The organism is Rhodococcus sp. 2H158 (assembly GCF_053764755.1).
Genome location: NZ_JBSNCE010000011.1, coordinates 57,672 through 113,318 on the forward strand (window position 1 = coordinate 57,672; position 55,647 = coordinate 113,318).

At 69.6% G+C, this 55,647-nt stretch carries 57 protein-coding genes and 3 pseudogenes (2 of these 60 running past the window's edge); 18 read left to right on the forward strand and 42 right to left on the reverse strand.

The window, feature by feature from the left end; translation table 11 throughout:
- The 6 genes in view from ACWPOB_RS12630 to ACWPOB_RS12655 are tightly spaced (at most 28 nt apart) and all read right to left on the reverse strand, a layout consistent with a single transcriptional unit that may run on beyond the window.
- Positions 1-382, reverse strand: the 5' portion of a protein-coding gene (locus ACWPOB_RS12630) for an aldehyde dehydrogenase family protein (protein ID WP_455401014.1). Its footprint begins 1,103 nt before the window's first position; only the first 382 of its 1,485 coding nucleotides appear in the window; it begins with the start codon at positions 380-382; the stop codon falls past the left edge of the window.
- 10 nt (positions 383-392) lie between these two features.
- On the reverse strand, positions 393-1,208 hold the full coding sequence (locus ACWPOB_RS12635; RefSeq protein WP_377444620.1) for an enoyl-CoA hydratase/isomerase family protein: 816 nt from the start codon (positions 1,206-1,208) through the stop codon (positions 393-395).
- A 26-nt stretch (positions 1,209-1,234) separates the two neighbouring features.
- Complete coding sequence (locus ACWPOB_RS12640; protein WP_100055718.1) at positions 1,235-2,383, reverse strand: CaiB/BaiF CoA transferase family protein; 1,149 nt, start codon at positions 2,381-2,383, stop codon at positions 1,235-1,237.
- Positions 2,383-3,549 (reverse strand): acyl-CoA dehydrogenase family protein, encoded by a 1,167-nt coding sequence (locus tag ACWPOB_RS12645; protein WP_100055717.1) that lies wholly within the window; start codon positions 3,547-3,549, stop codon positions 2,383-2,385. The genes ACWPOB_RS12640 and ACWPOB_RS12645 overlap by 1 nt, the downstream gene beginning before the upstream one ends.
- Before the next feature lie 10 nt (positions 3,550-3,559).
- Positions 3,560-5,506, reverse strand: coding sequence for an AMP-binding protein (locus ACWPOB_RS12650; RefSeq protein ID WP_100055716.1), 1,947 nt, complete (start codon positions 5,504-5,506; stop codon positions 3,560-3,562).
- Between the two features lie 28 nt (positions 5,507-5,534).
- A complete protein-coding gene (locus tag ACWPOB_RS12655) occupies positions 5,535-6,023 on the reverse strand; it encodes a MaoC family dehydratase (protein ID WP_387432059.1) in 489 nt (162 codons plus the stop codon).
- Positions 6,024-6,100: 77 nt separating this feature from the next.
- Between ACWPOB_RS12655 and ACWPOB_RS12660 the strand changes: the two genes are divergently transcribed.
- From ACWPOB_RS12660 to ACWPOB_RS12680, 5 genes are all read left to right on the forward strand, one after another.
- Entirely contained in the window at positions 6,101-6,871 is a 771-nt protein-coding gene (locus ACWPOB_RS12660) for a TetR/AcrR family transcriptional regulator (protein WP_387432062.1), read from the forward strand.
- Between the two features lie 348 nt (positions 6,872-7,219).
- Positions 7,220-8,110, forward strand: coding sequence for an HpcH/HpaI aldolase/citrate lyase family protein (locus tag ACWPOB_RS12665; protein ID WP_100055724.1), 891 nt, complete (start codon positions 7,220-7,222; stop codon positions 8,108-8,110).
- A 73-nt stretch (positions 8,111-8,183) separates the two neighbouring features.
- Entirely contained in the window at positions 8,184-9,527 is a 1,344-nt protein-coding gene (locus tag ACWPOB_RS12670) for an MFS transporter (protein ID WP_377444606.1), read from the forward strand.
- Between the two features lie 90 nt (positions 9,528-9,617).
- Positions 9,618-11,630, forward strand: a complete 2,013-nt coding sequence (locus ACWPOB_RS12675; protein ID WP_455401015.1) for a 3-hydroxyacyl-CoA dehydrogenase NAD-binding domain-containing protein — start codon at positions 9,618-9,620, stop codon at positions 11,628-11,630.
- Positions 11,631-11,686: 56 nt separating this feature from the next.
- Complete coding sequence (locus ACWPOB_RS12680) at positions 11,687-12,313, forward strand: TetR/AcrR family transcriptional regulator (protein WP_455401107.1); 627 nt, start codon at positions 11,687-11,689, stop codon at positions 12,311-12,313.
- 7 nt (positions 12,314-12,320) lie between these two features.
- Here ACWPOB_RS12680 and ACWPOB_RS12685 read toward each other — a convergent pair.
- The 6 genes and pseudogenes from ACWPOB_RS12685 to ACWPOB_RS12710 form a co-directional block, all read right to left on the reverse strand.
- Positions 12,321-13,150, reverse strand: a pseudogene (locus ACWPOB_RS12685) (transposase family protein).
- 469 nt (positions 13,151-13,619) lie between these two features.
- Entirely contained in the window at positions 13,620-13,874 is a 255-nt protein-coding gene (locus ACWPOB_RS12690) for a DUF3024 domain-containing protein (protein WP_455401108.1), read from the reverse strand.
- Entirely contained in the window at positions 13,820-14,164 is a 345-nt protein-coding gene (locus ACWPOB_RS12695; protein WP_455401113.1) for a hypothetical protein, read from the reverse strand. The genes ACWPOB_RS12690 and ACWPOB_RS12695 overlap by 55 nt, the downstream gene beginning before the upstream one ends.
- Before the next feature lie 210 nt (positions 14,165-14,374).
- Positions 14,375-15,073: a UPF0158 family protein gene (locus ACWPOB_RS12700; protein WP_455401016.1), complete on the reverse strand. Its 699-nt coding sequence runs from the start codon at positions 15,071-15,073 to the stop codon at positions 14,375-14,377.
- Between the two features lie 587 nt (positions 15,074-15,660).
- Positions 15,661-16,461, reverse strand: coding sequence for a hypothetical protein (locus tag ACWPOB_RS12705; protein ID WP_455401017.1), 801 nt, complete (start codon positions 16,459-16,461; stop codon positions 15,661-15,663).
- Positions 16,462-16,670: 209 nt separating this feature from the next.
- The gene (locus tag ACWPOB_RS12710; RefSeq protein ID WP_455401018.1) at positions 16,671-17,393 is read right to left on the reverse strand and encodes a GNAT family N-acetyltransferase; all 723 of its coding nucleotides are present in this window, start codon (positions 17,391-17,393) and stop codon (positions 16,671-16,673) included.
- A 974-nt stretch (positions 17,394-18,367) separates the two neighbouring features.
- Here ACWPOB_RS12710 and ACWPOB_RS12715 point away from each other — a divergent pair.
- Positions 18,368-20,050 carry a PHA/PHB synthase family protein gene (locus tag ACWPOB_RS12715; protein ID WP_455401109.1) on the forward strand — a complete coding sequence of 561 codons (1,683 nt, stop codon included), beginning with the start codon at positions 18,368-18,370 and terminating at the stop codon, positions 20,048-20,050.
- Positions 20,051-20,080: 30 nt separating this feature from the next.
- On the opposite strand, the pseudogene ACWPOB_RS12720 reads toward ACWPOB_RS12715, so the two are convergent.
- Both ACWPOB_RS12720 and ACWPOB_RS12725 read right to left on the reverse strand, forming a co-directional pair.
- Positions 20,081-20,320 (reverse strand): annotated as a pseudogene (locus ACWPOB_RS12720) (IS5/IS1182 family transposase); the annotation flags it as partial.
- A 121-nt stretch (positions 20,321-20,441) separates the two neighbouring features.
- A pseudogene (locus ACWPOB_RS12725) lies at positions 20,442-20,600 on the reverse strand (HigA family addiction module antitoxin); the annotation flags it as partial.
- 98 nt (positions 20,601-20,698) lie between these two features.
- Between ACWPOB_RS12725 and ACWPOB_RS12730 the strand changes: the two are divergent.
- From ACWPOB_RS12730 to ACWPOB_RS12740, 3 genes are all read left to right on the forward strand, one after another.
- On the forward strand, positions 20,699-20,938 hold the full coding sequence (locus tag ACWPOB_RS12730) for an AMIN-like domain-containing (lipo)protein (RefSeq protein ID WP_455401019.1): 240 nt from the start codon (positions 20,699-20,701) through the stop codon (positions 20,936-20,938).
- A gap of 227 nt (positions 20,939-21,165) precedes the next feature.
- Complete coding sequence (locus tag ACWPOB_RS12735; RefSeq protein ID WP_100055706.1) at positions 21,166-21,795, forward strand: antibiotic biosynthesis monooxygenase; 630 nt, start codon at positions 21,166-21,168, stop codon at positions 21,793-21,795.
- 234 nt (positions 21,796-22,029) lie between these two features.
- Positions 22,030-23,016 carry a monooxygenase family protein gene (locus ACWPOB_RS12740; protein WP_455401020.1) on the forward strand — a complete coding sequence of 329 codons (987 nt, stop codon included), beginning with the start codon at positions 22,030-22,032 and terminating at the stop codon, positions 23,014-23,016.
- Positions 23,017-23,157: 141 nt separating this feature from the next.
- Here the strand turns inward: ACWPOB_RS12740 and ACWPOB_RS12745 are convergent, their stop codons facing one another.
- The 5 genes from ACWPOB_RS12745 to ACWPOB_RS12765 form a co-directional block, all read right to left on the reverse strand.
- On the reverse strand, positions 23,158-23,589 hold the full coding sequence (locus ACWPOB_RS12745; RefSeq protein ID WP_455401021.1) for an N-acetyltransferase family protein: 432 nt from the start codon (positions 23,587-23,589) through the stop codon (positions 23,158-23,160).
- 152 nt (positions 23,590-23,741) lie between these two features.
- On the reverse strand, positions 23,742-24,197 hold the full coding sequence (locus tag ACWPOB_RS12750; RefSeq protein ID WP_455401022.1) for a nitroreductase/quinone reductase family protein: 456 nt from the start codon (positions 24,195-24,197) through the stop codon (positions 23,742-23,744).
- 14 nt (positions 24,198-24,211) lie between these two features.
- Positions 24,212-25,090, reverse strand: coding sequence for an alpha/beta fold hydrolase (locus ACWPOB_RS12755; protein ID WP_455401023.1), 879 nt, complete (start codon positions 25,088-25,090; stop codon positions 24,212-24,214).
- Between the two features lie 20 nt (positions 25,091-25,110).
- The gene (locus tag ACWPOB_RS12760; RefSeq protein WP_455401024.1) at positions 25,111-25,743 is read right to left on the reverse strand and encodes a TetR/AcrR family transcriptional regulator; all 633 of its coding nucleotides are present in this window, start codon (positions 25,741-25,743) and stop codon (positions 25,111-25,113) included.
- The gene (locus tag ACWPOB_RS12765; RefSeq protein ID WP_455401025.1) at positions 25,740-27,545 is read right to left on the reverse strand and encodes an N-acyl-D-amino-acid deacylase family protein; all 1,806 of its coding nucleotides are present in this window, start codon (positions 27,543-27,545) and stop codon (positions 25,740-25,742) included. The genes ACWPOB_RS12760 and ACWPOB_RS12765 overlap by 4 nt, the downstream gene beginning before the upstream one ends.
- A gap of 117 nt (positions 27,546-27,662) precedes the next feature.
- Here ACWPOB_RS12765 and ACWPOB_RS12770 point away from each other — a divergent pair, with 117 nt between their 5' ends.
- Entirely contained in the window at positions 27,663-28,733 is a 1,071-nt protein-coding gene (locus ACWPOB_RS12770; protein WP_455401026.1) for an alanine racemase, read from the forward strand.
- 32 nt (positions 28,734-28,765) lie between these two features.
- On the opposite strand, the gene pdxR is transcribed toward ACWPOB_RS12770, so the two are convergent.
- Positions 28,766-30,208 carry a MocR-like pyridoxine biosynthesis transcription factor PdxR gene (pdxR, locus tag ACWPOB_RS12775; protein ID WP_455401027.1) on the reverse strand — a complete coding sequence of 481 codons (1,443 nt, stop codon included), beginning with the start codon at positions 30,206-30,208 and terminating at the stop codon, positions 28,766-28,768.
- A gap of 79 nt (positions 30,209-30,287) precedes the next feature.
- Between pdxR and ACWPOB_RS12780 the strand changes: the two genes are divergently transcribed.
- Complete coding sequence (locus ACWPOB_RS12780) at positions 30,288-30,983, forward strand: pyridoxamine 5'-phosphate oxidase family protein (protein ID WP_100057804.1); 696 nt, start codon at positions 30,288-30,290, stop codon at positions 30,981-30,983.
- Here ACWPOB_RS12780 and ACWPOB_RS12785 read toward each other — a convergent pair.
- From ACWPOB_RS12785 to ACWPOB_RS12795, 3 genes are read right to left on the reverse strand one after another with little or no spacing between them, the layout of a single operon-like run.
- The gene (locus ACWPOB_RS12785) at positions 30,911-31,363 is read right to left on the reverse strand and encodes a MaoC family dehydratase (RefSeq protein ID WP_072636306.1); all 453 of its coding nucleotides are present in this window, start codon (positions 31,361-31,363) and stop codon (positions 30,911-30,913) included. The two genes, ACWPOB_RS12780 and ACWPOB_RS12785, sit on opposite strands and share 73 nt — an antisense overlap.
- Positions 31,364-31,380: 17 nt before the next feature.
- Positions 31,381-32,145: a GntR family transcriptional regulator gene (locus tag ACWPOB_RS12790; protein ID WP_100057803.1), complete on the reverse strand. Its 765-nt coding sequence runs from the start codon at positions 32,143-32,145 to the stop codon at positions 31,381-31,383.
- Between the two features lie 19 nt (positions 32,146-32,164).
- Positions 32,165-33,316 (reverse strand): acyl-CoA dehydrogenase family protein, encoded by a 1,152-nt coding sequence (locus tag ACWPOB_RS12795; RefSeq protein ID WP_455401028.1) that lies wholly within the window; start codon positions 33,314-33,316, stop codon positions 32,165-32,167.
- A 261-nt stretch (positions 33,317-33,577) separates the two neighbouring features.
- Here ACWPOB_RS12795 and ACWPOB_RS12800 point away from each other — a divergent pair, with 261 nt between their 5' ends.
- Genes ACWPOB_RS12800 through ACWPOB_RS12810 form a run of 3 tightly spaced genes read left to right on the forward strand, consistent with a single transcriptional unit; the run spans position 33,578 to position 35,757 of the window.
- The gene (locus ACWPOB_RS12800; protein ID WP_100057801.1) at positions 33,578-34,405 is read left to right on the forward strand and encodes an HpcH/HpaI aldolase/citrate lyase family protein; all 828 of its coding nucleotides are present in this window, start codon (positions 33,578-33,580) and stop codon (positions 34,403-34,405) included.
- A 1-nt stretch (position 34,406) separates the two neighbouring features.
- Positions 34,407-35,414, forward strand: a complete 1,008-nt coding sequence (locus ACWPOB_RS12805; RefSeq protein ID WP_100057800.1) for a MaoC family dehydratase — start codon at positions 34,407-34,409, stop codon at positions 35,412-35,414.
- A gap of 13 nt (positions 35,415-35,427) precedes the next feature.
- The gene (locus tag ACWPOB_RS12810) at positions 35,428-35,757 is read left to right on the forward strand and encodes a WhiB family transcriptional regulator (protein ID WP_455401029.1); all 330 of its coding nucleotides are present in this window, start codon (positions 35,428-35,430) and stop codon (positions 35,755-35,757) included.
- Positions 35,758-35,887: 130 nt separating this feature from the next.
- Here the strand turns inward: ACWPOB_RS12810 and ACWPOB_RS12815 are convergent, their stop codons facing one another.
- Positions 35,888-36,958 carry an enoyl-CoA hydratase/isomerase family protein gene (locus ACWPOB_RS12815; RefSeq protein ID WP_455401030.1) on the reverse strand — a complete coding sequence of 357 codons (1,071 nt, stop codon included), beginning with the start codon at positions 36,956-36,958 and terminating at the stop codon, positions 35,888-35,890.
- A gap of 44 nt (positions 36,959-37,002) precedes the next feature.
- Here ACWPOB_RS12815 and ACWPOB_RS12820 point away from each other — a divergent pair, with 44 nt between their 5' ends.
- The gene (locus tag ACWPOB_RS12820; protein ID WP_455401031.1) at positions 37,003-38,229 is read left to right on the forward strand and encodes a CoA transferase; all 1,227 of its coding nucleotides are present in this window, start codon (positions 37,003-37,005) and stop codon (positions 38,227-38,229) included.
- Positions 38,226-39,623: an amidohydrolase family protein gene (locus tag ACWPOB_RS12825; protein ID WP_455401032.1), complete on the forward strand. Its 1,398-nt coding sequence runs from the start codon at positions 38,226-38,228 to the stop codon at positions 39,621-39,623. The genes ACWPOB_RS12820 and ACWPOB_RS12825 overlap by 4 nt, the downstream gene beginning before the upstream one ends.
- A 174-nt stretch (positions 39,624-39,797) precedes the next feature.
- Here the strand turns inward: ACWPOB_RS12825 and ACWPOB_RS12830 are convergent, their stop codons facing one another.
- The 16 genes from ACWPOB_RS12830 to ACWPOB_RS12905 all read right to left on the reverse strand — a co-directional run bounded on the left by ACWPOB_RS12830 (position 39,798) and on the right by ACWPOB_RS12905 (position 53,955).
- A complete protein-coding gene (locus ACWPOB_RS12830) occupies positions 39,798-40,610 on the reverse strand; it encodes an ABC transporter permease (protein ID WP_455401033.1) in 813 nt (270 codons plus the stop codon).
- Positions 40,607-41,533: an ATP-binding cassette domain-containing protein gene (locus ACWPOB_RS12835; protein ID WP_100058086.1), complete on the reverse strand. Its 927-nt coding sequence runs from the start codon at positions 41,531-41,533 to the stop codon at positions 40,607-40,609. The genes ACWPOB_RS12830 and ACWPOB_RS12835 overlap by 4 nt, the downstream gene beginning before the upstream one ends.
- 1 nt (position 41,534) lies before the next feature.
- Entirely contained in the window at positions 41,535-41,678 is a 144-nt protein-coding gene (locus ACWPOB_RS12840; protein WP_455401034.1) for a hypothetical protein, read from the reverse strand.
- Between the two features lie 264 nt (positions 41,679-41,942).
- Positions 41,943-42,587, reverse strand: a complete 645-nt coding sequence (locus tag ACWPOB_RS12845) for an FMN-dependent NADH-azoreductase (RefSeq protein WP_455401035.1) — start codon at positions 42,585-42,587, stop codon at positions 41,943-41,945.
- Between the two features lie 60 nt (positions 42,588-42,647).
- Positions 42,648-43,865 (reverse strand): CaiB/BaiF CoA transferase family protein, encoded by a 1,218-nt coding sequence (locus ACWPOB_RS12850; RefSeq protein WP_455401036.1) that lies wholly within the window; start codon positions 43,863-43,865, stop codon positions 42,648-42,650.
- The gene (locus ACWPOB_RS12855) at positions 43,862-44,641 is read right to left on the reverse strand and encodes a tyrosine-protein phosphatase (RefSeq protein WP_455401037.1); all 780 of its coding nucleotides are present in this window, start codon (positions 44,639-44,641) and stop codon (positions 43,862-43,864) included. The genes ACWPOB_RS12850 and ACWPOB_RS12855 overlap by 4 nt, the downstream gene beginning before the upstream one ends.
- A 95-nt stretch (positions 44,642-44,736) precedes the next feature.
- A complete protein-coding gene (locus ACWPOB_RS12860) occupies positions 44,737-45,813 on the reverse strand; it encodes an acyl-CoA dehydrogenase family protein (RefSeq protein ID WP_455401038.1) in 1,077 nt (358 codons plus the stop codon).
- The gene (locus ACWPOB_RS12865) at positions 45,813-46,961 is read right to left on the reverse strand and encodes an acyl-CoA dehydrogenase family protein (protein ID WP_455401039.1); all 1,149 of its coding nucleotides are present in this window, start codon (positions 46,959-46,961) and stop codon (positions 45,813-45,815) included. The genes ACWPOB_RS12860 and ACWPOB_RS12865 overlap by 1 nt, the downstream gene beginning before the upstream one ends.
- A 24-nt stretch (positions 46,962-46,985) precedes the next feature.
- On the reverse strand, positions 46,986-47,609 hold the full coding sequence (locus tag ACWPOB_RS12870; RefSeq protein WP_100056021.1) for a TetR/AcrR family transcriptional regulator: 624 nt from the start codon (positions 47,607-47,609) through the stop codon (positions 46,986-46,988).
- Positions 47,606-49,156, reverse strand: a complete 1,551-nt coding sequence (locus tag ACWPOB_RS12875) for an acyl-CoA synthetase (protein WP_100056020.1) — start codon at positions 49,154-49,156, stop codon at positions 47,606-47,608. Before ACWPOB_RS12875 ends, ACWPOB_RS12870 begins: the two co-directional genes overlap by 4 nt.
- Positions 49,157-49,188: 32 nt before the next feature.
- Positions 49,189-50,346 carry an acyl-CoA dehydrogenase family protein gene (locus ACWPOB_RS12880; RefSeq protein WP_455401040.1) on the reverse strand — a complete coding sequence of 386 codons (1,158 nt, stop codon included), beginning with the start codon at positions 50,344-50,346 and terminating at the stop codon, positions 49,189-49,191.
- A gap of 42 nt (positions 50,347-50,388) precedes the next feature.
- On the reverse strand, positions 50,389-51,198 hold the full coding sequence (locus tag ACWPOB_RS12885) for a crotonase/enoyl-CoA hydratase family protein (RefSeq protein ID WP_100056019.1): 810 nt from the start codon (positions 51,196-51,198) through the stop codon (positions 50,389-50,391).
- Between the two features lie 129 nt (positions 51,199-51,327).
- Positions 51,328-52,671, reverse strand: a complete 1,344-nt coding sequence (locus ACWPOB_RS12890; protein WP_455401041.1) for a permease prefix domain 1-containing protein — start codon at positions 52,669-52,671, stop codon at positions 51,328-51,330.
- The gene (locus ACWPOB_RS12895; RefSeq protein WP_100056018.1) at positions 52,671-53,033 is read right to left on the reverse strand and encodes a PadR family transcriptional regulator; all 363 of its coding nucleotides are present in this window, start codon (positions 53,031-53,033) and stop codon (positions 52,671-52,673) included. Before ACWPOB_RS12895 ends, ACWPOB_RS12890 begins: the two co-directional genes overlap by 1 nt.
- A 142-nt stretch (positions 53,034-53,175) precedes the next feature.
- Positions 53,176-53,427: a hypothetical protein gene (locus ACWPOB_RS12900; RefSeq protein WP_006947358.1), complete on the reverse strand. Its 252-nt coding sequence runs from the start codon at positions 53,425-53,427 to the stop codon at positions 53,176-53,178.
- Positions 53,428-53,523: 96 nt separating this feature from the next.
- On the reverse strand, positions 53,524-53,955 hold the full coding sequence (locus tag ACWPOB_RS12905) for a hypothetical protein (protein WP_455401042.1): 432 nt from the start codon (positions 53,953-53,955) through the stop codon (positions 53,524-53,526).
- Between the two features lie 210 nt (positions 53,956-54,165).
- Here ACWPOB_RS12905 and ACWPOB_RS12910 point away from each other — a divergent pair, with 210 nt between their 5' ends.
- The gene (locus ACWPOB_RS12910) at positions 54,166-54,504 is read left to right on the forward strand and encodes a hypothetical protein (protein ID WP_455401043.1); all 339 of its coding nucleotides are present in this window, start codon (positions 54,166-54,168) and stop codon (positions 54,502-54,504) included.
- A 27-nt stretch (positions 54,505-54,531) separates the two neighbouring features.
- Positions 54,532-55,035, forward strand: a complete 504-nt coding sequence (locus ACWPOB_RS12915; RefSeq protein WP_455401044.1) for an acyl transferase — start codon at positions 54,532-54,534, stop codon at positions 55,033-55,035.
- Here ACWPOB_RS12915 and ACWPOB_RS12920 read toward each other — a convergent pair.
- Together ACWPOB_RS12920 and ACWPOB_RS12925 are read right to left on the reverse strand one after the other, a co-directional pair.
- Positions 55,010-55,348, reverse strand: a complete 339-nt coding sequence (locus tag ACWPOB_RS12920; RefSeq protein ID WP_455401045.1) for an alpha/beta fold hydrolase — start codon at positions 55,346-55,348, stop codon at positions 55,010-55,012. The genes ACWPOB_RS12915 and ACWPOB_RS12920 overlap by 26 nt on opposite strands.
- Positions 55,349-55,432: 84 nt before the next feature.
- Positions 55,433-55,647: the 3' end of an SOS response-associated peptidase gene (locus ACWPOB_RS12925; protein WP_455401046.1), read on the reverse strand. 493 nt of this gene lie beyond the right edge of the window; only the last 215 of its 708 coding nucleotides appear in the window; its start codon lies off the right edge, out of view — the gene reads right to left on this strand; the stop codon is at positions 55,433-55,435.

Below are 55,647 nucleotides of genomic sequence, written 5' to 3' on the forward strand. Positions count from 1 at the left end.
CGAGGTAACGCGCGGTGACGGCGATATCTCCTCGGGCCTGGGAAATCGGTTTTCCCGTGTCGATGGACTCGAGCAGGGCGAGCGTCTCGGCGTGGGCGCGGACCGCCTCGGCAGCACGGGCGAGCACGCGACCCCGCTCGACCGGCGCGGTGCGTGCCCAGCCGCGCCGGGCGGCGTGCGCGTTCTCGACCGCGGCCCCCACCGCGTCCACCGGCGTCTGCGCGAAGTGTGCGACGACTTCTTCGGTGGCCGGGTCGTACACCGGAAACGTCGGCGAACCGGCGTCCACCGCCGTCCATTCGCCGGCGACGACGGCGGTCAGGGTCTCGGGTAGCGTGCCCGCGATCAGGTCGGTGACCATCGGGGAAGCGAGGGTGCTCATCTGCGTCACCTCAGGCGAGTTCGTGGGCTGCGTTCGGAGCGAACTGCGGAGCGCGCCGCTCGCGGTGTGAGCCGACGCCCTCCCGGACATCGGGGCCGTTGAATGCGAGGAACTCGAGGGCGAGCGACGAGTCGAAGATCGGCCCTGCTTGGCGGTACCAGCCGTTGATCGCCTGTTTCGTCCAGCGGATCGCGTCCTGCGCCCCCGACGCCAGATCGGTCGCCACGGTCGTGGCGGTGTCGAGCAGATCCTCCTTGTCGACCGAGACCGACACCAGACCCGCGCGTTCCGCGTCGGCGCCGGAAATCTCACGGCACGTCATGAGCAGGTACTTCGACTTCGCGATGCCGCACAGGAGCGGCCACACCGCCGCGGCGTGATCGCCGGCTGCGACGCCGAGCCGGGTGTGCCCGTCGATGATCCGCGCGTCCTTCGCGGCGACCGAGATGTCCGCCATGAGTGCGATCACCAGTCCCGCTCCCACGGCGGGACCGTGAATCGCGGACACGATGGGTTTCGAGCAGCCGATGATGTTGTAGTAGAGGTCGCGCGCTTCCTGCATCACCCGCATGTTGATTCGGTGGTCGGCGATCTGCGCCTCGACCATGTCGAAGCTGCCGCCGGCGGAGAAGGCTTTGCCCACGCCGCGCACAAGAACCACGCGGACCTCGGGGTCGCGGTCGATCACCTGCCAGATGAGCGCCAGTTCGCGATGCTGGTCTTCGGTCACGGCGTTGAGATTGGGCCCGTCGAAGACGAGTTCGAGCACGCCGGGATGGTTGTTCTCGAACTTCAGGCTGGAGAACTGCTTGTACGTGGACAGCATGGGCGTTTCCTTCGTGACGGGTGGGGTCAGGAGGTGAGGTCGGCGGGGGTGGACCAGGTGGTGAGGACGTCGTCGACGGTGGCTCCCTCGCGGGCGGACAGGCCCGGTCGGCGGGCCGGGGTCCGGTGCAGACGCGGTGAGGGCGCGGGATGGAGAATTCCGTCCACGTCGACGTACACGCCGCGTTCGACGTTGTGCGCGTCGCGCGCGGCCTCGGGGAAGTTCAGCACCGGTGTGACGCAGGCGTCGGTGCCGTCGAAGATCTCGGTCCACTCGGCCATCGATCGGGTGCCGATCCGGTCCTCGATCAAGGTCCTCAGCTGCGGCCAGTTCTCTTCGTCGTCCCGGTCGGGCCATGCGGCGGTATCGGAGCCCAGTCCGGCGAGGAACGCCCGGTAGAAGTCCGCTTCGAGGGCGCCCACTGCGACGAATCGCCCGTCGGCGCACCGGTAGGTGTCGTAGAACGGCGCGCCGTTGTCGATGTGGTTGGTTCCGGGTTCGTCGGAGAACAAGCCCGCAGCGCGCAATCCCTGCATCCGCGCGGTGAGCAGCGCCGCACCGTCGACCATGGACACGTCGACGACCTGCCCCTGCCCGGACCGGGTGGCCTCGAGGACGGCGCAGACGATGCCGAACGCGCCGAGGGCCCCGCCGCCGGCGTAGTCACCGAGGTAGTTCACCGCCGGGCGGGGGCGTGCATCGGGGTGCCCCAGCGTGTGGAGTACACCGGACTGCGCGACGTAGTTGATGTCGTGGCCGACGGACTTCGCCAATCGCCCCGACTGGCCGTAGCCGGTGATCCGCGCGAACACGATCGCCGGATTGCGGTCGAGGACCACGTCGGGACCGAGGCCGAGCCGTTCGACAACGCCCGGTCGGTAGCCTTCCATGAAGATGTCCGCCGAGTCGAGCAGGCGGAGCACGGACTCGATGCCGGCGGGGTCTTTCAGGTCGACCTCCACGGAACTCGTCCCGCGATTGACCACGTCCCGTTCCGGGGAAAGTCCTGTGGTTTGGCCGATCTCGCGCGCGGAACGGTGCCGCGGGCGGGCGACACGGACGACCTCGGCTCCCATGTCGGACAGCAGCATCGAGATGAACGGAGTCGGTCCGAGTCCTTCGAGGACGACGACCCGGACGCCGGCGAGTGCGCCGACACCGTCCCGCGCGGTCATCAGTACGACCTCGGGAGCTTGAGCACGTTGTGCGAGACGAAGTTGAGCACCATCTCCTGCGAGAACGGCGCGTTCTTCTGCAGGCGGCATTCACGCCACAGCCGCTCGATGTGGTACTCCTTCGAGTAGGCGTAGCCGCCCAGGGTCGACATCGCCCGGTCGCAGGCCTCGAATCCGGCTTCGGCGCCGAGGAATTTCGCCGCGGCAGCCTCCTTGCCGCACCTCTGGCCGGTGTCGAACAGGTACGCCGCGTGCATGGCCATGCGCTCGGCGGCCTCGAGGCGGATCCACGAGTCGGCCAGCGGATGTGCCACGGCCTGGTTCTTGCCGATGGGTCGGTCGAACACGACCCGGTCCTTGGCGTACTGGACAGCGATGTCCATCGCGGCGCGACCGATACCGATCTGCTCCATGGCGACGACGATGCGCTCCGGATTGAGTCCGTCGATCAGGTACTGGAATCCCTTGCCGACCTCACCGACGACCTCGTCGTCCCGCACCGGGAGATTGTCGATGAACAGCTCGTTCGAGTCGAGGGCCGAGCGGCCGCACTTCTCGATCTCGCGGACCGTGATGTGGTCGCGGTTCATGTCGGTGAAGAAGATCGTCATGCCGTCGAGCGGGTTGTTATCGTCGCGCGGCGAGGTGCGGGTGAGCAGCAGGATCTTGTCGGCGTTCTGTGCGTTGCTGATCCACACCTTCTGGCCGTTGACGACCCAGCCGTCGTCGACCTTCTTGGCCATGGTGCGGATGCGGGAGGTGTCGACGCCGGCGGTGGGTTCGGTGACGCCGAAACACATGAGGATCTCACCGCTGGCGATCTTCGGCAGCCATTGCTTCTTCATCGCCTCGGACCCGAAGTTGATGATCGGGGCGGGCGGGAAGATCGAGAAATGGATCGCCGAGGCGCCGCTGTTGGCGGCACCGGAGGCGGAGATCTCGTAGAGCATCACGGCCGCCTCGGTCATGCCGAGTCCGAGTCCGCCGTACTCCTCGGGAATGATCAAGCCCAGCCAGCCGCCGTCGGCGAACGCCTTGACGAACTCGCGCGGGTACTCGGCCTTCTTGTCCTTCTGCCGCCAGTACTCCAGGTCGAAGCTGCGGGCCAGCTCTCGTGTCGCCTTCCGGACGACGTCGACGGTGCTCTCGTCGGTGATGGTGCTCATGAGTACTCTCCTACTTCTGCAGACGGGGGATGGCGCCGAGGCTTTCCGGCGAGTCGAGTGCGGCGAGGTCACCCGTCGGTTCGTCGAGATGGCGTGCGCGGATGACGCGGCGCATGATCTTGCCGTTCTTGGTTTTCGGCAGTGCCGAGACGACGTGGACGGTGGGGGCGAACGACCGCCCGACGTTGTGTTCGGCCGTGGACACGAGGTCGTCCTGATCGACGTCCTCGTCCTTGACGACGACGAAGGCGACGACTTTCTGTCCGCGTTGCTCGTCGGGCACACCGATCACGGCGACCTCGACGAGGCGGGAATCCTTGAGGAGCGCGGCCTCGAGTTCGGCCGGCCCGATCCGCCGACCGGACACCTTCATCGTGTCGTCCGACCGACCGTGGATCTTCCAGCTCCCGGAGGGTGACACGCTCGCCAGGTCACCGTGGACCCACACATCGGGGAAGGTGTCCCAGTAGGTCTTCAGGTAGCGGTCGGTGTCCCGCCAGAACGAATGCGTCATGCCGGGCCAGGTGTTCATCACGGCCAGCTCACCGATCTCGTCGAAGACCGGCGTACCGGTCGCGTCGAGGACGGCGGCTTCCATGCCGAGCATGGGGCCGTTGAACGACGCCGCGTCGGCGGCGAGGAACGGGTAGCAGACGACGATCCCGCCGGGGACCTCGGTGCCGCCGCTGTAGTTGACGATCGGACGTTCGCCCTTGCCGACATGGTCGAACAGCCACCGCCACGTGGGTTCGTCCCAGGCCTCGCCAGTGGAAGCGAAGGAGACGAGCGTGGAGAGATCGTGTTCGATCGCCTCGTCCTGCGTGACGGCCATGACGGCGCGTGCGGCGGTCGGCGCGATTCCTTGAAGGGTGACACCGTTGCGTTCGACGATCTCCCACAGCCGGGAGGGGCTCGGGTACGTGGGCACCCCTTCGGTCAGCACGAGCGTGGCGCCGTGCTGGAGGACTCCGATCAGGAGGACGCCGTAGAGCATCCATCCGATGTCGGCGATCCAGGCGACGACATCGCCCTGGTGGACGTCGAACCCGTACGCCGCGTCGACGCCGCACTTGACGGCCAGGCCGCCGTGGGAGTGGACGATGCCCTTCGGTGCGCCCGTGGTTCCGGAGGTGTAGGCGATCACCACGGGATCATTGGGGTCGGTGTGTGCGGTCTCGACGGGGTCGGGGTCTGCGGGGAGCTCGTCCCAGTAGACGTCCCGATCTGCGGTCATCGGAGCGTCGTCTCCGAGGTTGCGCACCACGATGACCGTGCGGACCGACGACGTATCGGCGAGTGCCTCGTCCGCGGTCTCTTTGAGAGGGACCCGCTTGCCTCGGCGCGTCGTGGCGTCTGCGGTCACGAGCACGACCGCCTCGGAGCTGCGGATGCGAGAGGCCACGGCCTCGGCGCCGTATCCGGAGAACGCGGGCACGACCACTGCGCCGATCATGGCGGCGCCAAGGAATGCCACCGCGGTCTCGGTGACCACCGGGGCGAACAACACGATCCGGTCGCCCTTGCCGACCCCGAGGCCCTGCAGGTTAGCGGCGAAGCGGCGCACCTCACGGTCGAGTTCGGCGAAGGTCAGCGACCGGCGCACGCCGTTGTCGGCCTCATAGACGATCGCGTCCCGATCGGCGACCTCACCGGTCGCGAAGCGGTGCGAGCACAGGTGCGCAAGATTGATCTCCCCTCCGGTGAACCACTGCGGAAGGGGCTTGCCGGCGGAGTCGTCGAGCACCGCGGTGAACGGCCGCGCGAATTCGATGTCGAGATCCTCGATCACGGCCCGCCAGAACCATTCGGGGTCGTCGATCGACGCGGTATGCAGGTCCTCGACGGAGTCGTATCCCCACTGCTTCATCGCGCCGAGCAGCCGGTTGCGGGAAATGATCTTCTCGGTCGGGATCCAGGCGGGCGAGGAGGAGGTTCCGAAGACGCATTGACCCTTCATTGCACGTCCTTCTTGTGTGGTGGATGGGTCAGCTGGGGCGCTTGAGCATGAGGCCGTTGCGTCGCGCGTCGCAGACGATCTCGTCGCGCTGATTGAGGCCGAGGTGGCGGAAGAACACGATGCCGGCATCCGCGCGGCTCTTGGATTCTCGCTTGCCGATGATCTCGGTGCGAACGTGGATCGTGTCGCCGTGGAATACCGGCTTGGGGAAGGTGATCTCCTCGAACCCGAGATTCGCGACCGTCGTACCGAGGGTGGTCTCGGGCACCGGGACGCCGCAGACCAGTCCGAGGATGTAGAGGCTGTTGACCAGCCGCTGGCCGAATTCGGTATCCTTGCTGTACTCCGCGTCCAAGTGAAGTGGCGCGAGATTCAGCGTCAGCGAGCTGAACAGCACGTTGTCGTACTCGGAAACGGTCCGCCTCGTGGGGTGGTCGATGACGAGACCGGGTTCGAATTCCTCGAAGTACAAACCGGGCATGTCTGCGCCCTGCCTTTCCGTGTGTTGCCTTGTCAAATACGTCTGGTGTCTGGGGAGAACGCCTGGCAATGCGGGCCAGGCTCCGGGGAGATTTCGCATCCGCTGTGCGCGGAGTGGACGTCGAAGGCGGGATCTGCGCCGCCATCGGCAACGTTAATCTAACGCAGATTAACGTTGCCGTCAACGGCGTGTCCTGTGCTAATTTCGAACCGATGACCGACACGACACGCGGGACCGAGTCACCCTCGGCCGCTGGAACCAAAGCTGCGCGAACTCGCGAGCGCATCATGGATGCGACTGCGCGGGTGATCGGCCGGCGAGGTTACGTCGGCACCCGCCTCTCGGAGGTCGCCAAGGAGGCCGGCCTGCAGGCGGCTGCGATCTACTACCACTTCCCGTCTCGGGAGGCGCTGGTCGAAGAGGTCATCCGCGAGGGAACGACGCAGGTCAACATGCATGTTCGCGATGCCCTGGACGGGTTGCCCGCGCATACCGACCCGCTGGAACGCATTGCGGTTGCGGTCGATGCGCATCTTCGTGTGACCCTCGGGATGTCGGAATACACCATCGCTGCGGTGCGCAACTCGCGGCAGTTGCCCGAGTCGATGCGCGACGCGATTCGGGTCGACGAGGAAACCTACGGCGCGCTGTGGCGTGGTCTCATCAACGACGCCCACGAAGCCGGCCTCATCAGGCGTGATGCCGACCCGTTCCTCACCCGCATGCTCATCTTCGGCGCTCTGAACTGGGCCGTGGAATGGTGGCGCCCGGAAAGCGTTTCTCTCGAGGATACGATCGAGACCGCGCAGATCATTGTTCGCAGGGGCTTGGAGAACCGGCCTCCTGAGATCGCCTCCCCCGTGTTCATCGAGCCGCACTTCTAGCGGGCTCCCGCCTCGTAAACCACCGGCCAGAGCAGCGGCCCCGGCCTGGAAGCCGGCACGGCCCGCCCACCGGATCAACGGCAGTGTCAGCGACATTGCGGAACTCACATTTCTCGGTGTCGAACTGTCGTAGCGCTTTGGCCCGACTCACCTATTGTCATCTGCATCACGTTAATCTACGATAGATTCACACAGTGAGAGGTGCCGGCGCCTTCATCGCGATCACTCCACACTGAGTCCAATTCCGTTGATACGGAATTTCATTCCGTCAAACTGCCCGTCCGCGCCTGTGCGTCGAGCATGGCCGGAAGCGTAAGACCTCGAAGGAGATACCCCTCCATGACCACATTGCGACCGTATCGTTCCATGCTCTTCGTCCCGGGACACAAGGGATCATGGGCCGACAAAGCCGTAGCGACGGGCACCGACGCGATCATTCTCGACCTGGAGGACTCGGTTCCCTCCTCGGACAAGGAACTCGCCCGGAAGACTGTCGTCGAGTCGATCTCTCGACTCCATGACCAGGGCATTCGCGCCGATGTATGGGTGCGACCGAATAGTCGCGTCACCGGACTGATGGGCGCCGACCTCGACGCAGTCGTTGTCCCCGGTGTCGCAGGACTGCTGCTCCCCAAAACCTTCGACGCCAAGGACATCATCCAGATCGATGCCGTCGTGTCCCATCTCGAGGAGACCCGGAACCTCCCTGCAGGGGAGATCGGACTGCTCCTGAGCCTCGAAACCGCATCGTCGATGGCGAACTGCGAGGACATGGCTGCCGCCGTGCCGCGTGTCGCCTCGCTCCTCGGCGCGACGGGACCGAACGCCGACGTCGGACGGGAACTCGGATTCGAATTTACGCCCGAGGGCCTCGAAACCCTCTACCTGCGCAGCCGCATCGTGCTCGCATGCCGGGCAAACGGGCTGCACCACCCGATCGGTGGCGTGTGGCAGGACATCAAGGACCTGGACGGGTTCCGGACATTTGCGGAGGACAATCGTCGACTCGGCTACCGGGGCATGGCCCTCATCCACCCGTCCCATGTCGAGATCACCAACGAGGTCTTCACGCCGTCGCCCGAGAAGGTCGAATTCTACCGTCGCATGGTGCAGGCCTTCCGTGATGCCGAGGCACAGGGGCACGGCGCGGTCGACTTCGAAGGCCAGCACATCGATCTCGCCCACGCCAAGACCGCCGAAGGCGTCATCGCCCTTGCCGAGGCAGTGTCCGCAGTCTGATCCCGACCTCGGATCGGCACTTCACCGGTGCCGTACCCCTCCCCCCTTTCCCGAGCCATCCAGAAGGATCGCCATGCCCACCTCCGACGTGTCCACACCACCGGTGCATGTCACCGAATCGGCGGCGCGCCGCCGTGCCATCTACGCCGGCGTGATCGGCAACTTCATCGAGTGGTACGACTTCGGTCTGTACGGCTTTTTTGCCGTGACCATTTCGGTATTGTTCTTCCCGGCGTCCGACCCGACCGCGGCGCTCCTGTCCACCTTCGCGGTATTCGCCCTGGGGTTCCTCATCCGCCCGCTCGGCGCATTCGTCTTCGGCTGGATCGGCGACCGCATCGGCCGACGCGCATCCCTCCTGGCCGCCGTGATCCTCATGAGCCTGTCGACCGTCCTGCTGGGCTTGTTGCCCACCTACGCCAGCATCGGCGTCTGGGCCACCGTCCTGCTCGTTGCCCTCAGGATGTTCCAGGGGCTGTCCGCCGGCGGCGAGTACGCCGGCGCCACGATCTACGTGGTCGAGCACGCTCCGCGAGGATGGCGCGGCCGGTACGGTTCCCTGTCGCCCGCTGCCGTCGGAGTCGGGACCGCCACCGCAGCTGTGGTGTCACTCATCGTGACCTCGTCGCTGACCGAGGCCGACCTCAGCTCGTGGGGCTGGCGCATCCCGTTCCTGCTGTCCGGGCCGCTGGGTGTCATCGCCATCATCCTGCGGATGCGAATCGAGGAGAGCCCCGAATTCCAGGCGGTGCGCGACTCCGGCCAGGTCGAGTCCGCGCCCCTCGCCGAGGGCTTCCGCGTGGCGAAGAAATCGATGGCCACGGTGTTCGGGTGGAACATGCTCAACGGCGTCTCCTTCTACATGCTCACCGGATTCACAGTGGCCTACATGATGAAGGTGTCGGAGCTGACCTACACCGCATCGCTCAGCGCCCTGGCCGTCGCACTGCTCTTCTATACCTGCGTGTCCCCGTTCTACGGACTGTGCGTGGACAAGCTCAGCCGACGCCAGGTCGCGATGTTCTCCTCCCTGGGCATGGCCGTGTTCGCCCCCCTGGCGTTCTTCTTGCTCCAGCAGCAAACATTCGCATCGTCACTGCTGGCCCTGATGGGAATCGCATTCTTCGCCGCCGGTGTGACCTCCATCGTGGCGGTCTCCATGGTCGACCTCTTCCCCGCCCGCATCCGGTTCTCTGCCGGCGCAGTCCCCTACCAGATTTCCATCGCCGTCTTCGGCGGCACCGCCCCCTACGTGGCCACCTGGCTGGGAGGAACCTCCGTCGAGCTGGCGCCCGGGTACTACCTCGCGCTGATCTCCCTGATCGCCGCCTCCGTCGCGTGGTTCGGGTTCAAGGGAGTCGACGAGAACACCAACGCCGAGTTGATCGCCCGCAGCGCCGAAGGTGTCGAACAGTGACCTGACGCGCTGAGGAACCGGCACAGCATGTCGCTGTGCCGGCTTCTCGGGTTTCGGCGCCCTTCATTTCCACAGACGAGAGGTTTGAGCATGTCGACGGTAACCACGGATCGTCGTGGATCGATCGCAGTGATCTATCTGAACAACCCACCCGTGAACATGGGCAACGCGTCCCTGAGAGCCGACCTCGCCCGGACGCTACAAGAAATTGCCGCGGATTCCACGGTCGACGCGGTGGTCGTCGCCTCCGAACTGCAACATTTCTATGCCGGCTCGGACATCAACGAGTTCGCCGGCGAGCTCACAGAGCCGCAACTGCCGTCCGTCATCGCAGCCCTCGAGAATCTCGACGTGCCGGTGGTCGCCGCGATCACCGGTCTCGCTCTGGGCGGTGGGCTCGAATTCGTTCTCGGCTGCGATCGCCGGATCGGGGATCCCTCCGTGCAGCTCGGGTTCCCCGAGGTCACCCTCGGAATGGTGCCCGGTGCCGGAGGGACCGTGCGCACGCCTCGCCTCACCGGTGTCCCCACCGCCATCGATCTGGTGACGTCGGCGCGACGAATCGACAGTGAGGAGGCACTCCGCGTCGGACTACTCGACGAGATCGTTCCGACAGACAGTCTCGTCGCTCGTGCGGTCGAGCTGGCACGGTCCATGACGGCCAAATCTCGGGTGATCGACCGGCCGGTGCCCTCCGCACGCGAAGAGGACGTCGACGCGGCCATCGCGCGAGTGAGCCGACGAGCACGCCCGAACGTGCTCGAAGCGGTCGACCTGGTTCGGCGCGCAGGCGACGGCGACGTCCACGAGGCACTCACCACCGAACGCGCCGTCTTCGACAGACTCCGGAAATCGGACGAAGCACGTAACCTGCGGTACCTGTTCTTCGCGCGCCGTGCGGCGGCGAAGGCTCTCCGCTCACCCGCCGCCCCGGCAGTGCGAACGGTGGGCATCGCCGGCGCGGGAACCATGGGTGCCTCCCTCGCCCGAACCTTCGCCGATCACGGTTACACGGTCGTCGTCTACGACAGAAATCTCGCCGCAGTGGAACGACTCGCAGCCGAGGAAAGCGGGATCCGCGCCGCCACCGACATCACCGGCCTGGCGGATGCCGATCTCGTCATCGACGCGGTGTTCGAGGATATGGAGGTCAAGACCGAGTTGCTCAGAGCTCTCGAGACCACCCTGCGTGACGACACGGTGATCGCGAGCAACACCTCGTATCTCGATCTCGACGAGATGTCGCATGCGCTCGTGCACCGGAACCGATTCGCGGGGCTGCACTTCTTCAATCCGCCGCACCGCAACCCCCTCGTCGAGCTGATCCGCACTCCGGCGACCGACGACACCACCGCAGTTTCCCTCGCCCGGATCATCACCACACTTGACAAAGTCGGCATTCCGGCCGGTATCGACGACGGGTTCGTCGCCAATCGCGTCTACGCCGACTACCGCACCCAGGTCGAATTCCTGGTGGAGGAAGGCGCCTCACCCGCCGACGTGGATCGTGCGATGCACGGGCTCGGCATGCCGTTCGGCCCCTTCGCTGTGGCCGACATGTCCGGCCTGGACATTGCCTGGGCACGGCGCAAGCGGCTGGCGGCGACCAGGGATCCGCAGCAACGTTATGTCGCGATCCCCGATCGGCTCTGTGAAGCAGGCCGACTCGGGCAGAAGACCGGAGCAGGGTGGTTTAGGTATCCGGAGGGTTCTCGACGTGGAGAGCCTGATCCTGAGGTCGACACGATCATCGACACCGAACGGGGGATCAAGGGGATCGAGCCGCGCCGGATCGACGATGCGGAGATCCGAAACCGAGTCCTCGCGTCGATGCTGGCTGCGGCCGCGGCCCTGGTGGACTCCGGAGTCGCCGGACGCGCGTCCGACATCGATGTCGCCATGACCGAAGGGTTCGCCTTTCCCAAGGCGCTTGGTGGTCCGATCCGAGCGATGTCTACCTGGGGGGACAGCGCGCTCATCAGTGCCCTCGCTGTGGTGCACGAATCCTGCCCCGTGACGTTCGCAGTGGCAGAACCCGCAGCACGGGGGCAACTCCCGGAACCTGTCGCGCGGTGCCTGGACGAAGTTCGCACACGGCCGTGACGCGCACCCACGGCGACAGGGTCGTGCCTGCGATCCACTACCGTGGAGCAGTGACCATGGATGCTCCGAACAAGCGACAGGGTGGAGAAACTGCTGTGCGCGACGGCGCGTCCACCCGCCAGCTCATTCTGGATGCTGCCGCAGAGGTTATGTACAGGGAAGGGTACGGGGGAACCAAGCTCTCTGACATCGCGGAGATCGTCGGAATCAAGACGCCGGCGATCTACCGCCACTTCCCCTCGCGCGAGGATCTCGTCGATGAGGTAATGACGGTCGGGCACCGCCGGTTCATCGAGCACGTGACCGCTGTCATCGAGGCACTTCCCGCAACCGCGACGCCACTCGATCGGATCCTCGCGGCTGTCGGCGGCCATCTGGAGGTCGCGCTGACGATCTCGCACTACGCGGCGGCATCGACGCGGAACATGAGCCAGATGCCCGATGCCATCCGAGAACGCCAACAGGAATTGCGCCGCGAGTACGGCGCGATCTGGCGACGGCATCTGGCAGAGGCGGCCGAAGCCGGCCAGCTTCACCCCGGATTGAACCTGTATGCAGCGCAGGGGCTGATCATCGGAGCCCTGAGCTGGTCGAACGAATGGTGGGATCCTGAACGAGGCACCCTCCAATCCCTGATCCGAAACGCACAAGCCCTCGTCCTTCACGGGATCGGCCGCCAATGAGGTTTTCTCAGTAGCGGCCTGCGTGCTCGAATTGCGTGAGCATGAGCGCCGCCTTGGTGATGGAACCGATTCTTTTGGGGCACAGGGTGATCCTGTCGAGTGCCTTCCATCGCGTGGTGAGCAGCGCAGCGGCATGTTCGCCGAGGCACCGCAGACTGGTCAGCAGCATGTTGCGACACACGGTGTCGGCGTCGAGGGTGTTGCCGTCGGCAGGGGCTTTCGTGGGCGTGTGGATACCGATGCCGGTGCCCTGGTGGCCCTTGTCCGCGAGGGTGGCAAGGCCCTGGGCCGCGGCGGCGTACAGGGCTCCGGTGACCCGGTGTGCGCGGGCGGCGGTCAGATCGTGGGTGCTGCCCGGCAGCGCGTCGGAGACCCACAGCGGGAATCCGTCCGCGGTCGCCACGAACTGGATGTTCGCGCCGAATCGGCGGTGTCTACCGGAATACCACAGGTGGATCGGGGTGCCTCTGCTGCCGAGGGTGGTCTCGGCGACCCGGTCGCTGGGTATGAGGGTGCCGTCGAGGATCACGTGGGTCTCGCCGGCGGCGAGGCGGTCGCGCAGCACGTCGGGCAGTTCCGGGGCCTGGGCGGCGAGCACGTCGATGCCCTCGCGGCTGGTACCGGTAGCCGCGCGATCGAGATGCCGGCGTCACGGGCCAGGGCGGTGAGCGCGGTGTCCTGTCGGAACCAGCGCAGCACGAGTACCGCCTGGGCGAACGCGGTCAGGGCCCGGCGGCCCCTGCGGGTACCGCGTGCGCGGCGGTCGGCCTGCAACAGTCGACCCAGGTACTGGGCGAGCGGTCGAGGGACGTCGAGCGTGGCTGAATAGGTGGTCACGTGGAGCCTCTGGTTCGTGGACTTGATCTTCGCAAATCCAGTCCTACCAGGGGCTCTGCGTCTCTTGGCGATCCGGCCCTGACACCGCCCAAGCAAGATCAACTCACCGAGAGAACCTCAATGAGATGGACCCGATAACCAGGCCTTCTGTTTGATTCGAGGCTCCTGCCCAGGCGCGCCCCGCCAGGGTCGGACCGGTCCGGTTCAACCACGGATCCGCTTCTCGACTGCCACGATGCGGGGGATTCGACAATGTCAGATCCAGCCACGGGGAGATCAGGATCAGTCGGGACTGCGACGCTGAACCCCGGAGGGTGGGCTCCAGCTGATCCTCGCCACGCATCCAGCGCTGTCCCGAGTGACACGAAATTTGGAAAGTGACACCCGGTCGCGGAACCTGCAAAAACTGTAGGTTCCGGTCGAACTTGCCAGTCGCACACACCCCTGACCTGGGGCTTCCAAAGTCTTGTCACCAAGGGATTCTCATCCTCTTGTCAAAATCCTCGGACATTTCAGGGGACTGCCGCAGGGCGTGGAAGCGGACAGTGCGGTCGCGCCAGTACAGGGTCAGTGTCTTCGTGGTCTCGGTGTAGCGCAGCCGGGCGACGGGCAGGCTGGTCCATTTCGATCCGAGGTCGGCGCGCCAGGGGGCGCGTCGTCCGACGATCGTCAGGTGGCGCGCCGCGATGCCGCGGGCGTCGGCCGCGCCGGCACCTCGTCGGATCCGCCGCCGGAGGCCACGGTGGTCAGCGGGGAGCGATGTGGGTTCTCGGCCGCCGCGTCGAGCACGGTGAAGGCGGTGCCGTGGCACTGTCGGCGGCGGCGATTCGGTTCGTGGTTGTCGGCGATGTCCACGTCCCCGATCAGCTCCTCGAGATCGTCGTCGCTCACCGGCAGGACGATCTCGTCGCCGCTAACGTACGCGCGGAAGACGGCCCGTTCGCAGTCGGTATCGAGCAGCGTGAGCTCCCACAGCGTCGTGGCCACCTCGTCCGGGATCCGGAGGTGGTGCACACCGGGCTCCTCGGCACGGCAGCGCACTGACCCAGCGGACCCCGATCCCCGGCGGTGGCGACCCGCACCAGTGCACCCAACTGCTCGGCGAGACGGCGCGCCGGGCCGGGAGCCTCGTCCGGCAGCTCGAGGAAATGACGCAGATCGCCGACGAGCACGCTGTCAAAGGACTCGACTCCGGGCCCGTCTCGTGATCCGCGAGCCCGGTACCTATCCGATATGGCGGGGACGTACCCGATACCCCTGGTCTGTGAGCCATGCGCGGGCGCGACCAGCTCTGCGTTCGTCCGAGAACAGCCGATACCGGTGAAACTCGTTGGGCGACTGCGAGAGCACGTCCTTGAAGCGGCGGAAAGCGCCTCGTCCGCAGAGCGCGATGCGCAGCTGCTCGGCCAGGGCGGGATCGGCCACCGAGTCGAGGAACACCTCCATGTCGCGGTAACCGGGGCGCGATCCGACGCACTCGACGAACAACCAGCGGTCGGGGTCGCCGTCCGCGTCGTCGTCGGACATCTCGTCGATGACCATGGCCGGCCACGTGTGCCCGGTCTCGAGGTCGAGACGGCCGCCGCCGTAGACGACGTCGCCTTCGAGCAGCGATGACAGCTCGTCGAGATCGACCGCCAGTGGCCGGAGCGTCGGAGTGGCCCGGGCCAGTGCGGCCTCGAGCTGGTCGGCGAGCTCCGCGTCTCCGGTCCAGCCGCGCACGTGCAGCGCCGCGGCGCACCGGGTGGCCACCTCCCGTGCGCCGGGCAGCTGATCGTCGACGGCCGCGACGAGCGCGTCTCCGATCAACTGCAAGACCGCATCGAGGGGTCGTCCCCGCACCAGATCGAGGATCGTGTCGGTACTCGTGTGCAGAGCGGCACGCAGCGCCCGCACCGAGTGTTCGTCCCAGCCGGTGTCCATCGAGTGCCGACGATAATCGCACCGGCCCCCGACGCGGCATCGTTTCGCCCTTCCGGTCGACCACTTCCCTGCTGCTGGTGACAGCCGCACCGTCCGATATGACGAGCGCCCAGGACCATACGGCCCATGACTCTCCCGCACCGACATGAAACGAGAAGCTCGCTTTTCAGACTGCCTCACGGTCGAGCTGCAAATCCCGTTGCGGACTGATCTCCCCGACGGGAACATCCGCGAGCAGAGGCACAGCATCGGCGACCATCTCCGGGACCTGGTCGATCCCACGAGCCTGGGTGAATGCCCCGTCGACCTCGGCACTTCCACGGCTCACCACCCGCCGGAACGGGTGGCCTTCGCAGTGACCTTTCAGTAGGTCCACAACAACGACGCGGAGCCGCTGTGCCCGAACGTCCAGGGATTCGGATTCGCCGATGCTCCTGACCTGTGGGGTGCGGCAGCAGCTCGGGTACAGGGTGTCCGGCCCGAATGGAACGGCGGTCCGACCTACCACCATCTGCGGGCAAAGCAGGAACCGCTGTTGTGGGTGCCCGATGCGGTGACCTGGTGCAGCTCCTGCAGGGACGAGCACCCTACCGCAGGTGGGCCGGCGGGTCGCCGGGGGTGATACCGAGGTGGACGTGATCGTGGTGGACGCGGTCGGAGAAGAAGCCCTTGCGTACTCCGTTGAGGTCGACGGGCCCACCGACCTCGGTGGCCCCCAACTCGGCGGCTCGCCGCATCAGTCGAAGCGGTCGATCGTCACCGGCCGGGGCGACCACCGGCCGACCGTCGATCTCGCGGATGTCCACGGCTCGTCCGACGGCGTGGTTGGACACCCGCGCGGTCGGAAACACCGTCTGGATGTGGCCGGTATGCATCACCTGGACTGTCAGGGTGAACTCCCGGGACAGTGCGTGGAGTATCGCCAGCAGCTGGGTGTCGATCCTGCCGGTGCGGACGTCGCTCCGGGCGGGGTCCGGCAGGACGATCTTCGGGTTGGCGAGCACCGCTGCGGCCGTGTCGGTCAACGGCAGCGGCGAACCCAGCGAGGTCGGTGGGACGACTCGCTCGACGGTCCAGCTGCCGCCGGGTTCTCGGGCCAGCCGCACGTCCACGACGAGTTCTCGGATCCAGGGCCCCGAGACGGTGCGCAGGTTCTGCCCGACCAAGGCGATCACCGCCGCGGTGTCGCGGGCCAGCCCGCCGTACTGCGGATAGACCACCGTCAGTTCCCCGGCGCGGGCGGTGGACGGTTGGAGGACGGACGCGGTCGCTGCCGCCGCCGGTGAGGCGCCGGCCCGGACGAGGTTGTCGACGGCCGTCCCGTCGTCGCTCCAGTTGCCGGCGGTTTCCAGAAACGCCGCCGCGGTGCGCTTGACCTCGGGGGACACTTCGCCTGGGGCCGGCCGCCAGCGGCTCGCCTCGGCGGACAACGGAGAACGAAGTGGGCCGGCTCCGGGACCAGGGTGAGGTTGCTGCGGTGTCGGCGTGCTTGCCGGGTGCGCAGGTTCGGGCGGGGTCGACTCGACGGCGCACGACGCCCCTGCGGCGGCCGAGCCCACGGTCAGCAACGCCAACAGCTGACGTCGGGTCAGATTCATCAGGGATCTGTCCCGCACCGGTCGCAGAAACTGCCGGGGCGGGCCGGAGGCACGACGGGGTGGCGATAGCTGCGTACGGCGACGCCGTCGCGGGTGAGGTGTTCTCGCACCGGGCTCCATCCCAGGTGTTCGTAGAACGCGCCGGCGCCGTCCGGGCCGACGCTGGTGAGCAGCTCGGCTGTTGCAGCGCCCCGCTCGTGCGCATGAGCGAGAAACAGCTCGACCAGGCACGCACCGACTCCGCTACCCCGCAGCGGCGGCCGGACGGCGACCGCGGCCAGCAAAGCTACCGGCACGGGATCGATCTGGGCCGAGTGCGCGGCAGGCCGTGAGGTGATCGTGCGAAGAAGGCGTCGGGTCCACGGCCCCGCCCGTGTGCGCAGGAACCGCACCGCCAGTGGTGGGTGATGCAGCAGCGACAAGGCTGCGGTCGACGCCAGGGCCAGCATGCAGCGGCGGTCGGCCAGCACCGCCCGCATGTGTGCCGACTCGTCGGTCGATCCGAACAGGAAGGCGCACACGTCCTCGCCGGAGTCGCACCGACACACCGCGACGAACGCCACTGCATGCGGTGAGTCGAGGAATGTCCTGTGCCAGCGACGCATGAAACGCGGCCCCAGAGCGGGGAAGAACCCGACTGGCAGCTGCTCGATGTGCAGTTGCGCTGTGGCGTCGAGATCGGCGGCAGTGGTGCCTCGCAGGACAAGATCGTTCGCGGTCAACGGACCGGGCCGTGGAGAAGGCGCCGTTCGGGCACGGCACCGCGGGCGGCGGCGACGCAACGTCGATCGGTACACGAACCGGTTCCCCTTCTGCGGTCAGGTCAGGCCGGGCATGCCGTGGCCATTTCTCGACGTTCATCTCTCGATGCGGCCGCCGAATCTCCGACGCAAGGCCGGACAGCATTGCGCCGATCCCTGGGCACGGAGTCTTCTGCGCCGCAACTGGGTGGTCCGGGCCGTGAGATGGCGGAACCCGAGCGATCGCGCCGACACGAGGAGGGCTACGCGCGTCCCGGCTCCTTCCGCGGGCTCACAAGCACGTGGCGTAGTTGACGGTGTGGTCGTACCCGAACGGGGTGCTGCTCCTCACCGACGGCGGTCTGCACTCAACCCTCTTCCCCGGTTCGGACCGGGGAAGACGAAGTCCCGTCTCGAGTGTGCCCCTGGCGGTAGGGCTTCGTCCGCATTTCCGATGAAGATCTGCTCGAGATCCGAGCCGGGCGCCTCACGGAGCGCATCTTCACCGAAAACCGCGGCTGGGCCGAACGCGGCTGCCGGACTCGGCTGTCAGGACGGCGGCGGGACCGCGGTAGCCTCAGGTCGTAATCGAGCACCACCTCGATCTGCTCGACGGGAACATCCTCGAGCGGATGCACGGCATCGGCGACCATCTCCGGGACCTGGTCGAGCCGACGAGCCTGGGCTACGGCCTCATGGCCGCAGGGGGCACGGGGTCCGCCACCCGAGCGAGTTCGTCCGCGGCGGTCTCGACCGTCACCTCCGGCTCGCGGGCGTGGACGCGGTCGCGGACTGGACGCCCGTCCTGGTTCGCCGGCGCCGGCCCCCGAGCGGCCGGGTCCTGCCGAGATGGCTACATACCGTCTGAATGTCTTACCCCCTAATGTAATTCGATACTGTTGGACGTCACAGCATCAATTCGGTGAGACAATCCAGGAGTCGAAGGGAGGCGCATGATGGTCCAGGCACGAACCGTGATCGGTGAGAGCGTCGAGGAGTCGATCGGGGGTGGCGAGGACGTCGCGCCACCGAGGCTCGGGCAGGCCGTCGGCGCCCTGGCCGACGTGTTCGGTCACGGCCGGGCGGTGGCCCGGCACGGCGTGTCGTTCGGCAGGGAACTGGCGAAGATCGCCGTCGGCCGGTCGACGGTGGCCCCGGCGAAGGGGGACCGTCGGTTCGCCGACTCGGCATGGAGTGCGAACCCCGCCTACCGCCGGCTCGGGCAGACCTACCTGGCGGCAACCGAGGCCGTCGACGGAGTCGTCGACGAGGTCGGTCGCGCGATCGGCCCGCGGCGCACGGCCGAGGCCAGGTTCGCCGCCGACATCCTCACCGCGGCCCTGGCCCCGACGAACTACCTATGGACCAACCCCGCGGCGCTGAAGGAGGCGTTCGATACCGCCGGACTCAGCCTCGCGCGCGGCACCAAGCACTTCGCCTCCGATCTGATCGAGAACCGGGGCATGCCGTCGATGGTCCAGCGCGGCGCCTTCACCGTCGGGAAGGACCTCGCGGTGACCCCGGGTGCGGTGATCTCCCGCGACGAGGTCGCCGAGGTGCTGCAGTACACCCCGACCACGGAGACGGTCCGCCGCCGGCCGGTGCTCGTGGTGCCCCCGCCGATCGGCCGGTACTACTTCCTGGACCTGCGGCCGGGACGCAGCTTCGTCGAGTACAGCGTGGGCCGGGGCCTGCAGACCTTCCTGCTGTCGTGGCGCAATCCCACCGCCGAGCAGGGCGACTGGGACTTCGACACCTACGCGGGCCGGGTGATCCGGGCGATCGACGAGGTGCGGGAGATCACCGGCAGCGACGACGTGAACCTGATCGGTTTCTGCGCCGGCGGGATCATCGCCACCACGGTGCTCAATCACCTTGCCGCGCAGGGCGACACCCGAGTGCACAGCATGGCCTATGCGGTGACGATGCTGGACTTCGGTGATCCGGCACTGCTCGGCGCGTTCGCCCGGCCCGGCCTGATCCGGTTCGCCAAGGGCCGGTCCCGCCGCAAGGGCATCATCAGCGCCCGCGACATGGGGTCCGCGTTCACCTGGATGCGTCCGAACGACCTGGTATTCAACTACGTCGTCAACAACTACCTCATGGGACGCACCCCACCGGCCTTCGACATCCTCGCCTGGAACGACGACGGCACCAACCTGCCTGGCACCCTGCACGGTCAGTTCCTCGACATCTTCCGGGACAACGGGCTCGTCGAGCCCGGCCGGCTCACCGTGCTGGGCACGCCCATCGACCTGAAGTCGATTACCGTGCCCACCTTCGTCTCGGGCGCCATCGCCGACCACCTGACCGCCTGGCGCAACTGCTACCGCACCACCCAATTGCTCGGTGGAGACACCGAATTCGCGCTCAGCTTCTCCGGGCACATCGCCAGCCTGGTCAACCCGCCCGGCAACCCGAAGGCACACTACTGGACCGGGGGCACACCCGGTCCGGACCCGGATGCCTGGCTCGAGAACGCCGAGCGGCAGCAGGGCAGCTGGTGGCAGGCCTGGGCCGACTGGGTGCTCGCCCGTAGCGGGGAGGACACCGCCGCGCCGGCCGCACCCGGCAGTGCGCAGCACCCCGCGCTCGACGCCGCTCCCGGCCGGTACGTGCGCGACCTGCCCGCCGGCTGACCGCCCGTCCCCCGATGACCCGGAATCGGACCCGGACGTTGCGCTCGATGCCGCGACGCGCGATGCGCGGAACGATGCCTCGGGCACGCAACCAGCGGCGGTGGGTGTCGTAGTCGTAGCCCTTGCCGGCGCGGAGCCTGCCCGGTCTGCGCCGGCGGGGCCGCGCCGGGACTTGATCGCCGGTATCGCGGCGACCATCGGTTCCGGCAGCGTGCTGTCGTAGGTGTTCGCCGAGCAGACGTCGACGACCAGCGGAATGCCGTTGGCATCAAAACGATCGAGACCGGTCCTCTCGCCCGCGCCCGCGAGCTGGAAGCGATCGGCTTCGTGCAGATCAGTCTCGCAGCCTCGCGGCCGCGGCCCTCCCACGGCGCGATCCGCGGGAGGTTTCTCATACCGGCAAGGGAGTGATGTTGGCGAGGGTGTCGCCGAGTTTGTCGGTGGCGATGTCAAGTTCGTAGCGGTCCTGGAGGTTGAGCCAGAACTGTGCGCTGTTGCCGAATGCCTTCGCCAGTCGCAGCGCGGTGTCCGCGGTGATCGATCGCTTGCCGGTGGTGAACGTGCGATCCGGTCGGCATCCCTGCTTCGACCGGCTGATTGTCGATCGTGCCGGACCTGAGGCCGGTTTCCGGGTGGGATGTCGACACGGTGCGGGCCGATGGTTCGGGTGCGCTCGTCGCGCTGCGCGGGGGTGCGTACCTCGAGGTGATCGTGCTGACCCCGGCCTACGACGCATCGGGGAACCCGCCCTATCGACCCGGCAACCGGACCGAGCTGGTGAACGTGGCCGGCCACCAGACGCTCCGTCAGGTGCCGTTCCGGGTGTTCACGTTGGACGGGCCGGGCAGTGCATCACGTGTGGTTCTCGACGTGGCGCACCGCTGGTGACGGGCGATGTGCGCCTGCGGGCCCTGCCCCCGGGGAGCGGACAGGCGTGGCGCCGACCGCCGCGACACCGATGGGCGACACCGATGGGCGACACCGCCAGATGACTGCGGCGGCTCCTGGCCGCCGAGAATCGGCCACCGCCCATTGCCTCCGGCGGATTGAGGGAGCAGGGTGAAACACGGGGGAATGACCGGCGACGCCGCGTCGGCGCCGCCCTGAGGAGAAGGGTGCCGATCATGTTCGCACGCTCCACCACAATTCACGCGCATCCGTCGTACATCGACGCCGGGATCAAGCACGTACGCGACACCGTGATGCCCGCACTGGCGGACATCGAGGGCTGCCTCGGAATGTCCCTGCTGATCGATCGCGGCTCGGGTCGGTGCATCGCGACCAGTTCGTGGCGGGACGAGGAATCGCTACGCGCCAGCGAGGGACCGGTGCGGACGCTGCGTGACACCGCCGCCGAGGTCTTCCACGGCACCACGGAGGTCTCGCGGTGGGAGATCGCTGTCATGCATCGCGACCACCATTCCGAGCGCGGGGCCTGGTGCCGCGTCACATGGGTCAAGACCGAGCCCGCCCACATGGACCGCGGCGTCGACATGTGGAAGATGGCCGCACTGCCCCAGATGGAGGAACTCGACGGTTTCTGCAGCGCCAGCCTGATGCTCGACCGCGCCGCGGGCCGCGGGGTGTCGTCGCTGACGTTCGACAGCGCCGAGGCGATGGAACGCAGCAGAGAACGCGTCGACAGCATCCGGGCCGAAGTGGCTCGCGCGGCGGGCGCCGAGGTGCTCGATACCTGCGAGTTCGAGCTCGCCATCGCGCACCTGCACGTCCCCGAGATGGCGTGAACCGTTCAACTGTCGAGAAGGACGACCCCCGGCCGGTGGCGACGGCTGCCGCAGCGACCGGCCGTCATTCGAAAATCGAATAGGTGCTCGAGCAATGGGGAGCGGTCTACGCACCGAAACCGTGTCCGAAGACGTGAATGCCGTGTGGGAGGAAGTGAATTCAGGGACCGAAGACCGGTCACCATCACTGACACCCGGGGGGCGCGGCGGTGCGAGGCCGGATAGGAGACCGCCATGATCGAAGTCGAGGACAGCATTGTCATCGCGCGCCCGATCGGCGAAGTATTCACCTTTGTCGCGGACCAGACCAACGCTCCCCGATGGCAAGACGGATTGCTGGAAGTACGCCGGATCACCGACGGACCGCCGGGAGTAGGTACCAAGCATGTCGCTGTCCGTAGATTCATGGGACGCAAGCTCGAGCTGACCAACGAGTACGTCCACTACGAGCCGAACACGAAGATCACCTTCACCGGGGCTTCGGGACCGAGCAGTTTCGAGGTGGCGTATCTGACCGATACGACGGCCGACGGGACCCGAGTGACGTGCCGCATGCGGATGGAGCAGAAGGGCCTCTTCAAGCTCGGTGACCCGCTGGTTGCTGCCGGCCTCCGACGGGAGTTTGCCGTGAACCTGGAGAACCTCAAGGGCCTGCTCGAAACGAAGGCGGACGGCCACCTGCCAACGAAGGACCGTGTCATGCGTGTCGACCGTTCGACCATCGACCTGTCCGGCTACCCGGACCTGGTCGTCGTCTACCTCGGGATGCGCGTGAATCGTCCTCGCGGCTTGCTGCGATTGCTGGGGCTCGGACCGCAGATCAACCGATCGTGGAAGGACAAGCCCGACGGGCTGCTGCTGCACGAGGACTTCATCTGGTCCCTGCTTCCGCCCCACGCAGGGATGCGGCAATACTGGCGCGACCTGGACAGTCTGGAACGCTGGACCCGCTCCGACCCGCATCGGCTCTGGTGGCGCACATTCCTGCGCGACTCCGGCGGCACCGGATTCTGGCACGAGACCTACTTCATGCGCGGCGGCGTCGAGGCGATCTACGACGACATGGCCGAACCGACCGGTCTCGCGCGGGTTGCCCCACGCGTGCCGGCCCGCGGAGCGATGTTCTCCGCACGACGGCGCGCGGGCGACACGACGCCGGCAACGGTCGCGCCCGTGGTCTTGGAGAGCAACTACTACGCCGACGAACCAGAAACGCGCTGACCTTGCTCCCGGGTGTTCCGAGTGGGCGCGGCGACCAGTCCGGGGAAGTAGCCCCCGCCGGGCCCCGACTGCGGTTCCGCCCGGCCCCGGCGCTGCAGACAGGGATACCCGTCGCTCGCGGTGATCGTCACAGGGGGCCGGTCATCGGACGAGTCTGACTTCGACGAGAGCCGTGCCCGGGTAGTTCTTCTCCGCTCCGTCGGGCAGGAAGCCGTTGCGGCGGTAGAAGCTGTGCGCGCGGGGATTGTCCTTGGCGACCCAGAGTTGCGCACGATCCCCGGCCAGAACCGCGCCGAGAAGTGCTTGCCCCGCACCGCTCCCGTGGTGTTCGGGCAGAAGATAGAGGGTGTAGAGCTGAAGATCTCGGACGGGGTCCTCGTCGTCTATCGGTTTGCCGGCAGAAGCGAACCCGACAATTCCGCCGTGAGCCTCTGCAACGCACAGTCGCGGCGGCCGCCGCGGCCCGTTCAGCACGGAGCGCCACATGGCCGTCCGCTGTTCGAGCGCGTCGTCGTCGAAGAAGGAGCTCGGGAGAAGGTGCCCATACGTGGCGCGCCAGGTGACGATCAGCACCCGAGCGATCGCATCGGCGTCGGCCGGTCCGGGCGCCCGCACGTGGAACTTCGAAGCCTCCCGCACGGTTCGAGACTAGCAACGCGGGCAGATACCGCACGCAGGGCTCGTCGGAGGGCCGATACCGACCCTGACCGATTCGGCGAGCCCTGTCAGTCCTCGTACGGCGCGAGCACGTAGATCGGGATCTCCCGCTCGGTGCGCCGGGCGTACACCTCGTAGTTGGGCCACACCTCCACCAGCACCTCCCAGTGGATCGCCCGCTCGCTGCCCTCCGAGCGTCGCGGTACCACCACGGTCTCGCGGCCGCGGTAGGTGACCCGGGCCTCGTCGGCGGCGTCGAGATTGCGGGCCCAGCCGGGCAGCTCCGGCATCCCCCAGTTCGAACCGGCGACGAGCCAGGCGTCGTCGTGCGGAACGCCCAGCAGCGGCGTGCTCCGCTCGACCCCGCTCCTGCGGCCGCGGACCGTGAGGACGAGCTCCGGCAGGCCGGCCAGGGTGAGCAGGGTGAAGCGGCCGAACGTGACCCGCTGGATGGTGTGGTCGACGGTGACGATCTGCTTGCCGAACCGCGGCAGCCACGGCTGGCCCCCCAGTTTCACCGCCACCGGCCGGATCGGATTCACGCCAGCGACCAGGCCGCCAGGACCGTGCGCACTGCGGTGACCACCACCAGCGGCTGGTCGATGACCGGGTGGTGCCCCGCGACCGGCAGATCCGTCACCAGCGCGTGCGGACCGAACTGGGGCCGCATCCGGGCCAGCAGGTCGGGACCGACGATGCCGTTCTCCGAGCGGAAGTAAGCGATGCGGCACTTCGCCTCGAAGCTCTCGAGGCTGGTGCGCCGGTCCTTGGTCATCCGCAGGGCGTCGAACTTCCAGCTCCACCCCCCGGGCACCTGCCGCATGGACTGCCGCGCGATGTGCTCGAGCACGTACGGCTCGGCGGTCTCCTGGGGCGGGACCAGCCGGAACCGCGCCATCGCCTCCTCCGCCGTCGGATACACCTTCGTGCCGCTGCGCTCCCGCGCGGCCTGCGCCCGCATCTCGATCTCCTCGGGCGTCAGGTCCCGGATCGGCGAGTCGAGGATCACCACCCCGTCCAGCCGGTTGCCGTACAGATGGGAGGCCGCGAAAGACACGATCCCGCCCATGCTGTGGCCGACCAGCACCGGGGACCCGGCGATCCCGCCGGCCTGCGCCACCGCGAGCACCTCCGCGGCCCACAGTTCGAGGGAGTAGCCGTCGCGGTGGCCGCTGTCCCCGTGCCCGCTCATGTCCAGCGCGACGACGCGCCGGCCCTCGGCGAGCTGGGGTGCGACGTGATCCCACCAGCGCGAGTGCGCCATCCCGCCGTGCACCAGCACGATGCCGGGACGGCCCTCCTCACCCCACGCGCGGTAGGCGATCGAGACGCCGTCGACCTCGACGTTGCCGGTCTCCACCGGCGCGGCAAGTGCCTCGACGAACCATTTCGGCGCCGATTCGTTGTCGATGCTCATTACCCGAACCTACTTCGCTCTCACCTTCCGGTCACCAGCTGGGCCACCAGAGCGAGACGCGGCTCCTCCTGCTCGGGCTGCGGGTGGACCACCGCGGCGACGGCCTCCCCGTCCAGCAGGTGCACGATCGTGAACAGCAGCGTGTCGAAGTCCGCCGGTTCGAACCGGGAGGCGATCGGCAGGGTGCGGCCGAACTCGGCGATCTGGGCGTGGTACCGCTGCGCCATCGGAGCGAGACGCTCGCGCAGCGCGGGATCGGTGCGCGCCGCGCCGAGCAGTTCGTACCAGGCGGCGTTGATCGGGGCGCGGCACGCGGCCCGCAGCAGCCGCAGGCACTCGCGGACCGACTCGGGGCTGTCGCCGGGCCCACCGAGTTGTTCGAGCCCGAGCCGGAAGTTCGCGAACTGCCGCTCGCGGACGGCGTCGGCGGCGGCGACCATCAGATCGAGCCGGGCCGGGAAGTGCCGGAACACCCCACCGGAGGACACCCCGGAGCGGCGGCACACCTCCCCGATGGTGGTGGCGGTGTAGCCGAGTTCGCCGAGGGCCTCGACGGTCGCGTCGAGGATCCGCTCGATCGTGGCCGTGCGGCGCTGCTGCTGGGTGCGCCGCCCCGCGACCGGATGTCGTTCTCGCTCCGGCGCTTCCGTCATCGGGTGCCGCTCCGCGCCGGCACGGGTCCACGCGCGTCGACGCCCGCACGCAGGAAACGCCCGGTGCCGACGGTGGCGCCGTAGCCGGGCACGAACTCGCCCGCGCGGAACACCACGCGCCCGGCCACCGCGGTCGCGGTGACGGCGGCGTCGTTGCGGTTGACCATGCGGCTCAGTCCGCCGAACTCGGGCATGGGCGCCTCGTGGTAGGCGTCGGTGTCCTCGTTCAGACCGGCCGGGTCGACCACCACGAGGTCGGCGCGGTCGCCGATGCGCAGGTGCCCGGCGTCGATGCCGTAGAAGTCGCCGAGTTCTCCGGTGAGCTTGTGGATCGCCGATTCCAGCGGCATGACGGGCTTTCCGCGCCCGGCGTACTCGTGGATGCGGCGCAGCATGCAGATGCCGTAGTTGTAGAACGCCATGTTGCGTAGGTGCGCGCCGGCGTCGGAGAAGCCGACGGTCACGCCGGGCTGCCGGAGGAGCCGGTTGGCCACCTCGGGCCGATCGTTCGCGATCACCGTGTGCCAGCGGAACTTCCGTCCGTGTTCGACGACGAGGTCCAGGAAGGTGTCCACCGGGTGCACACCGCGTTCGCGCGCCACGTCGCCGATGGAGCGGCCGACGAGCGACGCGTCGGGGCACTCCACGATGGTGGTGTCGTCGAAGTCGCGGTGCCACACGCGCGGCGAGAACTTCTTGTCGAAGTCCTGCCGGAACCAGCGGCGGTACGCCTCGTCGCGCAGCAGCTCGTTGCGGGCGACCTCCTCCTTCAGGTGCAGGGCGGCCCGCCCCGAGCCGAACTCCTCGAACACCACGAGGTCGATCCCGTCGGAGTACACCTCGAACGTGGTGGGCAGGTGCTGCCAACGGAAGGCGCCACGGCCGATCCGGTTGGCGGCGAAGGCGATCGGAGCGAAGATGCGGTGCACCCAGCGTTCGGCCTTGGTGTCGGCGGCGGCGAGCACGGCGGCCTTCATCGGCTTGCGGCCCAGCCCGGTGGTGGCGAGGGCGAAGAACGCCACGTCGTACTTGGTGTTGAGGTTCGGCACGGCCTGCAGGACGCGGTCGCGGCGGCGCAGGATGCGGTGTATCCGGCGGAACTCGGACCACGAGGCGTGGGTCGAGGGCAGGGTGCGGGAGCGGTAGCGGTCGCCGTCGAGCTTGTCCCAGGGATTCGTCATGGTGGACACGCCGAGAAATCCGGCGTCGAGGGCGTCCTCGATCCCGGCCTCGATCGCGGCGAGTTCGGCACGGCTCGGAGCGCTGGCGGGATCGGTGGAGCGGCCGAGCCCCAGGACGGCGGCCCGGACGTCGGAATGCCCGATGAACGCCGCGACGTTCGGGCCGAGCGGCAGGGCGTCGAGGGCATCGACGTACTCCCGGGGCGACGACCAGGTCCTGCCCTGCTCGAGCGCGGTGAGCACGTGTTCGCGGGGCAGCGCCTCGACCCGGCTGAACAGGTCCGCGGCGTCGAGCGGCGGCACGAACACCGTCGAGAGCGAACAATTGCCCATGAGGACGGTGGTGACGCCGTGCCGCACCGATTCGGGCAGGCCGGGCGAGACGAGCACCTCGGCGTCGTAGTGGGTGTGGGGGTCCACGAAGCCGGGCATCACCCACCGGCCTTCCGCCTCGATCACCTCGGTGTCCGGCCCGACCGGCAGCGGTTCGGCGCTCGCCGTCGCCACCACGCCGTCCCGGATACCGAGGTCGCGGACGACGCCGGGTACGCCGGTGCCGTCGAACCACAGACCTCCGCGGACAACCAGGTCGAACTCGGCGGGCGCCGGTGTCGTGTCCATGTGACCTCCCTCACGTCGATACACCGAGCATAGCGAGAAAGAGGACGACCGCTCTCTATTTTCGGATAACTCGCGGGCAGGCGCCGGACCGGTCGGGGCCACGAATAGAGTGCGGCCATGCCCGCGTTCCCGGCCGTTCCCGCCACCCCTGCTCTGCTCGTCGACCGTGACGTCCTCGACCGCAACATCGCGCGGATGGCCGACGCGGCGCGCGTTCGCGGCGTGGCCCTGCGCCCGCATGCCAAGACGCACAAGTGCGTCGAGATCGCCCGTCGCCAGATCGCCGCCGGCGCCGTCGGGCTGACCGTCGCGACGGTCTCCGAGGCCGAGGTCTTCGCCGATGCCGGTTTCCGCGACCTGTTCATCGCGTATCCCCTGTGGACGGACGCCGCGCGCGGGGCCCGGCTGCGTGCGCTCGCCGCGGAGGTCCGCCTGACCGTCGGGGTGGACTCGCCCGAGGGCGCGCGGGCACTCGCCGAGCACGCCCGACCGGGCCTGCACGTGCTCGTCGAGGTCGACAGCGGTCACCACCGCACCGGGGTCGCCCCGGAGCGGGCCGGGTCGGTCGCCGTCGCGGCCGCCTCGGTCGGGCTCGAGGTGCGCGGCGTGTTCACGTTCCCGGGGCACTCCTACGGCCCGGGGCAACCGGCCGTCGCGGCGGCGGACGAGGCGACGGCACTGAGCCGGGCGGTGGCGGCGGTGGCGGCCACCGGACACGACGCGAGCGTGGTCAGCGGCGGCTCGACGCCCACCGCGCACCTCGACGTGCCGACTGCCACCGAGCTGCGGCCGGGCGTGTACGTCTTCGGCGACGCGCAGCAGCTCGAGCTGGGCACGGCGGGTGCGGACGCGATCGCGCTGACGGCGCTGTCGACGGTGGTGTCGGCGCGTGACGACACGGTGGTGCTCGACGCCGGCAGCAAGGTGCTCGGCGCCGACCGCGCCGCCTGGGCGACGGGCTACGGCCGCATCCTGGGCGCACCGGACGCGCGGATCGTCGCGCTGTCCGAGCACCACGCCACCGTGCAGTGGCCGGACGCCGCCGATCGCCCCGCACTCGGCACGCGGGTCCGGGTGATCCCCAATCACGTGTGCACCACGGTCAATCTCGCCGACGACCTGATCGTCGTCGCCGGGGACACGGTCGTCGACCGGTGGCCCGTCGCCGCCCGCGGCTGCAACACGTAGGCGGCTCCGCCGCCGGTGTGTCCTTTGGGCGGCTAGGACAGCCCGAAGGACACACCGCGCAGGGCCGCCCCGATCGCGTCGGCCGCGTCCGCCGCCCGGGATTCCGGCAACCGCGCGTACCCGCACACGAGTCCGCGCGGACCGCCGGGGGCCGCGCTGTACGTGCTGAGCGGCGCGCTCTCCACCCCGAGCCGTCGTGCTGCGGCGGTGATCGCCACGTCGTCGACGTCCTCCGGAAACCGCAGCACCACATGCAAACCCGCTTCGATACCGGTCACCGACACGCCGAACCGCTCGAGATCGCGTAGCGCACCGACGAACGCGGACCGCCGGGCGCGGTACGTGCGGGACGCGCGCGCCAGATGCTGCGACAGCGCCCCCGACTCGATCAGCCGGGCCAGCGCGGACGCGGTGACCGAACACGCCACCTCCCCGCTCTCGGTCACGGCTCCCGCGATCCGCGAACGCAGCGGGACCGGCGGTATCAGCCACGCGAGCCGCAGATCCGGCGACAGGATCTTCGAGGCGGTCCCCACGTAGGCGACGCACTCGCGCCCACCGTCGATGCTGCGCAGCGCCGGGAGTGCGGACACGTCGTACCGGAACTCGCCGTCGTAGTCGTCCTCGACGACGACCGTCCCGGTCTCGGCGGCACGGGCGACGAGCCGTGCCCGACGGGACACCGGCATACGCGCCCCCATCGGATACTGATGAGCGGGTGTGCAGTACACCGCGGCGTCGGTATCCCGCAGCAGGTCGGGATCCAGACCGTCCTCCCCCACCGGGATCGGCCGCGGCCGGGCGCCCTCGCCGACGAGCGCCCGTCGCGCACGGCCGTACCCCGGGTCCTCGAACGCGACGTCGCGGTCCCGCAGCGTCGCGGCGATCGCGAGCACCCGGATCGCGGCGGCGACGCCCGGCAGCACGACGATCTCGTCCGGGCCGCAGGCGAGGCCCCGCGTCCGCCGGAGGTGACCGGCCAGCGCCCGGCGCAGCTCCGGATGCGCATCCGGATCGGCGACACCGAGGGTGCGTGGTGCCGCGGCGGCCGCACGCCAGGCCCGGCGCCACTCCGCGTCCGAGACCAACGCCGGGTCCGGTATACCCGGACGCAGGTCCAGCACGGGCGTGCGACGAGCCCGGTCCGGCTCCGACGGCGGCACGGCGGGCACGACCGGGTGTGATGCGGCGTGCGCCCGGGCCGCCACGTCCGCGCCGGCCGCGACGCGCGTACCCGAGCCCGCCCGGGCCACAGCGAATCCCGAGGCGCACAGCTCGTCGTACGCCTCGACCACGCAGCCGCGGGACACCCCGAGCTCCGCGGCCAGCGTGCGGGTCGACGGCAGGAGATCGCCGACCCGGATGTGACCGCACCGGATCCGGTCGACGACGGCCTCGGCGAGACGCTGCCGCAGGGGGGCGCCGGTGTCGGGCAGCTCGAAGGTCAGATGGACGACGGGCGCGACGCGGGGCACGGCACGACAATACTGGTCCTGGATTCGGCGGGTTTTGTGGATCTGTTCATCGGTCCGCATATCGGCGAGGCTCGCCTGCATGGACAACATCAGGCGCTATCCCGAACGGGCCCGGACCCAGCGGGCCGACCTCGACGCAGTACTGGACGCGGCGGTCACGTGCACGTTCACCACCGTCGTCGACGGCCTGCCGTGGGCCGTACCGATGCTCTACGCGCGCGACGGCGACCGGATCCTCCTGCACGGCTCCACCGGAGCGGGCGCGCTGCGCCTGGCGACGTCCGGGGCGCCGGTGGCCGTGTGCGTGTCGATCCTCGACGGCGTCGTCGTGGCACAGGACCTGTTCCACTCCTCCGCGAACTTCCGATCCGCCGTGGTCCGAGGCGAAGTCACCGTCCTGTCCACAGCGGAGTCCGCCGGCGCACTGGACGTCCTGTCGGACGGCCTGATACCGGGGCGCAGCGCCGAAACCCGGGCACACACCAGGAAGGAACTGGCGGCCACGGCCACCCTGGCGCTGCCCATCCAGCCGGGGCAGTGGACGGTCAAGATCCGCGACGCACCCCCGTCCGCGCCCGACGTGAGCGACGGCTCCTGGGCGGGCGTGGTCCCGTTGCGGACGGTCGCGGGCCGGCCGGTCGCCGCGCCGTGGGTCGCGGACGACGTGCCTGTACCCGCGTCCGTCCGCAGGCTGGTGGACCGCTACGCCACGAGCACGACGATGGTTTCCGCGACCAGCGCCGGCTTCTCGGCGCCCTCGGCCTCGACGGTGTAGGTGACGGTGAGGTTCGCGCCCTTGGCGGTGCGCTCGAGGGACGCGAACTTCGCGGTCGCCCGCACCGTCGAACCCACCGGGACGGGCGACGGGAAGCGAACCTTGTTGGCGCCGTAGTTGATCTTCATCTTCAGGCCCTCGATGGCGAAGATCTGCGATCCGAGGACGGGCAGCAGCGAGAGGGTGAGGTAGCCGTGGGCGATGGTCCGGCCGAAGGGCCCGGACTTCGCCCGCTCGGGGTCGACGTGGATCCACTGATGGTCGCCCGTGGCATCGGCGAACTGATTCACCCGTTCCTGGGTGATCTCGAGCCAGTCGCTGTGGCCGAGGTCCTCGCCGACGGCCGCCTCGATCTCGTCGATTCCGTTGAAGGTCCGCATGTTCCATTTCTCCTGTGTCAGGGCCGCAGTGGCCGATGTCCGGCGCGGCGGAGGGTGACGCGATACGTGTAGTGCTCGGGCAGAAAGTAGCTGACAGACAGCTCGGTCGGTTCGCCCGCATCGTTCGAGTACAGCCGGTCCACCCGCAGCAGCGGATGTCCGGATCCGCAGTTCAGCTCGCGCGCAACCTCTTCCGTGGCCCGCGCGACGGTGATCGTCTGGGCCGCCTCGACGATGGGGTGCTCGAGGTACGGCTCGAGCAGGCCCATCACCGTGTTCCGGCTCGACGCCCCGGCCGCGAGCTCCGGGGCGTCGAGCACGTGCGCAGCCACGTGATCGGGCAGGTACACAGTGGTCAGCGCGAACGGGATCCCGTCGTGCACGCGACGCAGCACCACCGCGTGCACCAGATCGGTGTCCAGGCGCAGCCGGCTCGCCGCCTCGATGTGCACGCCGCGGCGCAGCGGCGCGACGATCTCCATCGTGGTGTCCGCGGCGAGGTCGAGCAGGTCCTCGATGGAGCCGAGCTGGCGCCGGTAGCGCCGCCCGTCCTCGTTGGCGAACGTGCCGCGGCCGGGCACCCGGTAGACGACGCCGTCGGCGACGAGGTCCTGGAACGCGCGCCGCACCGTCTGCCGGCTCAGCCCGTAACGCTGCGCGAGTTCGGCCTCGGTGGGCAGACGGACGCCGCCGCGGTACTCACCGGCGTCGACGGCCTCGCGCAGCCGTCGCGACAGCTGCGCGTACGCCGGTTCCGTGTCGCGTTCGCCCATGACGACCATGAATCCTAGTGACGGCCGGTCACAGACCGCCGCGGGCCACCAGTTGGGACGCGATGACGCCCTTCTGGATCTCGTTGGTGCCCTCGCCGACGATCATCAGCGGGGCGTCGCGGAAGTAACGTTCGACGTCGTACTCGGTGGAGTAGCCGTAGCCGCCGTGGATGCGCACCGCGTTCAGCGCGATCTCCATCGCGACCTCCGAGCAGTACAGCTTGGCCATGCCGGCCTCCATGTCGCACCGCTCACCACTGTCGAACTTCTCCGCCGCGTAGCGGGTCAGCTGCCGCGCGGCGGTGAGCTTGGTGGCCATCTCCGCCAGGTAGTTGCCGATCGACTGGTGCTTCCAGATCGGCTGGCCGAAGCTCTCGCGCTGCTGCGCGTAGGCCAGCGAGTCCTCGAGCGCGGCCGCGGCGACGCCGAGGGCGCGGCACGCGACCTGGATGCGGCCGGTCTCGAGGCCCTTCATCATCTGCGAGAAGCCCTTGCCGGGCTCGCCGCCGAGGATCGCCGTCGCCGGGGCGCGGTAGCCGTCGAAGCTCAGCTCGCAGCTCTCGACGCCCTTGTAGCCGAGCTTGGGCAGATCCCGCGAGACGGTCAGGCCGGGCCCGTGCTCGACCAGGACGATGGAGATGCCCCGGTGCCGCGGGGTGGCGGCCGGGTCGGTCTTGCACAGCAGCGCGATCAGCCCGGCGCGGCGGGCGTTGGTGATCCAGGTCTTCGCACCATTGATGACCAGGTCGTCGCCGTCCCGGCGGGCGGTGGTGGTCATCGCCTGCAGGTCCGAGCCGCCGCCGGGCTCGGTCAGCGCCATCGTCGCCCGGATCTCACCGGTGGCCAGGCGGGGCAGGTACGTGCGCTTCTGCTCCTCGGTGCCGAACAGCGAGAGCAGCTTGGCGACGACGGTGTGTCCGCCCATCGCGCCGGCCAGGGACATCCAGCCGCGGGCGAGTTCCTCGGTGACCTGCGCGTAGCACGGCATCGACACCGGCATCCCGCCGTACTCCTCCGGCACCGCCAGCCCGTAGATCCCGATCTGCTTCATCTGCTCGATCCACTTCTCGGGGTACTCGTTCGCGTGCTCGACCTCCTGCACCGACGGCTTGACCTCCCGGTCGATGAACTCGCGCACCGTCTTGACCAGGAAGGTCTCTTCGTCGCTCAGGTAGCTCACGGAAAAATCCTCGAATCCACACGGGACCTGCGATCCCACCCGTCATTTGTACGGCCATTTTCGGTCTCACGCTCTCGCGATGTCAATACCCCTGATCGCGAGATACCCCCTGAACGGCCTATGTGTCGCCCCAGTCCTCACTTATGAGTGGGCCGTCGGGTAGCGCCGGACCGCACAATGGCCGTACATTTATCCCGTTCCCGACCGCCCCACAGCAGAGGTTGATCCGTGAATCTTGCGCAGCCCCGCCGCCGGCGAGCCGTGCTCGTCGCCCCCGGCTCCGACGACCGCAAGGCCGGCAAGGCCCTGGCCTCCTCGGCCGACGAGGTGGTCCTCGACCTCGAGGACGCCGTCGCCACCGCCCTCAAGGACACCGCCCGCGACCTCGTCGCCGATCTGGTGTCCACGCACGGCACCAGGCGCACGATCGCGGTCCGCGTCAACGGTCCCGCCACACCGTGGTTCGCCGACGACCTGCGCGCCTGCGCCGCCCTCGGACCGGCCCTGTCGTCGATCGTGGTGCCCAAGGTGGAGGGCCCGGCCGACCTCGCCGAGACCGACCGGATCCTCACCGAGGCGGGCGATGCCGACCTCGTGGTGCAGGCACTGATCGAGACCCCGGCCGGGGTGACCCGCCTCGACGAGATCGTCACCGGCCCCCGGCTGGCCGCGGTGATCCTCGGCTACGCCGACCTCGGCGCCGCGCTCGGCCGCGCCCGCACCGCCGCCCCCGAGCACTGGCTGTACGTGCAGGACCGCCTCCTGCACGCCGCCCGCGCCGCGGGCGTGCAGGCGATCGACGGACCGTTCCTCGGCATCACCGACGACGAGGACTTCCGTCACGCCGCCCGCTGGACCGCCGACCTCGGCTTCGACGGCAAGTGGGTCATCCACCCGGCCCAGATCGACTCGGCCGCAGCGGCCTTCACCCCCGACGACGCGCAGGCCGAGCAGGCCCGGCGGGTACTGGCCGCCCTGGCCGAGGCCGAGGCCCGCGGCGCCGGAGCCGCCCAACTCGACGGACAGATGCTCGACGAGGCGGTCGCCGTCGCCGCCCGCCGTACCCTCGCCCTGATCGGAGACAAGTGAGATGACCACCGCACGCACCGCCACCGAGGTCGGCGGACCCTACTTCGACGAGCTCACCGTCGGTCAGGTCTTCGACACCGCTCCGGCCGTCACGATCACCGACGGCCTCGCCGCCGCCCACCAGGCGATCCTCGGCGACCGGCTGCGCCTGCCCCTCGATGCGCACCTGTCGGCGGCCGTCGCCGGTGGGCCCGTCGCGCACGCCGGGCTCGTCACCGACCTGGCAATCGGCCAGTCCACCCTGGTCACCCACCACGTCAAGGCCAACCTGTTCTACCGCGGCCTGCGCTTCCACCGCTTCCCCCATATCGGCGACACGCTCTACACCACCACCGAAGTGGTGGGCCTGAAGGAGAATTCGGCCAAGCCCGGCCGTAAGCCCACCGGGCTGGCGGCGCTGCGCATGAGCACCGTCGACCAGAACGGGCACACCGTCCTCGACTTCTACCGGTGCGCGATGCTGCCGCTGAGCGAGAATCCCGATCCCGCTCGCGCCGTGCCCGCCGACGACCTGTCCGCGATCGGCCCGCAGGACGCCCCGCGGTGGTCCGCCCCTGCCGACTGGGATCTCGCCGCCTACCGGACACGCGTTCCGGGACCGCATTTCGATCCGTCGCTGGCCGGTGCGGTGCTGCGGTCGAGCGGCGACGTCGTGACCAGCGCGCCCGAGCTGGCGCGCCTGACCCTCAACATCGCCGCCACCCACCACGACGAACGCGTCGGCGCCGCAGGACGACTGGTGTACGGGGGCCACACCATCGGCCTGGCCCTGGCCCAGGCCACCCGCGCGCTGCCGAACCTCGTCACCGTCCTCGGCTGGCACTCGTGCGACCACACCGGCCCGGTCCACGAGGGCGACACCCTCACCAGCGACCTGCACATCGACTCCGCCCAGCCCCTCGACGGCGGCGGGGGCGTCCTCGAACTGCGCTCGATCGTCCACGCCCACCGCGGCACCGACGCGCCGGCACCCGTGCTGGACTGGCGCTTCACCGCCCTCATGGCCTGACCCCGGAACCGACATGACACTCCCCGCCTTCGCCCCGAGCCCCACCGATGTCCCGGACCCACACGACGGGCACCACTGGCGTCTGCACGCCCGCTGCCGGTTCGTCGGACCGGACACCTTCTACGCACCCGAGGACGAGACCTGGGGCGAGCGGCAACGCCGGGAACGAGCGGCCCGGGACATCTGCGCGGCCTGCCCGGTCCGCCTCCCGTGCCGCGACCATGCCGTGAAGAACAAGGAACAACACGGGATCTGGGGCGGACTGACCGAAAGGGAACGCCGCGGACTGCGGCATGTCCGCTGGCTGCCCGCCGGTGCCGGGGCTACGTCGGCGGCCGGCTGACCTCACTCGCATGCGCTCGGGCCCGAGCGAATGTATCGCTCACTCGATCTGATCGAGTGGGCGATACATTCGCTCACTCCCCTTCGCTCACTCCCCTTCGCTCACTCCCCCTTCGCTCACTCCCCTTCGCTCACTCCCCGGGGACGGCGATCTCGTCGATCAGCCCCCACTCGAGCGCCAGCGGCGCCTCGAGCGCGACGCCGGTGACGAACAGGTGCAGCGCGCGCCAGCGGCCGATGCGGCCGGGCACGCTCACGGTGCCGCCCGCACCGGGGATCAGGCCCATCGTCACCTCCGGCAGCCGGAAGAGCGTGTCGGGGGCGGCGACGATCCGGTGTGCGAACGCAGGGACCTCGATGCCGGCGCCGACGCAGTGCCCGTGCAGGCGCACCTCGATCCGGTCCGCGAGCCGGGAGATCAGCCGTCCCGCGCCGCCGCGGGTGCGGATCAGGTGCGCGGTCGCGGTGTCCGGGGTGTGGCCGAACTCGTCGAGGTCACCGCCGGCGCAGAACGACGGCCCGGCACCGTCGAGCACCACCCGCGCGACGGTGTCGTCGAGCAGCGGCAGGCGCAGCGCCTCGACCAGGGCGTCGCGCAGCGCGGTGCCGTAGGCGTTGCGGCGTTCGGGCCGGTTGAGGGTGAGGCGCAGGGTGTCGCCGTCGCGGTCGATCAGCACCGGATCCGCGGCGGGCGGCGGCGGCAGGGGCCGCCCGAGCCGGCGACGCTCGTCGAGCCAGCCACCGAACTCGGCGCCGCCCTGCAGGGTGGAGTAGGCGAGCGATTCGACGTCGATCGCCTCGGGCACCGGCAGCGTCTCGGTGATCCGCACCACCTGCCCGGCGACGAGGGCCGACTGCGGGTACCGCCCCACCGCCAGGACGAACTCCTCGAGCGCCGCGTCGACGTCCGCGGTGCCGACCACAGCCCGGTCCGCCGGATCGGGCCCCGCGACGTACGTGAGGTCCAGCGCCGCGGTCAGCGGCGCCAGGGCGGCCGGGACGGCGCCCGTGCAGCGCCCGACGAGCAGCCGGTCGAGTGCCGGCACCCGGGCGGCCGCGGCCTCGACGATCGTCTCGTCGGCGTCGTCGAGGTCGACGATCAGCACGGGTTCGGGCAGGGCGGCGCCGTCGCCGAGAAGCGGTGTGTCGGCGGCGCCCCCCGCGAGTTCCGCCACCGTGAGGGTTCGTACGTCGATGCCCATGTCCGCCGTCCTGAAGTCGTTTCGCGGACTGTAGCATCGGCAGCGTGTCGACCTCCGCGCGCCCGGATGTGGTGCGGGACTGGGCCGAGAGCGGAATCGCTTCTCTCACCGGCCGTCCCGACGGACCACCCCTGATTCCCCCCGGTCGCGCGGCGACCGTCGCGCGGGAACACACCGCGTGGATCGCCGACGTCACCGGCGGAGCGGTGCAGCTCGACGGGGCGCGCGTGCTCGCCGAGCGCGCCGCCTTCACCGGGCATCGCCGCGGCGGCGCGACGTCGGCCGGCGGTTCGTGCCGGCTGCTCCCGACGGCCGACGGCTGGGCCGCCGTCTCCTGCGCCCGGCCCGACGACCCCCTGCTGCTCGGCGCCCTCGTCGGCGCGGATGTCGGGGACGACCCCTGGCCCGCGGTCGAGGCCTGGCTGCGCGAGCACACCGGCGCCGACCTGGCCGAGCGCGCCGACCTGCTCGGCGTCGCGGCCGGACCCGTCAGCCCTGCGCACGCTCCCACCCCCCTGCGACCGCCGGCGCCGCGCCCCGTCGACGGGTTGCTCGTCGTCGACTTCAGTGCGCTGTGGGCGGGGCCGCTGTGCGCGCACCTGCTGGGCATGGCGGGGGCGCGGGTGATCAAGGTGGAGACACCGTCCCGGCCGGACGGCGCCCGCCGCGGCAATCCCGACTTCTATCGCCTGCTGCACGGCGGCCACGAGGCCGTGACGCTCGATCCCGCCCTCCCCCACGAGCGCGCAGCCCTGACCGCGCTCGTCGCGGCCGCCGACATCGTGATCGAGGCGTCCCGTCCGCGCGCGCTGGCCGGATTCGGGCTCGACGCGGACGAGTTCGTCGCCCACGGCGCAACCTGGATCTCGATCACCGCGCACGGGCGCGCCTCGAACCGGATCGGTTTCGGCGACGACATCGCCGCGGCCGCCGGACTCGTCGCCCGCGACGACGCCGGGCCGGTCTTCGTCGGCGACGCTCTTGCCGATCCGCTCACAGGACTGACTGCGGCGGCGCTGGCGATGTCCACACCCGGCGACGGCGACGGGGTGTTGTGGGACATCTCGATGTCGGCGACGGTGGCCGCCACCCTGGACGGAGCCGAAACCGCTGCGGCGCAGGCATACCGGCGGGGCGAGAAGTGGTACGTCGACACCGCGACGGGCACCGCGCAGATCGAGACTCCGCAACCGCGCGCACCGCGCGGCGACGTCGCCGAACCGGGTCGCGACACCGCCGCGGTGCTCGCCGAACTGGGGTCGGCGCGGTGACCGGCCTGCTGCTGCGCGGCGTCGCGCTGCCGGCCGGCCGGTGCGACGTCGCGGTCCGCGACGGCCGGATCACGGCGATCGGGGTCGGCCTCGAGGCCGCCGGCGGCGAGGTGATCGACGGCCGCGGTGGGGCGCTGCTGCCGGGACTGCACGATCATCACCTGCACCTGCACGCGATCGCCGCGGACGCCACCTCGGTCCGGTGCGGGCCCCCACACGTGCGCACACCCGGCGACCTGGCCCGGGCGCTGGACGCCGCGCCCGGCGACGGCTGGGTCCGCGGAGTCAGCTACGTCGAGACGGTCGCGGGCCTGCTCGACGCCGCGGCGCTGGACCGGCTGCATGCGCGACGGCCGGTGCGGGTGCAGCACCGCAGCGGCGCGATGTGGGTGCTCAACTCGGCGGGGGCGACCCTGGCCGGGCTGGACTCGGCCGACCATCCCGGGGTGGAGCGCGACGACGCCGGTCGCCCCACCGGACGCGTGTGGCGGGCGGACGCGTGGCTGCGCGAGCGGCTGCCCGCCACCGGGCCACCACCGCTCGATGCCGTGGGCGCAGACCTGGCCCGCCTCGGGATCACCGGGATCACCGACGCCACGCCCGACCTGACCCCGGACTCACTGAAGGCGCTGGTCCATGCCCACACCACCGGGGTTTTGCCACAACGGCTGCACCTGCTCGGGGTACCCGTCGGAGACGGATCCGAGGACCGACCGGGGACCGTGACGACCGGCCCGTACAAGATCGTTCTCGCCGATTCGGGACTGCCCGACTTCGAGACCCTGTCCGCCGCCGTCCGTCGCGCCCACGCCCGCGGCCGGCCGGTGGCGGTGCACTGCGTCAGCCGCGAGGCGCTCCTCCTGCTTCTGGCGGTGTTCGACGAGGCCGGCACCCTCCCCGGAGACCGCATCGAGCACGGGGCGCTGGTCCCGGCCGAGTCGATCGGCGAACTGCGACGGCGCAGGGTGTGCGTGGTGACCCAGCCCGGCTTTCTCGCGCACCGCGGCGACGACTACTTGGAGCGGGTCGATACCCGGGATCTGCCGGACCTGTACCGCTGCCGGTCATTGCTCGACGGCGGCGTGCCCGTCGCCCTGTCCAGCGACGCCCCGTACGGGCCGCTCGACCCGTGGGCGGTGATCGCGGCCGCGACGAACCGTCGCGCCCCCACCGGCGACGTCGTCGGTCCACAGGAGCGGATCACGGCCACCGCCGCCCTCGACCGCTACCTGTCCCCCCTCGACGGTCCGGGTGACGGGCCGCGCACGGTGCGGGTGGGCGCGCCGGCGGATCTGGTGCTGCTCGACCGTCCGCTCACCGATGCGCTTGCAGAGCCGACTGCGGATGCACTGCGCTGCACAGTGATCCGGGGCGAGGTCCGGTATCGCCGCTGAGCCCAGGCCCGGTCGGACGAGGTCGTGCCCGAACTGCTGCACCCGTTCCCGGGTATCGCCAGATCACGCCTGCTCGGCGGTCAACCCCGCTTCGCCCATGGCGAGGGTGCGGGGCTGACCGCCGGAGACGGCGTGATGAACCATCCGCGCGGCGCACCGCCCAGGTGGGGTCGCTCAACGCGCGACCAATGCACGCACCCGGCGCGCGATGCCGGGCAGGAGCGTCACCACCGCCCCCAGTGCGACCGCGGCGACGACGGCAGTGGCCGTGTCGCCAAACGTGGCGGTGCCGAGCTCGTGGCCGCGCAGGGCATCGGTGGCGTGCGCGACCGGGTTGAGTGTCGCGGCGGCCTGCATCCAACCGGGCATGGTCTCGATCGGGGCGAAGGCGCTCGAGACGAACATCAGCGGCATCATCACCATCATCCCGGCGAACTGCACCACATCGGGACGGCGGAGTCGGTCACCGATGAGCCCGAACAGGGCACTCATCGCCGCGGCCAGCACGGCGAGAACGAGGATGCCGGCCAGGGCGTCGACGACAGTGCCATGGAACTCGAACCCGAGTACGACGGCGGCGACACCGAGGAGCGCGGCCCGGGCGAGCGTGAACGCGGCTTCGTTGAGCGTGCGCGCCACCCCGGGCAACGCCGCCCGCATGGGCAGCGCGGCGAAGCGATCGTGCAGGCCGTTGGTGTGATCGATCGCCGCGGACACCCCCGCGTTGGTGCCGGCCATCACGGTGGAGACTGCCAGCATGGCGGGGGTGAGGAAGTCGATGTAGCTGACCCCGGGAGGGAAGCCGGGTCCGGCCGCGACACTGCGGAACACCTGGCTGAACAGGACCAACATCGCCATCGGCATGGTCAGCGAGAACATCAGCAACTGCGGGACGCGGGCACTCGTGCGCAGATTGCGGACCACAAGGGCGGCGAGCTGGTCCGCGGCAGGTGAGCGCCCGGGTTCGGTGGTGAGCATGGCGTTCATCGGGTGGCTCCGTCGTGGGTGAGGTGGGTGAAGACATCGTCGAGGCTGGGCGAGGTGACATCGAGGTCGCCGATGTCGACGCGGTCCCGGGTGAGCTGGGCGACGAGTTCGGCAGCGGTCATCGCGTCGCCCACGGTGAGTGCGACACGGACCCGACCGTCCTCGACGGGATTCTCGGCGTCGGGGCGGAACGGCAGGCCGCCGAGCTGGTGCGTGGGGATCGTGGCGGTCACCACCTTGCCGCCGACAATCCGCTTCAGCTCGGCGGGAGTGCCGCGGGCGGCGACCCGTCCCTGGCTGAGCACGACAATGTGGTCGGCAAGCCGGTCGGCCTCTTCGAGGTACTGGGTCGTGAGCACGACGGTGGTGCCGTTGGTGGTGAGTTCGTCGACGACGTCCCACAGCGCGCTGCGGGCGATGGGATCCAGGCCGGTGGTCGGCTCGTCGAGGAACAGTACCGACGGAGATCCGACCAGGCTGGCGGCCAGGTCGACCCGACGTCGTGAACCACCGGAGAGCTCACCGACCCGCCGCGACGCGAGGTCGTGCAATCCGAGCCGGTCGATCAGGGTGTCGGCCCGAGCTCGTGCCCGACCACGAAGACCGGCGAGGCGGCCGATCAGTTCCACATTCTCTCGGGTAGTGAGGAACTCGTCGAGACCGGCATACTGGCCGGTGACCCCGATCCGTCGGCGGACGTCCATCGCATCGGTGACGACGTCGAGGCCCTCGACCAGCGCCCGGCCCACGGTCGGCCGCACCAGCGTGGTGAGCACGCGAATCAAGGTCGTCTTACCGGCGCCGTTGTGGCCGAGCACGCCGAGCGTCGTGCCCGCCCCCACCTCGAGGTCGAGGCCGTCGAGCGCCCACGTCTTGTCGTAGGCGACATGGAGATCTTCCACAACTACTGCAGGGGTGTTCATCTCACGCCTCCGAACCGGTGCCGGGCACGTGCACCGCCGGCGCGCCGCGATGTCGCCGGCCCGGAGGGTGGGGCACCCCCGGAGGGATGGGCGGTGCGTTGGTGTCGTCGACGTCGAGCGCGATGTGGACACGGCTGGTCATCATCTGAGGGTCCTTCCGAGACGGCGCTCCCCTGGGTGGGGAACTTGACTCCTCTGACGAGCGACCCGCGATTTGGACGCATCACATCGACAGCGACCGCTCGAGCGCGGCGCGGAAGAACCGAACGAATGGACGTGAGGGGGAGCCCGGTCGGCCCACCGCAAACGGCGCATCTCCCAGCGCAGTCACTGGCGCGGAACTACCTTGAAGAGCTCGGAGCCGACGCCGAATTCGCCTGAGAACCAACCGGAGGACCGGCCACGCCGGTCACGCGCCGAGGTCGTGCGCGAGCCGCTGCACCCGCTCGCGCGCCGTGTCCAGGCTCGCCGTGGAGCGCTCGCTCATCGGCGCCAGCGCCGGAATACGGGACGTGAGAGTGTATTCGGCGGTCACAACCATGACGTCCATGCCCAGCGACGTGCCGAGCACCTGCTGCAGCGGCGGCACGGTGTGGTCGAGGCCCTCGTCCGGGTCCCCGGGGCCGTAGGCCAGCCCGCGGCTCGAGATCACCACGACGGGCGTGCCCGCGAACGGCTGGTCCGGCGTGTCGAACGGCACGGTGGTGCCGAGCACGTGGACGTGGTCGATCCACGCCTTCAGCGTCGACGGCAGCGACCAGTTGTACATCGGGGCGCCGATCACGACGACGTCGGCGGCGGCGACCTCGGCGATCAGCTCGGTCTGCACCGCCTCGGCCGCAGGATCGACCGTGACGCCGGAGACCCGCAACCGGGGCGCATAGTGCAGTTCCGCGTCCGCGAGATGCGGGACCGGGTCTCGGTGCAGGTCCCGCTCGACCACGGTGTGGCCGGGTCCGCGGCGGCGCCACGTGTCGGCGAACAGGCGGGTCAGTTCACGCGTGACGGACGTCTGCAGGTTCGCGGACGAATCGAGCTGCAGCAGGTGGGGCACGTCGGGCTCCTTCGGGTTCGAGTACTGCGCCGGTCGAGTACTGCGCTGGTCGACTACCGGCTACTGCACGATGCCGGCGGCACGCAGCCCGGCGACCTGCTCGTCGGTGAGGCCGAGTTCGGCGAGCACCGCGTCGGTGTGCTGTCCCAGCGCGGGGACCGCACCCATGCGCATCTCGACATCGGAGAACGTCATGGGCGGCAGCACCGCCCGCACCGCGCCGGCCTCGGTGCCGACCTCCCGCCAGCGGTCGCGCTCGGCGAGCTGTGGATGCTCGATCAGGTGCCTCATGTCGTTCAGGCGGGCGGCCGGAACACCGGCCGCGGCGAGACGCTTGTCCAGTTCGGCGGTCTCGAAGCGGCGCGTGTTCTCGGCGACGACCGCGTCGGTCTCGGCGCGGTGCTGTACCCGCAGGATGTTCGTCGCGAACTTCGGGTGCCCGGCGAGATCCGGGCGGCCGAACACCTCGGTGACCAGCGCCCGCCAGCCCCGGTCGTTCTGCACGCCGATGAGGATCTTCCCGTCGACGGTCGGGTACGCGTCGTAGGGCGCGATCGACGCGTGGCTCAGACCCATCCGCTGGACCTGCGTGTCCTGGTACATCTGCAGGTACATCGGGTGGCCGAGCCACTCGACGGTCGCGTCGAACATCGACACGTCGATCGTCGCCCCCGCGCCGGTGCGCTCGCGCCGGAACAGCGCCGCCTGGATCGAGGTGAGCGCGTACATGCCGGCCGCGATGTCGGAGGTCGGGATGCCGGTCTTGGTGGCGGTCTCCGGGGTGCCGGTGATCGAGCACAGCCCGGTCTCGGCCTGGATCAGCATGTCGTAGGCCTTGCGCTCGCGCAGCGGGCCTTCGGTGCCGTAGCCGGTCATGTTCACCACGATCAGCTCGGGTCGCTCGCGCCGCAGCTCGTCGGCGCCGAGCCCGAGCCGCGCCGCCGCGCCGGGCGCGAAGTTCTGGAGCACCACGTCGGCCTCGTCGACGAGCCGGCGCACCGCGGCGACACCCTCGGCGGCCTTGAGATCGACGCAGATCGACTCCTTGCCGCGGTTGAGCCACACGAAATGCGATGCCAGCCCGTGCACGGCGGCGTCGTAGTTGCGGGCGAAGTCGCCCTCCCCGATTCGTTCGACCTTGATGACGCGGGCGCCGAGATCGGCGAGATGGCGGGTCGCGATGGGGGCGGCGACCGCCTGCTCGAGGCTGACGACGGTGATGCCGTCCAGCGGCAGGCCCGCCGATCCCCCGGCTTTCGGCTCGCTGTTCTCGCTCATCGCGTCTGTGCCTTCCTGTCTCCGTATGCCGTGGCAGTCACGTCTTCTCCTCGGGCACGTGCGCGCCACCGCCGCACGTCGTCCTCCCCCGCCCCGTGGTCGATCAGCCACGCCCCCGGCCCTCCGGGGTGCGCGACGAGGCGTTCGACGATCGGGGAGATCGCCTCGGCCGGGGCGCGGAACAGGTCGGACGGCACCGCCCGGTCGCCGCCCGCGGACGAGCCGCCCACGCGCAGCCCGACGGCCTCCCAGCGACGGAGGAGCAGGGGCATGTTCGTGTCGGTGGCCGCGTAGTCGTCGACGACGGCCTGCGGTTCCACGCCCGCGGCGAGCAGCAGGACGGCGACGGCGAGACCGGTGCGGTCCTTGCCGGCGGTGCAGTGCACGAGGACCGGGCCCGCGGCCCGCGCGACGACCGGCACGAGACCGGCGAACAGCGGCGCGGCCACGTCGAACACCCGGCCGTAGAGTTCGGCGAGGCCGAGGCCGGTGCGCCCGGCCGGCGCGGCGTCCGCGTGCAGCGACAGGCGATGCACGTGCGTGCCGTCCGGCCAGGTGTAGGCGCGGTGCCCGCGTTCGGCGTCGGATCGCAGGTCCACCACCGTCGTGGGCGGCCGGTCGGAGAGGATGCCGCGCACCACGTCGCCGGTGTAGCAGGCGTCGCCCCGGTACAGCACGCCGGGCGCGGTGCGACCGCCGTCGGTCAGCGGCAGTCCGCCGAGGTCCCGCAGATTCACCGGTCCGGGCACGCGCTGTTGCTCGTCCTGCACTCGCACCTCTCCCCGTCGGTCCGGCACCGCCGGAACACTCGCCGTCACCCCACAGTTCATACCGGGCCGGTGGTACCTGTCCAGCGGGCCGCGGCGACGCTCTATTCCGGTCGGCCGTCCGCGATCAACGGCCACAGCCCCCGGGACCCGGCGTCGACGGCCGCCGCGGTGAGCACCCCGTCCCAGAACCGCACGGAGCCGAACTCCCTGCGCCACGACAGCAACCGATTCGCGTGCCGGTGCAGCTCGTGCTCCATGGTGAAGCCGATCGCGCCGAGGCTCTGGTGGGCGTTGCGCACGACCACCGACGCGGCGTGCCCCGCGCAGGACTTCGCGGCAGCGATCGCGAATCCCGCTTCGTCGCTGTCGAATCCGGAATCCTCGGCGATCGTCACAGCCGCCTGCGCGGCGGCACGCGCGAGCGCGCCCTCGGCGGCGATGTCCGACACCAGGTGCTGCACGGCCTGGAACTTGCCCAGGGCACGGCCGAACTGCACACGCGTGGTGGTGTGCTCGACGACCAGGTCGAGCACCCGCTCCATCGCGCCGCTCATCGCGAGGGCCCGGGCGAGCGCCCCCCGGCGCAGGAACTCCTCCGCGGTGCCTGCCGGAACTTCGGCGCCGGACAGCGCGGAGACGTCGACGCGGATGTGGTCGCGCGGCTCGGACGCGACGTCGACCGCCTCGGTGACCTCGACGTCGGCGCGGGCGACGTCGGCGACCCGCCACGTGCCGTCCGCCTCCCACAGCACGACCACGGCATCGACGTCGCGGGCCCACGGCACGTGCCGGGCCGAGCCGTCGGCGGCCAGCACGGCGGCGGTGCGTGCCGCCGCCGGATCGGTCACCGCACGCTCGCAGCCGGACAGCTGCAGCAGCCAGCCCGCGAGGAGGTCGTTCTCGGCCACCGGCACCGCCGCGGCCCCGGCGCCCGCGGCGCCGAGCAGGTATGCGGCCTCGGCCCATCCTGCCTCACTGCCCCCGTCCGCCTCCGGACCGGTGAGCCGGGCGAGACCGAGTTCGACCAGAGTGGACCACAATTCGCGGTCGAGGCGCAGCGGCCCGGTGAGGCGGTGATCGTCGCCGCGGCGCTCGCCGAAGACCTGTTCGAGCATCTGCGCGAATTCGCGCATCTCCACGTCGTTGCCGGTCGACGTGCCGTTCGTCGCGTTGCTCATCAGCGCATCCCCAATCCCCGCGCGATGACCCCGCGCAGAATTTCACTCGTGCCGCCTCGGAGGGTGAATCCGGGACGCTGCATGACACCCGCCCGCACCAGCTCGGCGAACCGATCACCGGCGGTGTCGGTCTCGTCGGCCAGCTCGTCGGCGAGGTCGGCGATGTCGCCCTCGGCCTGGGTGCCGAGCACCTTGACCACCGAGGCGGCGACCTCCGCGTTCTCGTGCCGCTGCAGCGCCTCGGACACCCCGCGGGACATGTGGTGCAGGCCGAAGATCCGGCCGACGAACGCGCCGATGCGGGGGTCGGCCGGCAGGCGGCCGGCGGCTGCCTCGTCCACCGCGCCGGCGAGCACACCGAAGGTGGACATGAAGCGTTCCGGGCCGCTGCGCTCGTAGCCGAGTTCGGAGGTGACCTGCGCCCAACCGTCGCCGACGGTGCCGAGCACGAGGTCGTCGGGCACGAACACGTCGTCGAGGACGACCTCGTTGAAGTGGTGCTCACCGGACATCGACAGCACGGGCCGGATCTCCACGCCAGGCGAGTCGAGCAGGACGATGAACTGGCTCAGCCCGGCGTGCCGGTGCGCCGGGTCGAGCGGCGCGGAGCGGGCCAGCCCGAAGAAGGCGTCGGCGTGGTGGGCGCCGGAGGTCCACAGCTTGGTGCCGGTGATGCGCCAGCCGCCGTCGACCTGCACGGCCTTGGTCTTCACGCTCGCCAGGTCGGATCCGGACTCGGGCTCGCTCATGCCGATGGCCCAGCAGATCTCGCCGCGGGCGATGCCGGGCAGGAACCGTCGCTTCTGCTCCTCCGTGCCGTACTTGAGCAGGGACGGCGCGGCCTGCCGATCCGCCACCCACTGCGCGGCGACCGGCGCGCCGACCGCGAGGAGTTCCTCGGTGACGACGAAACGCTCCATGAAGGTGCGGCCGTGCCCACCGTACTCGGTGGGGATGGTCATGCCGACCCAGCCGCGGGCGGCCAGGGCCTGGGTGAAGTCGGTGTTCCAGCGGGCGAGCCAGGTGTCCACGCCCGGGGTGAACACGCCGGCCTCGATCTGCTCGCGCAGGAAGGCGCGCACCTCGGCCCGCAACGCTGCGAGACTCGGGTCGGGGGCACCGGCGGACGGCACCAGTGATGTACGCATGGTCGTCTTCTTCCGTGAGGGGGGTCAGGGTCGCGGCTGCAGCAGCAGCAGGGCCAGATCGCCGTATCGGGCCGCGATGTCGGCGGGGGTGTCCGGACCGTCCGGGTCGTACCAGTTCGCGATCGAGGTCGTCATCGCCAGGATCGAGCGGCGACAGTCCTCCGGGTAGGGAGTGGTGAACGCTCCGGATCGCATCCCGTCCTCGATGATGCTGCCCAGCAACTCGTTTCCGGAACGCCGCCTCTGCTCGTAGACGGCCGCATTGTCCGGTTCCAGGTTGCGGACCTCGGTGCCGATCATCAGGCTCTGCTCCTGGCAGGTGGTCCGGAACCGGACCAGGGCGATCACCAGGGCCCGCAGCCGCTCCACCGGGTCGTCACCGACGCGCGACAGCTCCTCGTCGCACATCGCGTCGAAGGCGTTCACGCCGTCGATGAGGATGGCCAGCAGCAGGTCCTGCTTGTTCTTGTAGTGGTAGTACAGCGCCGACAGGCTCACGCCCGCCTCCTGGGCGATCGTCCGGATCGAGGACGCACCGTAGCCGTTGCGGACGAACTCGCGACGAGCCGCCTCGATGAAGACCCGTTGCCGCTCCGACGGCGCCACGGTGTCGCCCTGTCGTGCGTATGTTCCCCGTCGAACGCTCATCCGTTTCCTCCGGCGGTCGCGGGGCGCAGCGCCCCCTTGACGAGCTTGCCGGTGGGTGTCCGGGGCAGCGCGTCGACGAAGTCGACGCTGCGCGGGCACTTGTACCCGGCGATGCGGTCGCGGCAGTAGGCGATCAGCTCCGCGGCCAGCGCGTCGTCGCCCGCGACGCCCGCCGCCGGATGGACGACCGCCTTGACCGATTCGCCCATCTCGGCATCCGGCACACCGATCACCGCCACGTCGAACACCTTGGGGTGCAGGGCGAGGGCGTTCTCGATCTCCTGCGGATAGATGTTCACCCCGCCGGAGATGATGGTGAACTTCGCCCGGTCGGTGAGGAAGAGGTAGTCGTCCTCGTCCAGGTATCCGATGTCCCCGGTCGTCGCCCAGGTGGGGTGGATCGGGTTACGCGACTCGGCCGTCTTCTCCGGATCGTTGTGATACTCGAAGCTGTAGCCGGGACGTTCGAAGTAGATCAACCCGATCTGTCCGTGCGGCAACTCCGTTCCGTCCTCGGCACAGATGTGGGCGAGGCTGGCATGGCCGTGTCCGGTGCGGCCGACGGTGCCGGGCTTCCGGAGCCATTCCTGCGGCGAGACGATGGTGCTGCCCACGGATTCGGTGGACGAGTAGTACTCGTAGATCACCTCGCCCCACCAGTCGATCATCGCCTGCTTGACCTCGACGGGGCACGGCGCCGCGGAGTGGATGGCGGCGCGCATCGCGGACAGGTCGTAGTGGTCGCGGATCTGCTCGGGCAGCTTCAGGAGCCGGACGAAATGCGTGGGTACCCACTGACTGTGGGTCACGCGGTAGCGCTCGAGGTCGGCGAGGCAGGTCTCGGCGTCGAACCTGCCCGCGACGATCGCCGTGCCGCCGAGCGCCTGCGCCGCGGCGCCGAACCGCAGGGGCGCGGCATGGTAGATCGGGGCGGGCGCGTAGTACACGCACTCGTCGTCGAAGCCGAAGCTCTGCAGCAGTCCGACCGCGTTGGAGGCCGCCTGCTCACCGACCTGCGCTCCGCTGAGCGCGGGCTTGATTCCCTTCGGCCGGCCGGTCGTGCCCGACGAGTAGAGCATGTCCGTCCCGCCGGGCTGGTCGACCGGCGCGGTGGTGCTCATCGCGGCGATCTCGGCCTCGTATCCGAGGTGGCCGGGAACGTCGCCGCCGAACGCCAGGCGGTGCCGCACCTTCGGCGTGTCGCCGGCCACGGCGACCGCGAGGTCCGCGAGGGGCGCGGAGACCACGAGAGCCGCGGCGTCACAGTCGTCGACGATGTAGGCGACCTCGGGCGGGGCGAGATGCGTGTTCACGAACGTCACGTACATGCCGGAACGCACTGCAGCCCAGTACAGTTCGAAGACGGTCACGTCGTTGACCGACAGCACGGCGAGGTGGTCGCCCGCGCCGAGGCCGTGGGCGCGGAGCCAGTGCGCGAACTGCACCGAACGGTCCTCGAGCTCGCGGTAACTGATCTCGCGCCCCGTGGCCGCCTCGATCGCCGCCGGCTTGTCCGGGGTGATCGAGGCATAGCGTCCTGGATACATTCGTGCTCCTTCTGCCGGTCCCACCGGGACGTCTAGAGGCCGAGGTCCTTGGCGATGATCGTCTTCATGACTTCGCTGGTGCCGCCGTAGATCCGGCTGACGCGGGTGTCGGCGTAGAGGCGAGCGATCGGGTATTCGGTGATGTAGCCGTAGCCACCGTGCAACTGCAGGCACTTGTCGATCACGCGGCCGGCGACCTCGGTGCAGTACAGCTTGGCACGGGCGGCGTCCGCCACCGACAGTTCGCCCCGGTCGAGCAGTTCGAGGCAGTGGTCGGCGAAGACTCGCGCCGCCTGCACCTCGGCGGAGCATTCCGCGAGAACGAACTTGGTGTTCTGGAAGGAGGCCACCGGCTTGCCGAACACCTTGCGGTCCTTGGTGTATGCGACGGCATGCTCGATCGCGGCCGCGGCCTGGCCGACCTGGTTGAGCGCGATGCTCAGGCGTTCCTGGGGGAGGTTGTGGGCGAGGTAGCCGAAGGCCTTGCCCTCCTCGCCGAGGAGATTCTCCACCGGAACCTGCACATCCTGGTACGACAGCTCGGCGGTGTCCTGCTGGTGCAGCCCGATCTTGTCCAGCTTGCGGCCGACGGAGAACCCCTCGGCATCGGTGGGCACGCAGAGGATCGACAGGCCGGCACGGCGGTCCTCCGGGTCGAACGGCGCCGTCCGGCAGACGGTGAGGACCAGGTCTGCGGTGACGCCGCCGGTGATGAACGTCTTCGCGCCGTTGACGACGTAGTGCGAGCCGTCGGCGGACAGCTTGGCGGTGGTGGCGATGTTGGCCAGGTCCGAGCCGGTGCCGGGCTCGGTCATCGCGATGGCGGTCATCATCCGGCCGGACGCGAAGTCCGGCAGCCAGCGCTTCCGCTGCTCGTCGCTGCCGTATTCCAGCAGGTACGGCAGGATCAGGCAGGAGTGCACGGTGTAGGAGCCGAACGACACGCCGGCCCGGGCCACCTCCTCGAACACGATGGCGTTGTACTTGAAGCTCGATTCGCCACCGCCGCCGAACTCCTCGGGCACCTGGATACCGAGGACGCCGAGTTCACCGAGACGGTGGAAGAACTCGCGCGGGGGCCGGCCCAGCGCATCCCACTCCGCCTGATGCGGCAGAACCTCGCGGTCGATGAAATCCCGCAGCATGGAACGGAATTCGTCGTGTTCCTGAGTGAAGATCGTCCGCTCCACGGCCGTCTCTCCTTCGTTGTGTGCGGCTCGGGGCCGCCGCGGTCAGTTGCCGGTGAAGTTCCCGGTGCGGCGTTCGAGGAACGCCGAGAGTGCCTCGCCGTGGTCGGCGGTGTGGTGCGAGAGGGCCTGGAACGCGGCGGAGAGCTCGAGGATGCTGTCGAGATCCTGGCGCTGTCCCTCGCGCATCAGCTTCTTGGTCATGCGCAGCGCGTGCGGCGGATTCACCGCGACGCGGGCGGCGAGTTCGTTCGCGGTGGCCAGCAGCTGCTCGGGTTCGACGACGCGGGAGACCATGCCCCAGTCCAGCGCGGTCGCCGCGTCGACCCGGTCGCCGGTGAAGGCCATCTCCGCGGCCCGCGCCGCACCGATGGCGCGGGGCAGCAGCCACGCGCCGCCGTCGCCGGGGATGATGCCGAGCTTGACGAAGCTCTCGGCGAAGAATGCGGTGCTCGAAGCGATCCGCATGTCGCACATCATGGCCAGGTCGCAGCCGGCGCCGACCGCGGGACCGTTGACTGCGGCGATGATCGGCACCTCGCAGTGGTAGATCGCCTTGGGCAGCCGCTGGATTCCGCGACGGTAGCCCTCACGCAGCTGATGCGGGGCACCACCGAACATCCCGGCGCGGTCGGCCATGTCCTTGACGTTGCCGCCGGCCGAGAACGCGCTGCCGGCGCCGGTGAGGATCACCACGCGGGTCTCGTAGTCCGCATTCGCCTCCTCCACCAGCTGCACCAGCCGCTCGACGACGTCGTCGCCGGAGATCGGATTGCGCGCCTCGGGCAGGTTGATCGTCCACGTCGTGACGTGGCCTTCCCGGCGGGAGAGTACGACGTCCTCGGGTGCGCTCATGCGGAGGTCCTTTCGGCCGGCGATCGGCGGCAGGCAGCAGATTAGGTCGAACGATCGTTCAAATTACTGCCTTGCGGACCGGTTGTAAAGGCGTGGACGGATCGACGGCCGGTATTCGGTGACCGACGGTCACGCGAAGTCGAACATCGGCGGGAGAACGCAGACAACCAGCGCCGCCCAGATGCCGAAGACGGGCAGGTAGCGGGTCTGCCAGCGTTCGAGGGCGCCGAACCCGCGGCGGCCACGGACGAACCCGAGGAGGAGGCGGGCCGACCAGGTGAGATTGACCAGTAGAACCAGGTTCATCCCGAGAGCGGCCACCTTGTTGGGGGTGAAGCCGAACTCCGCGATCCGGGTGAGCATGGCTGTGAGCATGAGCAGGTCGACCGCGAGAGCGAGGACGACAAGGACGAGCTGGAGACGGTCGAACAGGTCGGGCGGCAGGTGAGGTTCGCGGGCGGAGATCGCGTACAGCAGCAGTCCCAGGACCACGACGAGGATGAGGTCCATCAGGATCAACAGGTTTCGGTCGACGTCGACGACGCTCCCGGTGGTCGCGAACGCCGCGAGCAACACCAGCAGCATGAGGATTGTGAGGGGTGTGAACACGCGGGTGAGGACGGGGGCGATGTTCTCCACCACGTTCTGCTTCGCCTCCACGAGCCAGGCGGCGACGACGACCGCGCCCGCCGCGCCGAACGGCAGTACCCAATCCTCGACGACCCACTCGGCATCCGTGCCGAGCGCGTCGAACGCGCCGATCGTGAGGCCTACGAGGACGCCGCCGCCGAGGGCGAGCAGGGTGAGGTAGACGACCCATTCGCCGGTGAATCGGACGAAGTCCATCCACCGCCGGTCGGACCGCCACTCGCCTCCGACATAGGCGAGGCCGACGACGAACCACAACGCGATCGGGGCATGGATCGCGGCGATCACCTCGGTCGATCCGTTCGGGACGAAGGGGAACGCGTTCGTCACGACCGCCACCAGGGCGAACGGCACCAGCAGCGCCGCGGCGCCGCGGGGCGTCATGCGGCGCTTCCAGGCGAAGTACCCGGCGAGGAACGGAAGCACGAGAACGCTGACGTTGCGCACGACGACGTCCTCGTCCAGTGTCGCCAGTCCGGCCTTCAGGAGGACCGCCGCACCGACGGCGAGCGCGAGCACGACGAACAGCTCACGCGTGGGCCGGGTACCACCGTCGTCCGGTGCGGGCATCAGGACGAGTTGTTTCCACAGCCGATCGGAATGCTCGCGTGCGAACTCTCGGGAGATGTCGTCCACGCTGCCCATGCGTTTGACCGCGACCAGGAAGGCCTCGTCGGCCCCCAACCCGGCGGCGGACAGATCGGAGATCTGGTCACGCAGGTGGTCTTCCATCTCGTCGGCGTCGGCGGCGGATATCGCGCGACGACGCTCGACGTAGCCGCGCCACTGACCGATCTGCGACTCCAGCGCGGCGTCGGTGTCCATCACGACCATCCTTCGGCGGGGGTCGCGGGCACCTCGGCGCAGCGCCAGACCTGGTCCAGCGCGTCCGCCACGACGTCCCACTGACTGCGCCGTTCCGCGAGCACGCTCCGGCCTGCGTCGGTGATCGCGTAGTGCTTGCGCCGTCGCCCACTGTCGGAACTCCCCCACGACGCCGACACGTATCCGGACCGTTCCAGGCGATGCAGCAGCGGGTACAGCATTCCGTCGGTCCACTGGATCCGTCCACCGGACAGATCCTTGACTCGTTTGAGGATGGCGTACCCGTAGGAGTCGCCGTCGGCGAGGATTCCGAGCACAAGCGGGGTCGCCGAGGCCGCCACCAGGTCCTTGTCGAGGTACATAGGACTCCTATGCCTAGATCAGCTAGGTATCAACCTAGCAGATCCAGGCATGAGCCAACCGCACTTCTCGATGCGCACGGTTCGTCCAAGACCGGCACGCCGGCGGGGTTGATCGCGAGGGTCCGGAGCGTACGGACAGCGGTCAGGACTTCTTCGGCTCCGCCTCGACCTCGTCGTCGTCGGCGAAGACGAGCCGGCCGTCGTCCAGCGCGACGGCCCACCGGCGCACCGGCGCCCAGTCCCGCCCCAGCTGCTCGCCGGCCCGGGCGGCTTCGCTCGCATAGTCCTCGACCACCACTCCGGGCAGTCGGCTCTTGTCGTCGCCACGACGCACCACCACCCGCGAGCCGACGGTGAGCCCGCCCCTGCCTGCAACTCCCGAGTTGTCACTCATGACAAATGATCATTGCATCGATCGCTCTTCCGGACACCCCTACCACGGCAGGACCGCCTCCGTGTCGGCACCTGCGCGTCACCGGCGGCGCCCATCTCACTCGACCACCGGGAAGAGGGACTCGCCGTCCTCGGGGCTGCCGTCGATCTGACCTCGATCGACCCGCGAGTCCTCGACGATGACACCCTCGACCAGCTCTGCGTGCTTACGTCCGCCGTCGACGACGGCTGTGTCGCCTCCGCCGTCGTAGACCTCGTCGACGATGTCCTCGGTCAGCTCGTCGTCCGGCATGGCCGCAACCGGCCGCTCGAGCGGCTCCAGGGGCGCCACGTCGGGTTCCTCCTCGGCGAGGCGCTGGTCCAGCGACTCGCCTTCCTGCTCCTCCCGCTGCGTGGTGCCGAACCGGTCGGCCCCGCTCCAGCCCTGCGGCGGGTCCACGACCTCGTCGCCGTCGTCGTTACGGACTTCGTCGGAATCGAGGCCCTCGCTCGGGCTGAGCGTGTCGCCGGGACCGTCTTCGATACTCATGGCTGCGAGGTACCCGAGCCGTGGGGCCACGAAACGCGGACGGGTTTGCCTGCCCCGGATACCGGTTATGCCCGGGGCACGACCACGGCGAGGGAGCCTTCCCATGGGCGAGAACGACCTCTTCCAGCACATCGAGTGGCTGGTGAGCGAGAAGAGGCCGACTCCCGTCGCCGGTGACGGACACCGCGAAGGACGAGGTGGGGAGTAGACATGGGCGAGAGCTCGGGAACCGGGGACGCGGAGACGCTGACCGTGGAACTGGAGGACGCGGGCGGCACGTCGTGGTGGGCCTCCCTGCTCGCGACGCTGAGTTCGCAGTACGGCAACGCGTACAAGCGGTTCGTCGGCCGGGTGGACGGGGAACGCCGCTATGTCGGTCCCACCTTCCCGGTACCCCGAACATGGGGGGATATCCCGCCGCAGGAGGCGTGGGCGCCGGAGATGAACCGAAGCCTCGCCGAGGTGCTCCGGCACATCGAGGACGATCACTGGGTGCAGACCGGTAAGGGGCAGCAGCCGTGGGAGTTCCGGTTCGCCCGGCCTCGGTGACCGAATCGCGAGGAGGATTCCGTGTGGATGAGATTGCCGAAAACCGTTGCCGCAGTGGTGGCCTCGGTCGGATTGGTCGCGTCGTGCGGCGACGGCGACACCACGCCGGGCACACAACCGACCACGAGCGCGTCCGTTCCCGCGTCGGCACCGGCATCGGCGACGACGGCCGAGAGCGCCCCCACGTCCCCCTCGCCGGAGACGCCGCCGGCCGCGACGAGCGAGGACACGACGCCGCCGGCCGGGTCGGCCTTTCCCGGTGAAGATCTCGCCCCGGAGGAGGCCGAAGCGCTTCAGCGCGCGGTCGACGAGGGTAGCCAGCCGTGGCGGCTGGATCCGTCCCTCGTCGCGCAGGCGTTCGTGGCGGACCGATTCGGATGGAGCGACACCGACGCGCGCGCGGCCGACCCGCACACCGTCGAGGTGACGAACCGGGCGGACGGCAGCATCGTGGTGCTGCAGCTGCGCCGGCCCGTCCGGGAGAGCGCCGACGGAATCTGGGTCGTCACGGACGGCGTCCGGATCGGCTGAGCCACCAGCGGAAGCGCAGCCGGCACCCACACGCCGGAATCATGCCTCCGCCGCGGCCCGCCGGACCAGGTCGACGATCGCCTTCGGGGGCATCCGACTGCGGCGCATGCCCGGCCCACGGCAGCGGCACGAACCGCGCCCCGGGAATCAGCGGGACGTACCGCACCGTCTGCGCGGACGCGACGACGTCGAGTACGCCCTGCGCGAGGGTGACGGGGCACGTGATCCGGTCGAGACCCGCCGGCACGTCCGTCGGCACGGCGTTCCACAGCATCGACCAGTATCCCTCGGATTCCGCGAATCCTCCCTCCACGGAAAGTGATTCGGATCGCGAGGCGTGCCACGGAAGGGCCCGCAGACGGGCACGGCCACCCGAGCCCCGGTGGCCCCGCGCCGCTCACACCGGCTCGAGCAGTTCCGGGCGGTTGTTGCGAGGGTTGTTGACCGCGGTGCCGACCTCGTAGGGCTCCAGGTGGGGTTCGGGGACGGAGGCGATCAGCGCGTCGACGTCGTCGCGGTCGGTGAGGGCCGGATCGAGCCACACGTCGTGGAAGGACGGCGGCAGCACCAGCGGGCACCGCTCGTGGATCTGCCCGGCGGCGTCGGTGGCCT

Excerpts from the sequence above, each read along its gene's own strand:
- ACWPOB_RS12810 (WP_455401029.1), top strand. The coding sequence starts at position 35,428 with ATGACACTCCCCGCCTTCGCCCCGAGCCCCACCGATGTCCCGGACCCA.
- ACWPOB_RS12755 (WP_455401023.1), bottom strand. The coding sequence starts at position 25,090 with ATGAGCATCGACAACGAATCGGCGCCGAAATGGTTCGTCGAGGCACTT.
- ACWPOB_RS12915 (WP_455401044.1), top strand. The coding sequence starts at position 54,532 with ATGAGATTGCCGAAAACCGTTGCCGCAGTGGTGGCCTCGGTCGGATTG.
- ACWPOB_RS12910 (WP_455401043.1), top strand. The coding sequence starts at position 54,166 with ATGGGCGAGAGCTCGGGAACCGGGGACGCGGAGACGCTGACCGTGGAA.
- ACWPOB_RS12860 (WP_455401038.1), bottom strand. The coding sequence starts at position 45,813 with ATGAGCAACGCGACGAACGGCACGTCGACCGGCAACGACGTGGAGATG.
- ACWPOB_RS12870 (WP_100056021.1), bottom strand. The coding sequence starts at position 47,609 with ATGAGCGTTCGACGGGGAACATACGCACGACAGGGCGACACCGTGGCG.
- ACWPOB_RS12765 (WP_455401025.1), bottom strand. The coding sequence starts at position 27,545 with ATGGACACGACACCGGCGCCCGCCGAGTTCGACCTGGTTGTCCGCGGA.
- ACWPOB_RS12770 (WP_455401026.1), top strand. The coding sequence starts at position 27,663 with ATGCCCGCGTTCCCGGCCGTTCCCGCCACCCCTGCTCTGCTCGTCGAC.
- ACWPOB_RS12840 (WP_455401034.1), bottom strand. The coding sequence starts at position 41,678 with ATGATGACCAGCCGTGTCCACATCGCGCTCGACGTCGACGACACCAAC.
- ACWPOB_RS12890 (WP_455401041.1), bottom strand. The coding sequence starts at position 52,671 with ATGGACACCGACGCCGCGCTGGAGTCGCAGATCGGTCAGTGGCGCGGC.
- ACWPOB_RS12835 (WP_100058086.1), bottom strand. The coding sequence starts at position 41,533 with ATGAACACCCCTGCAGTAGTTGTGGAAGATCTCCATGTCGCCTACGAC.
- ACWPOB_RS12675 (WP_455401015.1), top strand. The coding sequence starts at position 9,618 with ATGTCGACGGTAACCACGGATCGTCGTGGATCGATCGCAGTGATCTAT.
- ACWPOB_RS12785 (WP_072636306.1), bottom strand. The coding sequence starts at position 31,363 with ATGCGGACCTTCAACGGAATCGACGAGATCGAGGCGGCCGTCGGCGAG.
- ACWPOB_RS12635 (WP_377444620.1), bottom strand. The coding sequence starts at position 1,208 with ATGCTGTCCACGTACAAGCAGTTCTCCAGCCTGAAGTTCGAGAACAAC.
- ACWPOB_RS12640 (WP_100055718.1), bottom strand. The coding sequence starts at position 2,383 with ATGACCGCGCGGGACGGTGTCGGCGCACTCGCCGGCGTCCGGGTCGTC.
- ACWPOB_RS12700 (WP_455401016.1), bottom strand. The coding sequence starts at position 15,073 with ATGGACACCGGCTGGGACGAACACTCGGTGCGGGCGCTGCGTGCCGCT.
- ACWPOB_RS12790 (WP_100057803.1), bottom strand. The coding sequence starts at position 32,145 with ATGGTCGTCATGGGCGAACGCGACACGGAACCGGCGTACGCGCAGCTG.
- ACWPOB_RS12645 (WP_100055717.1), bottom strand. The coding sequence starts at position 3,549 with ATGAGCACCATCACCGACGAGAGCACCGTCGACGTCGTCCGGAAGGCG.
- ACWPOB_RS12900 (WP_006947358.1), bottom strand. The coding sequence starts at position 53,427 with ATGAGTGACAACTCGGGAGTTGCAGGCAGGGGCGGGCTCACCGTCGGC.
- ACWPOB_RS12715 (WP_455401109.1), top strand. The coding sequence starts at position 18,368 with ATGGTCCAGGCACGAACCGTGATCGGTGAGAGCGTCGAGGAGTCGATC.
- ACWPOB_RS12680 (WP_455401107.1), top strand. The coding sequence starts at position 11,687 with ATGGATGCTCCGAACAAGCGACAGGGTGGAGAAACTGCTGTGCGCGAC.
- ACWPOB_RS12875 (WP_100056020.1), bottom strand. The coding sequence starts at position 49,156 with ATGTATCCAGGACGCTATGCCTCGATCACCCCGGACAAGCCGGCGGCG.
- ACWPOB_RS12885 (WP_100056019.1), bottom strand. The coding sequence starts at position 51,198 with ATGAGCGCACCCGAGGACGTCGTACTCTCCCGCCGGGAAGGCCACGTC.
- ACWPOB_RS12740 (WP_455401020.1), top strand. The coding sequence starts at position 22,030 with ATGATCGAAGTCGAGGACAGCATTGTCATCGCGCGCCCGATCGGCGAA.
- ACWPOB_RS12650 (WP_100055716.1), bottom strand. The coding sequence starts at position 5,506 with ATGAAGGGTCAATGCGTCTTCGGAACCTCCTCCTCGCCCGCCTGGATC.
- ACWPOB_RS12815 (WP_455401030.1), bottom strand. The coding sequence starts at position 36,958 with ATGGGCATCGACGTACGAACCCTCACGGTGGCGGAACTCGCGGGGGGC.
- ACWPOB_RS12850 (WP_455401036.1), bottom strand. The coding sequence starts at position 43,865 with ATGAGCGAGAACAGCGAGCCGAAAGCCGGGGGATCGGCGGGCCTGCCG.
- ACWPOB_RS12905 (WP_455401042.1), bottom strand. The coding sequence starts at position 53,955 with ATGAGTATCGAAGACGGTCCCGGCGACACGCTCAGCCCGAGCGAGGGC.
- ACWPOB_RS12895 (WP_100056018.1), bottom strand. The coding sequence starts at position 53,033 with ATGTACCTCGACAAGGACCTGGTGGCGGCCTCGGCGACCCCGCTTGTG.
- ACWPOB_RS12760 (WP_455401024.1), bottom strand. The coding sequence starts at position 25,743 with ATGACGGAAGCGCCGGAGCGAGAACGACATCCGGTCGCGGGGCGGCGC.
- ACWPOB_RS12670 (WP_377444606.1), top strand. The coding sequence starts at position 8,184 with ATGCCCACCTCCGACGTGTCCACACCACCGGTGCATGTCACCGAATCG.
- ACWPOB_RS12865 (WP_455401039.1), bottom strand. The coding sequence starts at position 46,961 with ATGCGTACATCACTGGTGCCGTCCGCCGGTGCCCCCGACCCGAGTCTC.
- ACWPOB_RS12805 (WP_100057800.1), top strand. The coding sequence starts at position 34,407 with ATGACCACCGCACGCACCGCCACCGAGGTCGGCGGACCCTACTTCGAC.
- ACWPOB_RS12780 (WP_100057804.1), top strand. The coding sequence starts at position 30,288 with ATGGACAACATCAGGCGCTATCCCGAACGGGCCCGGACCCAGCGGGCC.
- ACWPOB_RS12830 (WP_455401033.1), bottom strand. The coding sequence starts at position 40,610 with ATGAACGCCATGCTCACCACCGAACCCGGGCGCTCACCTGCCGCGGAC.